Origin of the sequence: Methanoregula sp. (assembly GCF_041663825.1) — an archaeon.
Lineage (GTDB): Archaea > Halobacteriota > Methanomicrobia > Methanomicrobiales > Methanospirillaceae > Methanoregula.
Map to the genome: position 1 here is coordinate 1 of NZ_JBAYLY010000019.1, position 56,734 is coordinate 56,734.

General features: G+C 52.9%; 55 protein-coding genes, 1 tRNA gene and 1 other RNA gene. 29 read left to right on the forward strand and 28 right to left on the reverse strand.

Annotated elements, in window-relative coordinates; all coding sequences use genetic code 11:
* Positions 1-58 precede the first annotated feature (58 nt).
* Positions 59-802, forward strand: coding sequence for a DNA polymerase sliding clamp (locus tag WCX19_RS09335; RefSeq protein ID WP_373007427.1), 744 nt, complete (start codon positions 59-61; stop codon positions 800-802).
* Positions 803-1,891, forward strand: coding sequence for a DNA primase regulatory subunit PriL (gene priL, locus WCX19_RS09340; RefSeq protein ID WP_373007429.1), 1,089 nt, complete (start codon positions 803-805; stop codon positions 1,889-1,891).
* Between the two features lie 361 nt (positions 1,892-2,252).
* Here priL and WCX19_RS09345 read toward each other — a convergent pair whose 3' ends face one another.
* Positions 2,253-2,429 carry a hypothetical protein gene (locus WCX19_RS09345; protein WP_373007431.1) on the reverse strand — a complete coding sequence of 59 codons (177 nt, stop codon included), beginning with the start codon at positions 2,427-2,429 and terminating at the stop codon, positions 2,253-2,255.
* A gap of 86 nt (positions 2,430-2,515) precedes the next feature.
* Between WCX19_RS09345 and WCX19_RS09350 the strand changes: the two genes are divergently transcribed.
* The 11 genes from WCX19_RS09350 to WCX19_RS09400 all read left to right on the forward strand — a co-directional run bounded on the left by WCX19_RS09350 (position 2,516) and on the right by WCX19_RS09400 (position 11,989).
* Positions 2,516-3,067: an HDIG domain-containing metalloprotein gene (locus WCX19_RS09350; RefSeq protein ID WP_373007433.1), complete on the forward strand. Its 552-nt coding sequence runs from the start codon at positions 2,516-2,518 to the stop codon at positions 3,065-3,067.
* A gap of 61 nt (positions 3,068-3,128) precedes the next feature.
* Complete coding sequence (locus WCX19_RS09355) at positions 3,129-3,686, forward strand: thiamine-phosphate synthase family protein (RefSeq protein WP_373007435.1); 558 nt, start codon at positions 3,129-3,131, stop codon at positions 3,684-3,686.
* 10 nt (positions 3,687-3,696) lie between these two features.
* A complete protein-coding gene (locus WCX19_RS09360; RefSeq protein WP_373007437.1) occupies positions 3,697-3,888 on the forward strand; it encodes a 30S ribosomal protein S17e in 192 nt (63 codons plus the stop codon).
* Positions 3,889-3,896: 8 nt separating this feature from the next.
* Entirely contained in the window at positions 3,897-4,844 is a 948-nt protein-coding gene (gene dapA / locus WCX19_RS09365; RefSeq protein ID WP_373007439.1) for a 4-hydroxy-tetrahydrodipicolinate synthase, read from the forward strand.
* Positions 4,845-4,851: 7 nt separating this feature from the next.
* Positions 4,852-5,619, forward strand: coding sequence for a 4-hydroxy-tetrahydrodipicolinate reductase (dapB, locus tag WCX19_RS09370; protein ID WP_373007441.1), 768 nt, complete (start codon positions 4,852-4,854; stop codon positions 5,617-5,619).
* Between the two features lie 80 nt (positions 5,620-5,699).
* Positions 5,700-5,873, forward strand: coding sequence for a 4Fe-4S binding protein (locus tag WCX19_RS09375; protein ID WP_292423497.1), 174 nt, complete (start codon positions 5,700-5,702; stop codon positions 5,871-5,873).
* A 260-nt stretch (positions 5,874-6,133) separates the two neighbouring features.
* A complete protein-coding gene (asd, locus tag WCX19_RS09380; protein WP_373007443.1) occupies positions 6,134-7,150 on the forward strand; it encodes an aspartate-semialdehyde dehydrogenase in 1,017 nt (338 codons plus the stop codon).
* Between the two features lie 38 nt (positions 7,151-7,188).
* Entirely contained in the window at positions 7,189-7,461 is a 273-nt protein-coding gene (gene albA / locus WCX19_RS09385; RefSeq protein WP_373007445.1) for a DNA-binding protein Alba, read from the forward strand.
* 115 nt (positions 7,462-7,576) lie between these two features.
* Complete coding sequence (locus tag WCX19_RS09390; protein WP_373007447.1) at positions 7,577-8,101, forward strand: hypothetical protein; 525 nt, start codon at positions 7,577-7,579, stop codon at positions 8,099-8,101.
* A 568-nt stretch (positions 8,102-8,669) separates the two neighbouring features.
* Entirely contained in the window at positions 8,670-10,736 is a 2,067-nt protein-coding gene (gene fdhF, locus WCX19_RS09395; protein ID WP_373007449.1) for a formate dehydrogenase subunit alpha, read from the forward strand.
* A 2-nt stretch (positions 10,737-10,738) separates the two neighbouring features.
* Positions 10,739-11,989, forward strand: coding sequence for a Coenzyme F420 hydrogenase/dehydrogenase, beta subunit C-terminal domain (locus WCX19_RS09400; RefSeq protein WP_373007450.1), 1,251 nt, complete (start codon positions 10,739-10,741; stop codon positions 11,987-11,989).
* Positions 11,990-12,597: 608 nt separating this feature from the next.
* Here WCX19_RS09400 and WCX19_RS09405 read toward each other — a convergent pair.
* On the reverse strand, positions 12,598-13,230 hold the full coding sequence (locus tag WCX19_RS09405; RefSeq protein WP_373007452.1) for a hypothetical protein: 633 nt from the start codon (positions 13,228-13,230) through the stop codon (positions 12,598-12,600).
* A gap of 201 nt (positions 13,231-13,431) precedes the next feature.
* On the opposite strand from WCX19_RS09405, the gene fdhF (WCX19_RS09410) reads away from it, so the two are divergent.
* The 5 genes from fdhF (WCX19_RS09410) (at position 13,432) to WCX19_RS09430 (ending at position 19,075) form a co-directional block, all read left to right on the forward strand.
* Positions 13,432-15,492 (forward strand): formate dehydrogenase subunit alpha, encoded by a 2,061-nt coding sequence (fdhF, locus tag WCX19_RS09410; RefSeq protein ID WP_373007454.1) that lies wholly within the window; start codon positions 13,432-13,434, stop codon positions 15,490-15,492.
* A gap of 2 nt (positions 15,493-15,494) precedes the next feature.
* A complete protein-coding gene (locus WCX19_RS09415) occupies positions 15,495-16,748 on the forward strand; it encodes a Coenzyme F420 hydrogenase/dehydrogenase, beta subunit C-terminal domain (RefSeq protein WP_373007456.1) in 1,254 nt (417 codons plus the stop codon).
* A 98-nt stretch (positions 16,749-16,846) separates the two neighbouring features.
* The gene (locus WCX19_RS09420) at positions 16,847-17,278 is read left to right on the forward strand and encodes a hypothetical protein (RefSeq protein ID WP_373007458.1); all 432 of its coding nucleotides are present in this window, start codon (positions 16,847-16,849) and stop codon (positions 17,276-17,278) included.
* Positions 17,279-17,607: 329 nt separating this feature from the next.
* Entirely contained in the window at positions 17,608-18,606 is a 999-nt protein-coding gene (locus WCX19_RS09425; RefSeq protein WP_373007460.1) for a Rossmann-like domain-containing protein, read from the forward strand.
* A 154-nt stretch (positions 18,607-18,760) separates the two neighbouring features.
* Positions 18,761-19,075: a hypothetical protein gene (locus WCX19_RS09430; RefSeq protein ID WP_373007462.1), complete on the forward strand. Its 315-nt coding sequence runs from the start codon at positions 18,761-18,763 to the stop codon at positions 19,073-19,075.
* 109 nt (positions 19,076-19,184) lie between these two features.
* On the opposite strand, the gene WCX19_RS09435 is transcribed toward WCX19_RS09430, so the two are convergent.
* The 5 genes from WCX19_RS09435 to WCX19_RS09455 form a co-directional block, all read right to left on the reverse strand.
* Positions 19,185-19,985, reverse strand: coding sequence for a formylmethanofuran dehydrogenase subunit C (locus WCX19_RS09435; protein ID WP_373007464.1), 801 nt, complete (start codon positions 19,983-19,985; stop codon positions 19,185-19,187).
* A gap of 9 nt (positions 19,986-19,994) precedes the next feature.
* On the reverse strand, positions 19,995-21,707 hold the full coding sequence (locus WCX19_RS09440; protein ID WP_373007466.1) for a formylmethanofuran dehydrogenase subunit A: 1,713 nt from the start codon (positions 21,705-21,707) through the stop codon (positions 19,995-19,997).
* A 2-nt stretch (positions 21,708-21,709) separates the two neighbouring features.
* Complete coding sequence (locus WCX19_RS09445) at positions 21,710-23,026, reverse strand: formylmethanofuran dehydrogenase subunit B (protein ID WP_373007468.1); 1,317 nt, start codon at positions 23,024-23,026, stop codon at positions 21,710-21,712.
* Positions 23,023-23,427 (reverse strand): molybdopterin dinucleotide binding domain-containing protein, encoded by a 405-nt coding sequence (locus WCX19_RS09450; protein WP_373007470.1) that lies wholly within the window; start codon positions 23,425-23,427, stop codon positions 23,023-23,025. The genes WCX19_RS09445 and WCX19_RS09450 overlap by 4 nt, the downstream gene beginning before the upstream one ends.
* A gap of 814 nt (positions 23,428-24,241) precedes the next feature.
* On the reverse strand, positions 24,242-25,045 hold the full coding sequence (locus WCX19_RS09455; RefSeq protein WP_373007472.1) for a hypothetical protein: 804 nt from the start codon (positions 25,043-25,045) through the stop codon (positions 24,242-24,244).
* 182 nt (positions 25,046-25,227) lie between these two features.
* On the opposite strand from WCX19_RS09455, the gene pth2 reads away from it, so the two are divergent.
* The gene (gene pth2, locus WCX19_RS09460; RefSeq protein ID WP_373007474.1) at positions 25,228-25,620 is read left to right on the forward strand and encodes a peptidyl-tRNA hydrolase Pth2; all 393 of its coding nucleotides are present in this window, start codon (positions 25,228-25,230) and stop codon (positions 25,618-25,620) included.
* Positions 25,617-26,888: a tRNA pseudouridine(13) synthase TruD gene (gene truD, locus WCX19_RS09465; RefSeq protein ID WP_373007476.1), complete on the forward strand. Its 1,272-nt coding sequence runs from the start codon at positions 25,617-25,619 to the stop codon at positions 26,886-26,888. Before pth2 ends, truD begins: the two co-directional genes overlap by 4 nt.
* Positions 26,889-27,902: 1,014 nt before the next feature.
* Here truD and sppA read toward each other — a convergent pair.
* Both sppA and WCX19_RS09475 read right to left on the reverse strand, forming a co-directional pair.
* Positions 27,903-28,709 (reverse strand): signal peptide peptidase SppA, encoded by an 807-nt coding sequence (sppA, locus tag WCX19_RS09470; protein ID WP_373007478.1) that lies wholly within the window; start codon positions 28,707-28,709, stop codon positions 27,903-27,905.
* 12 nt (positions 28,710-28,721) lie between these two features.
* On the reverse strand, positions 28,722-29,402 hold the full coding sequence (locus WCX19_RS09475; RefSeq protein WP_373007480.1) for a dihydrofolate reductase family protein: 681 nt from the start codon (positions 29,400-29,402) through the stop codon (positions 28,722-28,724).
* A 150-nt stretch (positions 29,403-29,552) separates the two neighbouring features.
* Between WCX19_RS09475 and WCX19_RS09480 the strand changes: the two genes are divergently transcribed.
* Together WCX19_RS09480 and WCX19_RS09485 are read left to right on the forward strand one after the other, a co-directional pair.
* Positions 29,553-30,185 (forward strand): CDP-alcohol phosphatidyltransferase family protein, encoded by a 633-nt coding sequence (locus WCX19_RS09480; protein ID WP_373007482.1) that lies wholly within the window; start codon positions 29,553-29,555, stop codon positions 30,183-30,185.
* A gap of 552 nt (positions 30,186-30,737) precedes the next feature.
* Positions 30,738-32,594 (forward strand): molybdopterin biosynthesis protein, encoded by a 1,857-nt coding sequence (locus WCX19_RS09485; protein ID WP_373007484.1) that lies wholly within the window; start codon positions 30,738-30,740, stop codon positions 32,592-32,594.
* 89 nt (positions 32,595-32,683) lie between these two features.
* On the opposite strand, the gene WCX19_RS09490 is transcribed toward WCX19_RS09485, so the two are convergent.
* The 3 genes from WCX19_RS09490 to WCX19_RS09500 all read right to left on the reverse strand — a co-directional run bounded on the left by WCX19_RS09490 (position 32,684) and on the right by WCX19_RS09500 (position 35,654).
* Entirely contained in the window at positions 32,684-33,919 is a 1,236-nt protein-coding gene (locus WCX19_RS09490; RefSeq protein ID WP_373007486.1) for a TIGR00300 family protein, read from the reverse strand.
* A 143-nt stretch (positions 33,920-34,062) separates the two neighbouring features.
* Positions 34,063-34,668 carry an NTP transferase domain-containing protein gene (locus WCX19_RS09495; RefSeq protein WP_373007488.1) on the reverse strand — a complete coding sequence of 202 codons (606 nt, stop codon included), beginning with the start codon at positions 34,666-34,668 and terminating at the stop codon, positions 34,063-34,065.
* Entirely contained in the window at positions 34,656-35,654 is a 999-nt protein-coding gene (locus WCX19_RS09500; RefSeq protein ID WP_373007490.1) for a histidinol-phosphate transaminase, read from the reverse strand. Before WCX19_RS09500 ends, WCX19_RS09495 begins: the two co-directional genes overlap by 13 nt.
* Positions 35,655-35,849: 195 nt before the next feature.
* Here WCX19_RS09500 and WCX19_RS09505 point away from each other — a divergent pair, with 195 nt between their 5' ends.
* The 4 genes from WCX19_RS09505 (at position 35,850) to WCX19_RS09520 (ending at position 39,765) form a co-directional block, all read left to right on the forward strand.
* Positions 35,850-36,029 carry a type II toxin-antitoxin system ParD family antitoxin gene (locus tag WCX19_RS09505; protein WP_292426958.1) on the forward strand — a complete coding sequence of 60 codons (180 nt, stop codon included), beginning with the start codon at positions 35,850-35,852 and terminating at the stop codon, positions 36,027-36,029.
* A gap of 10 nt (positions 36,030-36,039) precedes the next feature.
* Positions 36,040-37,212 (forward strand): cell division protein FtsZ, encoded by a 1,173-nt coding sequence (gene ftsZ, locus WCX19_RS09510; RefSeq protein ID WP_373007492.1) that lies wholly within the window; start codon positions 36,040-36,042, stop codon positions 37,210-37,212.
* Between the two features lie 484 nt (positions 37,213-37,696).
* The gene (locus WCX19_RS09515) at positions 37,697-38,557 is read left to right on the forward strand and encodes a coiled-coil protein (RefSeq protein WP_373007494.1); all 861 of its coding nucleotides are present in this window, start codon (positions 37,697-37,699) and stop codon (positions 38,555-38,557) included.
* Positions 38,558-38,631: 74 nt separating this feature from the next.
* Positions 38,632-39,765, forward strand: coding sequence for a DUF373 family protein (locus tag WCX19_RS09520; RefSeq protein WP_373007496.1), 1,134 nt, complete (start codon positions 38,632-38,634; stop codon positions 39,763-39,765).
* A 191-nt stretch (positions 39,766-39,956) separates the two neighbouring features.
* Here WCX19_RS09520 and WCX19_RS09525 read toward each other — a convergent pair.
* The 6 genes from WCX19_RS09525 to cfbA form a co-directional block, all read right to left on the reverse strand.
* Positions 39,957-40,031: transfer RNA gene (locus tag WCX19_RS09525), tRNA-Glu, on the reverse strand.
* 96 nt (positions 40,032-40,127) lie between these two features.
* Complete coding sequence (gene ilvE / locus WCX19_RS09530; protein ID WP_373007498.1) at positions 40,128-41,099, reverse strand: branched-chain-amino-acid transaminase; 972 nt, start codon at positions 41,097-41,099, stop codon at positions 40,128-40,130.
* A gap of 79 nt (positions 41,100-41,178) precedes the next feature.
* Positions 41,179-42,555, reverse strand: coding sequence for a Ni-sirohydrochlorin a,c-diamide synthase (gene cfbB, locus WCX19_RS09535; RefSeq protein ID WP_373007500.1), 1,377 nt, complete (start codon positions 42,553-42,555; stop codon positions 41,179-41,181).
* Positions 42,552-43,625, reverse strand: coding sequence for a Ni-sirohydrochlorin a,c-diamide reductive cyclase catalytic subunit (gene cfbD / locus WCX19_RS09540; RefSeq protein WP_373007502.1), 1,074 nt, complete (start codon positions 43,623-43,625; stop codon positions 42,552-42,554). The genes cfbB and cfbD overlap by 4 nt, the downstream gene beginning before the upstream one ends.
* A gap of 2 nt (positions 43,626-43,627) precedes the next feature.
* Positions 43,628-44,848, reverse strand: a complete 1,221-nt coding sequence (gene cfbE / locus WCX19_RS09545) for a coenzyme F430 synthase (RefSeq protein WP_373007504.1) — start codon at positions 44,846-44,848, stop codon at positions 43,628-43,630.
* 8 nt (positions 44,849-44,856) lie between these two features.
* On the reverse strand, positions 44,857-45,285 hold the full coding sequence (cfbA, locus tag WCX19_RS09550; RefSeq protein WP_373007529.1) for a sirohydrochlorin nickelochelatase: 429 nt from the start codon (positions 45,283-45,285) through the stop codon (positions 44,857-44,859).
* A gap of 234 nt (positions 45,286-45,519) precedes the next feature.
* Between cfbA and WCX19_RS09555 the strand changes: the two genes are divergently transcribed.
* On the forward strand, positions 45,520-46,182 hold the full coding sequence (locus tag WCX19_RS09555) for an FmdE family protein (protein ID WP_373007506.1): 663 nt from the start codon (positions 45,520-45,522) through the stop codon (positions 46,180-46,182).
* A 779-nt stretch (positions 46,183-46,961) separates the two neighbouring features.
* Here WCX19_RS09555 and rnpB read toward each other — a convergent pair.
* From rnpB to WCX19_RS09605, 10 genes are all read right to left on the reverse strand, one after another.
* Positions 46,962-47,310, reverse strand: an RNA gene (rnpB, locus tag WCX19_RS09560) — RNase P RNA component.
* Between the two features lie 780 nt (positions 47,311-48,090).
* Complete coding sequence (locus WCX19_RS09565; protein ID WP_373007508.1) at positions 48,091-48,603, reverse strand: hypothetical protein; 513 nt, start codon at positions 48,601-48,603, stop codon at positions 48,091-48,093.
* 311 nt (positions 48,604-48,914) lie between these two features.
* Positions 48,915-49,550, reverse strand: coding sequence for a class I SAM-dependent methyltransferase (locus tag WCX19_RS09570; RefSeq protein ID WP_373007510.1), 636 nt, complete (start codon positions 49,548-49,550; stop codon positions 48,915-48,917).
* A gap of 121 nt (positions 49,551-49,671) precedes the next feature.
* Positions 49,672-50,106, reverse strand: a complete 435-nt coding sequence (locus WCX19_RS09575) for a hypothetical protein (protein ID WP_373007512.1) — start codon at positions 50,104-50,106, stop codon at positions 49,672-49,674.
* 1 nt (position 50,107) lies between these two features.
* Positions 50,108-51,139: a tetratricopeptide repeat protein gene (locus WCX19_RS09580; RefSeq protein WP_373007514.1), complete on the reverse strand. Its 1,032-nt coding sequence runs from the start codon at positions 51,137-51,139 to the stop codon at positions 50,108-50,110.
* A 67-nt stretch (positions 51,140-51,206) separates the two neighbouring features.
* Positions 51,207-51,587 carry a hypothetical protein gene (locus WCX19_RS09585; RefSeq protein WP_373007515.1) on the reverse strand — a complete coding sequence of 127 codons (381 nt, stop codon included), beginning with the start codon at positions 51,585-51,587 and terminating at the stop codon, positions 51,207-51,209.
* Entirely contained in the window at positions 51,578-51,769 is a 192-nt protein-coding gene (locus tag WCX19_RS09590) for a hypothetical protein (RefSeq protein WP_373007517.1), read from the reverse strand. Before WCX19_RS09590 ends, WCX19_RS09585 begins: the two co-directional genes overlap by 10 nt.
* A gap of 124 nt (positions 51,770-51,893) precedes the next feature.
* Positions 51,894-52,136, reverse strand: a complete 243-nt coding sequence (locus WCX19_RS09595; protein WP_373007519.1) for a DUF2769 domain-containing protein — start codon at positions 52,134-52,136, stop codon at positions 51,894-51,896.
* A 372-nt stretch (positions 52,137-52,508) separates the two neighbouring features.
* Positions 52,509-52,757, reverse strand: a complete 249-nt coding sequence (locus WCX19_RS09600) for a DUF2769 domain-containing protein (protein WP_373007521.1) — start codon at positions 52,755-52,757, stop codon at positions 52,509-52,511.
* 131 nt (positions 52,758-52,888) lie between these two features.
* Complete coding sequence (locus tag WCX19_RS09605) at positions 52,889-54,649, reverse strand: ABC transporter ATP-binding protein (RefSeq protein WP_373007523.1); 1,761 nt, start codon at positions 54,647-54,649, stop codon at positions 52,889-52,891.
* A gap of 325 nt (positions 54,650-54,974) precedes the next feature.
* Here WCX19_RS09605 and WCX19_RS09610 point away from each other — a divergent pair, with 325 nt between their 5' ends.
* Positions 54,975-55,157: a hypothetical protein gene (locus tag WCX19_RS09610; RefSeq protein ID WP_373007525.1), complete on the forward strand. Its 183-nt coding sequence runs from the start codon at positions 54,975-54,977 to the stop codon at positions 55,155-55,157.
* 198 nt (positions 55,158-55,355) lie between these two features.
* The gene (locus WCX19_RS09615; protein ID WP_373007527.1) at positions 55,356-56,147 is read left to right on the forward strand and encodes a hypothetical protein; all 792 of its coding nucleotides are present in this window, start codon (positions 55,356-55,358) and stop codon (positions 56,145-56,147) included.
* Positions 56,148-56,734: the final 587 nt, after the last annotated feature.

The window sequence follows — 56,734 nt, forward strand, 5'->3', positions numbered from 1 at the left end:
AACGCTATAATTAAAGTATGACGATATACTGTATAAGACAGTTGTTAAGGGGAAAGCGATGTTAAAAGCAACCATTGACGCAGATATATTCCGGGAGGCCATTGACGCGATCTCGGCACTCGTACCCGAGTGCCGGCTGCACACCGAGGAAGACAGCATCTCTACCCGAGCAGTGGATACCGCCAATGTCGCCATGATTGCATTCACGCTCAAAAAAGAGGCGTTTGATACCTTCAAGGCCACAAAGAGCGAGATCGGGGTCGACATCTCCAAGATGAAGAACATCTTTAACATGGGGGGAAAAGGCGATCTCATCAGCCTCGAGCTTGCGGACAATGCCCAGAAGATGGCAGTGAGCGTCCACGGCTACCACTACTCTATCACCCTCCTGGACACGAACACGATCAGAAAAGACCCCAACTCACCGACCATCAACCTCCCGGGAAAGGTTGTGATCTCCGGTGAAGATCTCAACAATGCGATTAAGGCCGCTGCGGTAATCTCGGACAAGATTGCCTTGGGAATCAACCCCAAAGACCAGACATTTTATATGGTCGCAGAAGGCGATACCGATCATATCCTGCGGGAGTTCGGAAAAGACGAGCTTAAGTCGCTTACCCCGGTCGAGACGCGCTCGCTATTCTCCCTTGACTATCTCAGGGACATGGGCAAGGTGATGTCACGGGCTCCTGAAGTGGAGGTCTTCCTTGGCGTGGATCATCCAGTCCGGTTCTCCTTTGATATTGCAGGTGGTAACGGGCACGTGGAGTACCTGCTTGCGCCCCGGATTGAGGCTGACTGAATGGAGTTCGTGCCTTCCGGCAAGGAACTTTCTCATTTTCCATTTTTAAAAAAAGCACAGGATCCCATCAGGTCCCGTTTTGCTTCGCTTGGTACTCTTCTTGGCACACCCAAAGGTGAGGTTCTGGTCTCGCATGCGGTTACCCGGATACAGGAAGCGGTAACCCCGAAAAAGGCCCGTGTCCCCGACGTGAGCGAAACACCCGAAGATGAGATCGCTGCGTATGCGCTCGCACGGATCATCGCGTCCTGCGTCAATGACAAACAGCTTATCGACCGGCTTACCCGGTACGAGGCCGAACGTGCCTACTATTTTCTCGTGAATGAAGAGGAGTGGAACAGCCGGTACGTGCAGGATGAAGGCGAGTATTCCCGGCTCTGGACCGCGATCTCTGATGAACTGGGTATCAGGATTACGCAGGACCGGATGCCGGTTCCCGATTACGTAGAACTCGTCGCGCCCCTGCATGATGACCGGTACCGACTCATTAACCGGCAGGTGATACAAGGATTTGTTGCGATCAACAAGAACGAACGCTACGAACTCCTGCGGGAGCGGATTCGCGTGCTCCTGCGCCGCGATCTCCCCCACCGGGTGCCAAAGGAGATCTGCGAGCTGCTTGCGCCGAGAGCAGCGGAGATCAAGAAGGTGTACCAGGAACAGATGCTGCGGCAGTTCGGGAAGGTGGAAGAAAGTGCGTTTCCGCCTTGTATGCAGGCACTGATTACCGCGCTTGCGGCAGGTACCAACCTTACGCATGCCGGCCGGTTTTCGCTCACAGCGTTCCTTCACAATATCGGTCTGGACACGGCGGGGATCGCAGAACTCTACGCCCGGTCACCGGATTTCGACATCGAAAAGACGATGTACCAGGTCGAGCATATCACCGGGCGCGGGGGGTCCAGCACCGAGTATACCACCCCGGCCTGCGCTGCGATGCAGACGACCGGTCTCTGCGTCCACCGCGATCCTCTCTGCGAAAGGGTCAGCCACCCGCTCAGTTACTACAAGGCAAAAAAGTCCCGGCCCCTTAAACCTGCACCGGCAAAACCGCAGGTTGCTGATAAAAATCTGAAAACTCCTGAATAAAGACCCGGGAGAAAACCTGGATCCTTTCAATAAATGGGATGTGTTTTTCAGCACATTTTAAAAAATGCCGGATCTGCATAGTACTTAACCTTACAGCTGAGCTGTAACTTTACAGCTCAGCTGTAAAGTTACAGACTGCCTCACGTCTGAACTGGGGTAAAAAAAGGATCAAAACCGCGAGCCCGCATCCGGACAAAATTGTGGAGAACCGTATCCTCCTGCTGCCCGGATCTTCATGCCCCACAAAAAGATCTTTACAACAGATCATTTTTTCACGTGATCGTTTCCTAAAAAAAAACAGCCACTGTTGAACAACCTTGTGAGGATTTCAACAAAACCAAAAAAACCGTCTTTTCGTAGTTCAGGTAATCTTCTCGTTGACCCGGTATCCTGCAATGGCCAGAAAGAGGATAAAAATAATAATTGCGATCAGGTAAGCCGGCCCGGCACTTATCCCCATCGGGAGTACTGCCAGAAGAATGGTCAGGAGAATAAAACCCGCCACACCGATAATGACATCAAGCAGACGTGCGTCCATCCCAAGCATATTCGCGCTGTACGGATATATGCATATCTTCCGTCAAACCGTCAGGCTGATGATAACAGCCGGCCAAGTTCCTTTCTATGGAACGCTTCGCTGCGATAGCCCTGCTCTCCTTGTATGTCCATGAGGATGGGCTTAAAAAACACTGCCTTGCTACCGGTGCCGTCATGAAGGCGCTTGCCGCGCGTCTCGGTGAGGATGCAGAACGCTGGGAGACCCTAGGTATCCTGCACGACATCGATTTCGAACTCATCCACGGGGATATGCAGCAGCACGGTACGAAAGGGGCGGAGATCCTCAAAGAGCACGGTATCGATCCCGACTTGGCCGGGATCGTCCAGCGGCACAATCATCATCTCTTTTCCGGGACCTACAACCGGCCGGTCGAGATTGCGTTGCAGGCAGCAGACAGTGCCTCGGGTCTCCTTATCGCATGTGCGCTCGTGAAAGGCGGCAGACTCTCGGATGTAACCGTAAAGACCGTGACGAAAAAAGCAAAAGAAAAATCATTTGCCGCAGGGTGCGACCGGTCCCGGATCGCGCTTATTGCACCGGTCCTTGCCCTGCCGGAGTTTTATGCGGTTGCAATTGACGGACTGATTGTAATTCGTGGAGAACTGGGCCTGACCTGATTCATGAGTGACCGGGGAAGAGCATAAGAGTACCCCGGATCAACAGAATGTGCAGATACTTATGATCAGTCCCGAGCAGCAGAGAAACGATGCGCTTACCCGGCTCTCGCGTGCCGTTGCCCTCATCGAAGAATCGATGGATTCACGGCTTATTGCCGGTGCCGGCTCAAATATCGGGTATGCTATCACCGGCGCACGCGATAGTACGGGCGTCGCAGCTGTTGCCGGGGGGCTCGTGGTGCAGAAGAACGCCGTCCGGGCCGCGGGAGCCTGCGGGTTTGGCGCCGACGCAGAGATCGCCCGAATTCTTCTTACTGCCGCGAAATTTGATCCGGAGATGCGCTGTGCGGCAACAATCCGGTATTCAGATGCGGTCCGCCGCGTGTTTGAGGAGATGTTCCTTGAATGCTGCACCATTGACCGCCGCGTACAGTCCCCCAGCGTCAATACTATGGACTGGGGCGTGGCCTCCTGCTGCAGGGATGGCGTCCCGGAAGTGATCGTGGATCCGGGCCCTCGAAAAGAGTCCGCAGTCATCCACCTGTTTGGCGAAAACCCTGCGGTTGTCGCGGGGAATATTATTATGTTGTCGAACCGCATTATACGTATAGAACTTTGAGGAATATTTCATGGGAATAAAGCCATCGTATATCAAGAACCTCGGTACCGCACTCCTCGCTAAGCAGAGGGAGAACTTTTCGAACAATTTCGACGCGAACAAGCACCAGCTCTCGGCATCCGCATCGATCGAGAGCAAGCGCGTCAGGAACCGCGTTGCCGGTTACATAACAAGAAAAATTAATACAAAAAGACACGCATAACCTTGTTTATGTTTGAAGGTGTCCTTCCCGCAATAATTACCCCTTTTAAACGTACTTCCGCGATGGATCTTGATGTTCAGGGTCTGGAACGAAACATTGAGTACCTGCTGTCCTGTGGTATCCATGGGATTGTACCCTGTGGCTCGACCGGCGAGTCTGCAACACTTTCGTTTAAGGAACATGAAAAGGTTGTCAGCGTCACCATCGATACGGTCAACGGTAAGGTCCCTGTGCTGGCAGGGACGGGCTCAAACAATACCGCGGAAGCAGTCATCCTCACCAAGGCGGCAAAGGACACCGGTGCCGATGGCGTGCTCGTCATCAGCCCGTATTACAACAAGCCCAACCGTGCGGGGCTCATCAAGCATTACACAAAACTGGCGGATCTCGATATTCCGCTCGTCATCTACAATGTGCCCGGGCGCACAGGCCAGAATCTCGAGCCGGATCTGATCGCAGAACTTGCAAAGCACCCGAACATTGTCGGGGTCAAGGAGGCTAGCGGAAACGTCGGCCAGGTCTCGCGGATCATCGAACTGACCCAGGACGAGGACTTTGCCGTAATCTCCGGTGACGACAACCTCACCCTCCCGATCATGGCGCTCGGCGGTGCCGGTGTTATATCGGTCGCGGCAAACGTGGATCCAAAACGCATGGTTGCCATGTGCGAGGCTGCAGCGAAAGGCGACTGGAAAAAAGCGCTCGCCCTGCACTATGCGCTCTCCCCACTCTTCCGCTCGATGTTCATCGACACAAACCCCATCCCGGTAAAAAAAGCCGTGGAACTTATGGGAATGGCAGGAGGCCCGGTACGGCTGCCTCTTGACAATCTCGATGAGAAAAAGACCACAGACCTCAAAAAAATCCTTGCGACCATCCCGGCTGCAAAGAAAATGACAGCTGCCGGATCAGCGGGAAAACAAAAGAAACCGGCCACAAAGAAAAGCCGGCGGTGAACCGGACATGATCAAAGTCGTTGTCTGTGGCGCCTCCGGCCGTATGGGCCAGACCATAGGGAGGATGGTCAAAGAATCAGAGGACCTGGAACTTGTCGGGGGGATCGATCTCCGGCCCGGTACCTTTTTCGGGGCCGATATTGTTGCAACACAGGATATCGAGACACTTCTTAAGAACAAAAAGCCCGACGTGCTGATCGATTTTACCATTGCGCAGGCTGCTGTGGGAAACGTGAAAGCGGCGGCAAAAAATAATGTTGCGCTCATCGTCGGAACGACCGGTTTTACCCCGGAACAGCGCAAAGAGATGGCAACAGCCATTGAGGGTCATGTACCTGCGGTGATCTCAAGCAACTTCTCTGTCGGGGTTAACATCTTCTGGCAGCTCGTGCGCGAGGCAGGAAAACTGCTCGGCGATTACGATATCGAGGTGATCGAGGCGCACCACCGGAACAAGAAGGATGCCCCGAGTGGCACGGCAAAGACGATCCTCCAGATTCTCGATGAAGAGGTTGGGCCGCGCAGGAAACTCTATGGCCGTGAAGGCATGATGGAACGCGAAAACGAGATTGGCGTCCACGTGATCCGGGGCGGGGATATTGTGGGCGATCATTCAGTGATGTTCTCGAAGAACTTTGAGACGATCGAACTCTCCCACCGGGCCTACGACCGGTCGGTCTTTGCGAGTGGTGCCCTGCGGGCGACGCGCTGGGTTGCCGGCAAAAAGCCGGGAATCTATGGCATGCACGATGTCCTTGGCCTGCAAAAAAAATAATCCGGCATCCTGTCAACACCTGTACAAAATAGAAACCCTTTTTTTGTATTTGGCCTCATTATAACGATGGAGTGAATAGTTTGGTAGCTGTTGTTGATACGACAAAATGTACTGGTTGTGAAACCTGCGTGAGCGAGTGCCCCGCATCTGCGATTTCCCTGGAGAACGAGAAGGCCAAGGTCGACAAGGACATGTGCGTGGACTGCCAGACCTGTGTGGATGCCTGTCCCTCTGAAGCGATCCACATGGAATAAATTTCCCCTCACAAAGATCCTTTTTGTTCACCTTTACTGGTATTACAGCGCAGAAGAAAAACGCTGACCGGTGCGTTGGGGCATATCTTTTCTAATCCCAACGTATCCGGGTAAGTGGTGAAAATTTTCCCGAATTTTTATATGACGTATTTGTATAAACTTTAAAAAACAATGTTTTTATTATCGCAGGTGAAATTGAGTTTTACAACCCGCCATCATCTCAAACGGGAAATACAAAATACACACAGGACCTGTTACCTATGATTAATGTTGGAGTGCTCGGTGCTACGGGCGCGGTTGGTCAGCGATTTGTCGAACTTCTGGCGGATCATCCCTGGTTTAATCTGACAACACTCGCGGCCTCGGAACGCAGTGCGGGAAAGCAGTACGGAAAAGTAGTAAACTGGCGCCTTGAAACGCCGTTTCCGGAAAAGATCGCAAAGATCAAGGTCGTAAATATTGCCCCTTCAGCGATGAAGGATGTAGATCTTGTCTTCTCCGCGCTCCCTGCGGAAATTGCGCTGGATGTTGAGAACAAATTTGCCGATGCGGGCATCGCAGTCTGCAGTAACGCAAGTTCACACCGGATGGAGCCGACCATTCCTCTCGTGGTTCCTGAGGTAAACCCCGATCACCTGGGTTTGATCGATGTACAGCGGGACGCCGGGAGGGACGGTTTTATCGTAACCAACCCGAACTGCTCGACAATTATGCTTGTCACTGCCCTTGCACCTTTGCGGAAATTTAAGTTTACCGATATCCGGGTCGCCACGATGCAGGCAATATCCGGAGCAGGTTTCGCGGGCGTTGCGGCAATGGCAATCTACGACAACGTTATCCCCTACATCGGAAAGGAAGAGGAGAAGATGGAGTCCGAGACTCTCAAGATCATGGGTACCTTGAAAGGCAAGAAAGTGGCAGATGCACGGTTTAAAGTAAGTGCGAGCTGTCACCGGGTACCGGTCATTGACGGGCACACCATGGCAGTCTGGGTGGATATTAAGGAACCGGTCGAAAAGGTAAAAAAAGCCTTTGCCGACTACAAACCGCCGATCAAGGGCCTGCCGACCCAACCGCCAGAATCCGTCCATCTTTTCACCGATGATGACCGCCCCCAGCCTCGGCTTGATCGTATGCGGGGCCATGGCATGACCGTGTCGGTCGGCAGGGTGCGGGAAGGTCTCCGGTTTGTGGCGATGGGACATAACACCATCCGTGGTGCAGCAGGGGCAAGCGTGCTGAATGCAGAACTGATAACAAAGAAGAAGTACCTGTGATCTCTATGGAAAACACCATTCAACCCACCATGCAACCAATGAAGGAAAACACCGTGTTTGTGGGAAACAAGCCGGTCATGAACTATGTACTGGCAGTCGTAACACAATTCAACAACGGGGCAAGCGAGGTTGCTATCAAGGCCCGTGGCAAGGCGATCTCGCGGGCGGTCGATACCGCAGAGATTTCATTAAACCGGTTCCTGGAGGGTGTGACAAAAAAGGATATTATTATCTCAACCGAGGTTATCGATACCGATTCCGGCAAGACTAATGTATCGAGCATCGAGATTGTTCTTGCTTCTAACAAATAACTTTTTTGTGGCAATTCCGTGTCGTCTCCTGAATGTTTTGGTTGACTGCAGAACGGGTGAAATAGACGCAAATTACCATAAATCCTTTAACTGGCCCATTCCAATTGATAATGCTATGAGAGTACGTGCCGTTGCACTTCTCTGTTTCTTCTGCATAGGGCTCATTATAGCGCCAGCGATAGCTGCAAATGATGAGCGGTACGGTTATATCACCGTAGAATCTGTGCAGATCCATCTGGAGAATGATACGGCGCTTGTCAATGTTCATTATTCTGTCGATGAGGGTACAAGGCTCATCTTCTTTTTACTGGGAAAACAGGATCTAAAGAACAAATTATTGAAGATTCTCAATTATGATGATGCACAGATGCAGCATATTAATTTATCAGAGGCTGAGTTTGTGGTGAATGATGCTGCGTACTCGTATGGAAATGGAATATACTGGTACCCATCCCATCAATTTAACGTTGGCATTCCGAAACTTACTGTCGTGACTCCCCAAGTCGTACGGAATTATTCCAACACGAATGTGTTCCCTGAAGGGATGGGATATTTTGAGACCGGATCCGTGACAGAAACCCGAGAAATAGTGCCGCAACTGTCATCCTCCCCGAAAGTTGGATCCACCCCGCAGGAATAGAGACGCGTATAGAATTCTGCGCAACTCGCTCCCCGGTAGAATGATTGATAGAACCGGGAGATTCTTGTATGATCCGGTTGATGATTCCGAGCAACTATCCGATATTCTACATCACGATAGCAATTTCGTTTAATCTGCCGACTTAAAACAAACACCCTGGCAGCCGGTTTTTCATGTATCCCATAATACACCGGGAAGGTCTCACATAATCCTGTGAGGGACATATGCCAGATATACCCAGACAATTCCTGTCGGGAACCGTTCCGGGGCTTGCCCGCTGCTCGTTTCAACAACGGGTTAACCTGATGATATTAACAAAACGCACCCCGCGCGGCGCCTGATTCTTTGCTCCATCGCAAATCCCGCGGTGATTATTACCTGTATTTCTTATTCCACAAAGAGAATTCGTACCACAGTTTATCATCGGATCGCCCACCATTATTCATCAGTAATCGGGAAAATTTCAGAATCCTTATATAACGTGTTAACAAAACTCATTAGTTAGACCAGATTTTTTAACGTTTGAAAAGTCTGTGTTAATTTATTTAAGTTAACTTGGTGAATGTGCATGAGTGAAGATAAAACAGCGTTGAAGTATACTGCAACGACGTGTCCCTACTGCGGGGTTGGCTGCGGCCTCAACCTCGTATCCAAGGGAAACACGCTTCTGGGTGTCGAACCGTACAAGCGGTCCCCCATAAACGAAGGAAAGCTTTGCCCGAAAGGTGCGCCCTGCTGGGAGACCGTCCAGAAGCCCGGCCGGCTGACAAAGCCCTTAATCAAGAAGGGCGACAAGTTCGTGGAAGCTTCCTGGGACGAGGCCCTTGAACTGATTGCCAAGAATTTTACGGAGATAGAGAAGAAGAACGGGCCCAAGTCCCTTGGCTTCCAGACCTCGTGCCGTACGGTAAACGAGGACTGCTACGCCCTCCAGAAATTAGCCCGTGTCGGCTTCCAGACCAATAACGTCGACAACTGCGCACGTATCTGCCACGGACCTTCCGTTGCCGGTCTTTCGCTCTCGTTTGGGTCCGGTGCCGCCACCAACCCGTTCGAGGATGTCTTAAACTCCGACCTGATCGTCATGTGGGGTTCGAACGCAGTCGAGGCCCACCCGCTTGCCGGGCGCCGCGTCATGCAGGCGAAGAAGAAGGGAATACCGATCGTCGTCGTTGACCCGCGTCTCAGCGCAACCGCACGGCTTGCCGATAAGTGGATCCGGTTCACCCCGTCGACCCATATCGCGCTCGCCAACAACATGATGTACTGGATCATCAAGGAAGGCCTTGAGGACAAGGAGTACATCAAGGAGCGCACGAAAGGCTTCGACGACCTCAAGAAGATGGTTGAGAAGTATGCAGACGCCACGAATATCCATGGTGTCCCGCAGGAGACGGTCAAGGAGTTCGCCCGCCAGTACGCGAATGCAAAGAACGCCGTCATCATCTACTGCCTTGGTATCACCGAACTTACCACCGGTACCGACAACGTCCGTTCGATGGGCAACCTCGCGCTCCTGACCGGTAACGTCGGCCGCCCGGGCGTCGGTGTCAACCCACTCCGTGGCCAGAACAACGTGCAGGGTGCCTGCGATATGGGCGCATACCCGAACGTCTTCTCCGGTTACCAGGCAGTTGCCGTTCCCGACAACCGTGCCAAGATGGAGAAGGCATGGGGCATGCCGGCAGGTTCCCTGCCCGACTGGTATGGTTCAACCCTGACCGAGCAGATTAACGATTGTGGAGAGGTTGTCAAGGCGATGTACGTCCTGGGTCTCAACCCGGTTGTTTCCTACCCCGATTCAAACCACGTCAGGAAGATGTTTGACAAGCTCGATTTCCTCGTCATTCAGGATATTTACTGGACCGAGAGCTGCGAATATGCAGATGTAGTTCTGCCCGGTACCTGCTTTGCCGAGAAGGACGGTACATTTACGAGCGGCGAGCGTCGTGTCAACCGCGTCAGGAAAGCGGTCGACGGCCCCGGCGAATCAAAGTACGACTGGGAGATCATCGGCATGCTCGCAAAGAAGATGGGCCTCAAGGGCTTTGACTGGAAAACTGCAAAGGATGTCTGGGATGACATGCGTTCCGTCACCCCCGGCCAGTTTGGTGTAACCTACGAGAAGATCGAGAAACCCGAGGCCATCCACTGGCCCTGTCCGACCATCGAGCACCCGGGAACCCCAATTCTCCACATCGGCAAGTTTGCCGCAGCGGATGGCAAGGGCACCATGTTCGGCATCGAGTACCGCCCACCCGCGGAAGTCGCGGATGCAGAGTACCCGTACACACTCATGACCGGGCGTTGCATATTCCACTACCACACCCGGACCCAGACCGACCGGAGCCCGACCCTGCACAACGATGTATCCGAGAACTACGTCCAGATCAACACCGATGACGCAAAGGCACTCGGCATCAGGCAGCACGAGAAGATCAAGGTGACGAGCCGCCGTGGGGAAACCATTGCAGTTGCACGCGTGACCGATGATGTGGCCCCGAAAGTGCTCTACATGCCGATGCACTTTGTCAATGGTGCAAACAACCTCACGAACACAGCACTTGACCCGATGTCAAAGATGCCGGAGCTCAAGCACTGTGCTGTCAAGGTTGAGAAGATCAAGGAGGCCTAAACATGAGCAAGAAAGGCGATATGCTCTACGCGTGGACAAACGACGCAGAGATCCAGAAGAAGGCCGAGCTCGGTGGCGCAGTTACTTCCCTGTGGAAATACGCGCTTGAGGCAAAGATTGTCGACGCAGTCTTTGTGGTAACCAAGGGTGTTGACCTCTACGATGCAAAGCCGGTCCTCATCACCGACGCAAAGGACCTTGCAAGCACGGCCGGATCGCTCCACTGCGGTACGCTCCTCCTGCCCAAGCTGATCAAGAAATACTACAACGGGGCAAAGGACATGAAGATCGGGGTCACGGTCAAGGGCTGCGACGCGATGGCGTTCTACGAACTCGCGAAGCGCAAGCAGATCAACCTCGACAACATCTACATGATCGGAGTCAACTGCGGTGGATCGGTCAGCCCGGTCACTGCCCGCAAGATGATCAAGGAGAAGTACGACGTCGACCCCGAGAAAGTGCACAAGGAAGAGATCGACAAGGGCCAGTTCATCATCGAGTACGAAGGCGGACACAAGGGTATCTCCGTTGACGAGCTCGAAGAGGCAGGATTTGGCCGCAGGACCAACTGCCGCCGCTGCAAGATGAAGATCCCCCGCCAGGCAGATCTCGCGTGCGGTAACTGGGGTGTCATCGGACCCCGGGCCGGAAAGGCAACCTTTGTCGAGGTCTGCTCCGAGAAGGGTGCAGCACTCCTTGACGGCGCCGTGAAGAAAGGTATCATTGCCACCGAGCCGGCAAACCCCAAGGGCCTTGAGATCCGTGGAAAGGTCGAGGGTGCCATGCTCAAGCTTGGCGAGAAGTGGCGCAAGAAAGACTTTGAAGGTCTTGGCGAGGGCAAGGACCGGTTAAAGAAGATCATGAGCGAGACCTCCCGCTGCATCAAGTGCTACCAGTGCATTGATGTCTGCCCGATCTGCTATTGTGTGGACTGCACCACGAAGAACCCGACCTATGTCGCGCCCGGGGAACTCCCGGTCAGCTTCATGTTCCACCTGATCCGCTATGCCCACATCGCGGACTCCTGCGTGAACTGCGGCCAGTGCGAGGAAGTCTGTGCAGCAGAGATCCCGAACGCGCTCTTCATGCACTCCCAGCAGGTTGAACTGGAAAAGATGTTCGGCCACGTGCCCGGTATGGACATGGAACTGCCGCTCATGGCCTTTGTCGAGGAGAGATCCGAGCGGGCCCGGCTCAAGAACACCGGCAGCGACATGATCTACGAGAACGTGTTCAACCCGGTACCAAAGTAAATTTTATCCCTTTTTTTAAAGTGAGATAACGGTTTTATTGCCCGGGTGAGGACCGGGAAGTGCGTGGATCTAATCCATGAACTTGGTTACAGTCGGTAGAGAGGCTTCCCTCATCAGGGCCTTTCCGGGGCAGGGAGATTTTATTCTTCGTCACCAGTCCGGTGCGGGGCTTCCTGTCGGGGGTATGTGGACATCAGCCTCCCTCATCATGATCGCCCGGCCCGGAAACCAGGTGATCGCTTTCGGCTCGTAACTCCCCAATGGGGGGTGGGTACCCCCCCACCCGGGCCGGAACAGGGGGAGGGGGGTGATCGCCTCCAAGAAAAAAGAAGGAAGGGGGGGTACCCCCCTGCCCCCTCCCCCCCTACGGCCGCAAACAAAATCCAAATTCAGACGTGAGTTCCACGGCTCGCAGGTCTGGGGATGGAACAAAGGGGGAGGGTACCCCCTACCCGGGCCGGCACAAGGGGAGGGGGGTGATCCCCTCCCGGAAAAAAAGAAGGAGGGGGGGCAGGTCCCTTCAATCATGTCAAGCGAGGTGAGGTACCCCCAGTTCGCAACAGGGCCGTATTGGATCACGAAAATCATGGTGAGATGCCACGCGGTTTTTAGTATCCATCGTTTTCCCGTTTTCCCCATTGTTCCAGCGGAAACCGGCGATTGGGCCCGGTCCGTTGTGCGGAAGGAAAACCACAGGCAGCGAGAATATCAGAATCTTTAATGTGATTCTCCTCATCGGCAAAGATAGCCATCCTTGAGAGCAATAAGACCGAGCGTGGCAGGTGAACACTCAGGAGAGTGTTTGTTTCGATATAGGCGAGATTGTTCCGCACGTAGTAACTGCTGGTGTTCTGCACGTAGAGGCGGCAACTGGAACGGTCAACGTTAATACCCATGGTTGCAAGGTACGCCGGCACACGGTTAACCGGCATCGTCATGGACAGTGCAATGCAGAGATCGATGATGACAGAACCGATCCGGGTATCGGGATAGAAGGGATTATCCGCGAGACAGAACCCGTGACAGTTGCGGCAGTAAAACCGTTTGACGTCAACATACACAGTTTTTGGACCGGTGGCAGTTAACAGGTGTGCAAACTGTTTTCTTTTTGTATCATACCCGATAAGGGGACCGCCGCACACGGGGCATACCGAATGATTGGTAAAGGTGACCCCGTCAACAGCGGAGATCGCTGCCTTGACAATATCTGCCACGAGTGGGGGTAAACGATGTGTTTTCATACCCTGCGCGCTCCATAAAATCCTGCTTTTCTAAAATGAATTGCAGGTTCTTGATTTTTCTCCAAGATTAATTGAAATGTTATTACCATACATCAGCAGGAGATGTAATTGAACCCCCTTCTATTAATCATTTTTCAAAATTTTTTCATTGGGTTTATATACACCTAGACTTGAACCTTCATTATTTAAGGTGTAAAATTTATGGAATTCAAATATGTGCCCACAACCTGCCCCTATTGCGGGACAGGCTGCGGATTTAACCTCGTTGTCAAGGACAAGAAGGTTGTCGGTGTCCAGCCGTGGCAGCGCAACCCGGTCAACGAGGGCAAGTTATGCCCCAAAGGCAACTATGCATGGGAATTTGTGAACAGCCCGGACCGGCTGACAAAACCGCTCATCAAGAAAGACGGGAAGTTTGTCGAGGCGAGCTGGGACGAAGCCTACAAGCTCATCGTCTCGAAGTTTAAGTCCTACAAGGGTGAGGAAATGGCCTGCCTCTCATCAGCCCGTGTCTCCAATGAAGAGAACTACCTGATGCAGAAGTTTGCCCGGGCCGTCTTAAAGACGCCGAACATCGACCACTGCGCCCGGCTCTGCCATGCGTCAACAGTCGTCGGGCTTGCCGGCGCGTTTGGATCCGGTGCAATGACCCAGTCGATTGCAGATATTGCTGAATCAAAGTGTCTCCTTGTCATCGGAACCAACACCTTCGAGCAGCACCCGCTGATCGGGCGCCGCATTATGCAGGCAAAGAAGAACGGTGCAAAGATCATCTACGCCGACCCGAGACTCACGCCGACCGGGAAGATTGCCGACCTGCACCTGCAGTTCTACTCCGGTACCGATGTGGCATTGCTCAACTGCTTCATGCAGCTGATCCTCAAGAACGGCTGGGAGAACAAGGAGTTCATTGCAAAGAGGACCAAGGATTTCGAGAAGGTCAAAGAAGTTGTGATGAAGGATGCATACAGCCCCGAGAACGTCTCGAAGATCACCGGTGTTCCCGCAAAGGACATCATCACAGCGGCTGAGTGGTTTGGCACATCCGGCCAGTCCGCGATCCTCTACTCAATGGGTATTACCCAGCACACCACCGGTGTCGACAACGTCAAGTCAGTTGCAAATATCCAGATGCTGACCGGCAATCTCGGAAGACCCGGCACGGGCATCTGCGCACTGCGTGGCCAGAACAACGTGCAGGGCGCCTGCGATATGGGAGCCCTCGCAAATGTATACTCCGGGTACCAGTCAGTGCTTGTTCCCGACATGAAGAAGAAGATGGAAACCGCATGGGGCTGCGAGATTGCCGAGGGCAAAGTCGGTCTGACGGTTACCAAGCTTATCAATGTTCTTGCTGATGAGCCCGGCAAAGTCAAGTGCCTGTATATCATGGGTGAGAATCCGATGCTCTCCGACCCGGACCTTCACCACGTGGAAAAGGGCCTGAAGAATGCCGAGTTCATTGTCGTGCAGGATATCTTCCTGACCGAGACTGCACAACTTGCAGATGTAGTTCTTCCGGCAACCTGCTATGCCGAAAAGGATGGGACCCAGACTTCAACCGAACGCCGTGTCCAGAAATGGAGAAAGGCACAGGACCCACCCGGCGAGGCCAAGGTGGACTGGCTGATCATCAGCGAGATCGCAAAGTACATGGGATACGAGAAGCAGTTCCCGTACAAGAGCGCAGAAGAGATCTTCACGGAGATCACAAAGGTTACCCCCTCCTATGCCGGCATGGACTATGCCCGCCTCGAAAAACCTGAAGCGCTCCACTGGCCCTGTCCGACAAAGGAACACCCGGGTACCCCTATCCTCCATAAGGAGAAATTCTCCCACCCGGACGGTCTTGGTATCTTTACCCCGATCGAGTGGAAACCCCCGGCAGAAGTTCCGGATGCGGAGTACCCGCTCCTCCTGACCACCGGCCGCTGCATCTGGCAGTGGCACACCGGGTCGATGACCCGCCGCTCTGTTGATCTCGAGCGTGAGGAGCCCACGGGATGGATTGAGATTAATCCCGAGGACGCAACGGCGCTGGGCATCAAGGATAAGGAGATGGTCAGGGCGATCTCCCGCAGAGGAGAGATCACTATTGGCGCCCGCGTGCTGAAGACCATTAAGAAGGGTGTCGTCTTCATCCCGTTCCACTATATCGAATGTGCGGCAAACCTGCTCACCCACAACGCACTTGACCCCGTTGCATCAATTCCGGAGTTTAAGGCCTGTGCTTGTAAGATCGAGAAGATCAAGGAGGCCTGATCATGGCAAAGAAAGGCGATATGCTCTACGCGTGGACCAACGACGCTGAAATCAAAAAACACGCAGAACTTGGTGGTGCAGTAACCGCACTCTGGAAATACGCACTCGAGTCCAAGGCCGTCGATGCGGTTCTCGTCATTACCAAGGGAACTGATCTCTACGATGCACAGCCGGTCCTTATTACCGATCCAAAGGATCTGGCAAAGACTGCCGGTTCCCTTCACTGCGGTACCCTGCTCCTTCCAAAACTTCTCAAGAATTACATGAACGGTGCCGCGAACATGAAGATCGGTGTGACCGTCAAAGGCTGCGATGCAATGGCGTTCTATGAACTTGCCAAGCGCAAACAGATCAACCTCGACAATGTCATCCTGATCGGTGTCAACTGCGGAGGCTCGGTCAGCCCGGTCCTCGCCCGAAAGATGATCAATGAGAAGTTCGGCGTTGACCCGAACACAGTTCACAAGGAAGAGATCGATAAGGGCCAGTTCATCATCGAGTACGAGGGAGGCCACAAGGGTATCTCCATCGATGAGCTTGAGGAAGCAGGATATGGGCGCAGGTCCAACTGCCGCCGCTGCAAGATGAAGATCCCCCGGCAGGCAGACCTTGCCTGCGGTAACTGGGGAGTTATCGGTGAAAAGGCCGGCAAAGCGACGTTTATCGAAGTGTGCAGCGAGAAGGGTGCAAACCTGCTTTCCGGTGCAGTAAAGGCCGGTGCGGTTGCGACCGAGGCAGCAAATCCCAAGGGTCTTGAGATCCGGGGAAAAGTCGAAGGTGCCATGCTCAAGCTCGGCGAGAAATGGCGCAAGAAGGACTTTGAGGGGCTTGGCGAGGGAAAAGACCGGTTAAAAAAGATCATGAGTGAGACCTCACGGTGCATCAAGTGTTATTCCTGTATCCTTGCCTGCCCGATCTGCTACTGCGTGGACTGCACCACGAAGAACCCGGCATATGTAAAGCCCGGGGAACTTCCGCCAAACTTTATGTTCCACCTGATCCGGTATGCTCACATCGCGGATTCCTGTGTGAATTGCGGCCAGTGCGAGGAACTCTGCCCTGCGGAGATCCCGAACGCGCTCTTCATGCACGCCCAGCAGGTCGAACTCGAAAAGATGTTTGGCCACGTCCCGGGTGTGGATATGGAACTGCCTCTCATGGCCTATGTTGAGGAGAAACAGGAACGGGCCCGTCTTAAGAATACCGGCAGCGACATGATCTACCAGAACGTGTTTAACCCGGTGCCAAAGAACTAATCTCTTTTTTTAAAGAGACTATTGTTCCGGTACTAAAAAATGGGGTTTGACAGATTTTTGCTGGTAGTTGGTTCTTTGTACGAGGAAGGGTGAAAATTATGGGAATTATTACCAAAAGCATGCATACATTTGCCCTGCAGGAAATCCATCGCGCCTATTCCAGTTTTGATGGCTGGAATCTCCGCGAGGAAAAAATGCTGGACAATGACGAAATGACTGTTCTTCTGGAACGGATGAACGGGGGCACGAAAGAGACCACAAAGATCCTTGTGTCCTACAATTCCGTGATCACTCCGGACGTGCTTGAAGACCTGAAAGTCTCCGGTGTCTCAAATTTCGGTCGGCCGCTCCGGCACGGGTATGCCATTATCGTCCCAAAAAATGCCGACATCTCGCAGATACCGGCTGGAGTACGGGTCTGTTCGATGAGCTCGTTTGCCATCAAAGATGGTGCGCTGCTCTGGGAGAAGAGACCTGTGCGAAAGACCGCAGGCGTACCGGTTGCCACCGCCCAAAAAGTTGCGGCATAAGGCCTGGATTCCTGGATACCCGGGAATATTTCTCTTTTTTGTAGTTCCGGGGACAACATGAGTTTTACACAATTATCCACAATTGTTTGTAAATCAATCAAAAACATGACACACAGGGCAGGCTCAATAACCGTTCTTTTGGAACTGGCACTTGCTCCTTATGCGCAAGGATATCAGATGCATTTGCGGGCGGTAAAGTCCTGCCTGGTACAGTGAAAATTGTCCCTGCCCTCCAGATAAGATATTAAAGAATAACTAAAAGAATTTCAGACGAATAATAATACCGGAGATAGTAAAACCAGTACCCGGAAGTACCCGGGATTGATAATATGGCTAAACTCACGCGACATGGAGATGCAATCCTTAACGCCACCCTCGACCGTTTGCACGAGTTATATCGTGAAAACCATGTCAGGCAGGGAAAACTCACGAGCATTGCCATCAAACCCCGGTGGATTGCCATCACCAGTTCCCACAACGAATGCGGCATTGCCACCAACTGTGTCGGGATCAACACAATGTACGGAACAGAGGGGCAGAAAGCGATCACGAACCTCCATTCCTGTATCGGGAAACCCCTTTTCGATCTCGCCAAAACGGGAATTGAATCGCAGGATCTCCACAAAAGGGCGCTTGGTATTGCTGCCCTGAGCGCGTTATCCCAGAAATTTCTCGGGTGCAACGGGATTCGGAAACGTGGGTACCTCTCGGAGTGCTGGAAGGCAAGCGACGAGTTTGTCCAGGATTACCCGGCAATCTCCCACATTGTCAACCTTGATGATATTGTGGCAATCGCCGGATATGGAAGCCAGATATCCTCACTTCACGCATGGTGCCGCGAACTCCATGTCATAAACCTCCGGTTCCCCGAGACCTTTGAGACGGTCACCATTGATAAAGAGAATTCCACGATGCCGGGAAATATCGTCTGCCATACACAACCCGAAAGTGAGAAAATACTTGGCAACGCCGATGTAGTGCTTCTCAGTACGTCGACACTTGTGGACAACAGTTTCAGCCGGCTCCTGCATGCGGCGAAAAATGCACGACTCGTCGGGATTTATGGTGTGGGTGCCTCGCTTATTCCGGATGCCTTTTTTGATGAAGGCGTGGATCTCTTTTCGTCATTCCGCATCGTTGACCCTGTTGCATTCTGCGTCGGAATGAAAAACGACAACGATATGGATTATTCGATGATGAATGCACAGAAACAATACCTGATGATGCGGCCTCAGGCCGATATCCGGGATTCTCCTATAGCCGCATTCCTCCGGCATTCGGGTACAGGTGAGGAAAAACCCGATATGGCCCCCGAAAAATGCCCGTAATGCCGTCCGAGTTGTTACGGGTGAAAAATACGTAATACAATAACCCCGTTTTTAAAAATTAGCCCAAATTAAGCCCCATATAATTCCCTTCAGAGCCCCATATCCGCGTTCTGGCGGCCTCTTTTTTTCCGGATCGTGCAAGTGGCAATCTGACATGAAATTGGCCAAAAGAACCGCATTAGCGTGTCCATTTTTATTCGTCCGATTTCAAAAAGAAGATCAATTTGAGGACTTCCTGAAACGGAGCCCGATACGGGGTTCTTTTGAGTGGGTCGGGGGGGTAATCGGGGGTTGGATTGAGCCCGGATTGGATGGGTTGATGGATGGGGATGAACGGGAAAACCCGCATATCCGGATAGTGTTCAAAACGGTATTTGTAGCGATGGTCTCACTGGTTCTGACGGTGACAAATTTGGCTATCACCGATCGTGGGGATTATTTCAGAGGTGTAAATCAACAACAGGGCTAATGCATGCCCCCTTCATTTTTTTTTGTTTTTTAAAAACTGAGCCTGGTGATCCCGTTAAACCGGTGACAATGAACCCGTTCCTGAAACAATAATACACCGTTAAAAAAAGTTATACCCGGGTATACAGGTTGCCGTAGATGACCTGTCCCTTTTTCTTCTTGTGGCGCTCTCCCATATCACCGATGAAGTGGGCAAACTTTGCCTTGACACCGTCAACTTCCTGCTCAACGGTATCGACATACTTGAACCCGGGCATCATGAGATCGATGGTGCCCAGGATGAATATAGTCCCGTCCACCATCTGGCCGCCGACCTTGCTCTTCGCATTGCCCTTGACAACAAGCCTGCCCCCCTCAGCGTGGGTCAGGGCATGAACATCGATATTGCCGTTTACGACGATCTCGCCGCCGAGCATATACATACCGATATCCGATCCGGCATTGCCCTTGACGAGGATCCTGCCACCGGACATGCCTCTCCAGTCGCCACGGTATGCAGCGCCGAGGTAGTTACCGGCATTACCCTCAATGGTGATCTCGCCGCCTTTCAGGGCAAGCCCGGCAAATGCCGCGACATCGCCGTTCGCGAAGATCTTTCCCCCCGTCATCCATGCACCGACATACAGATCAGTGTTACCTTCGATGACGAGCTCCCCGGCGGTCATCTTGAAACCGAGGTACTTTACTTTCTTAACATCGCCTTTGACAACGATCTTCGTGTCGGCTGCGGTTGCACCGGCATTGCCTGTGACCTCGAAATATTTCCCAAGAGGAGAGGTAGTGTTGCCCTCGTGGACCGAGAGTTCTGCGATCTGTGCTGCAGATTTGCCGGCAAATGCATCGGGAGACACGTTGTCAGCCTCAAGATACAGTGCAGGCGCATTTTTCATGGTAATGGTTACGGTTTCCATGTCGCTCACCTATGCCTTCGTTGCATCAACCTCAAGGGCAAACGGGTTCGGGATGAATGTGTGCCCGAGCGCTTCGTAGTTGTTCTGCGTCACACTGTAGTACTTGACGAACTTTTCAGTGATGTCGCGCCTGACCTGCGGGTTGTCATTGACTTTTGCATGAACCCAGAGTGTACGCTTGTGGCCGGTGCCGATGATCTCACCGTTCTGGACTACCTGCACGCCGCTCTTGAAGACCGCCGCACAGCGCGAGAACGCTGTCTCGATATCATCGGGGTTTGCAACGGGTTTGTCCGGGTTGAAGTTATAGACTGCAACATCGGCGTCCATACCGGGCTTCAGGCCGCCGCACATGGAAGAAAGGCCAAGGGATTTTGCCGGGCCGGCGCGGGTCATCTGGGCAAGTTCGTACAGCGAGATCTCGCGGTCAAGGCTGCCGATGCTGGTCTGTGAAAGAACCTTATCCTTGTGCTTGAAGGCGTTGATCTGGGTCTCACGGGCCTTCGTGGACATCAGCCACTTGATGACACGCGGGTACCGGGTAAACGGTCCTGCGTTCGGGTGATCGGTGGTGATGTAACAGCGCATCGGGTCCTTCATCATCAGCGGGATCTCAAGGCCAATCGCCCACTGGATTGCACAGACCGAGATGTTCGGGCTGTAAATATACGGCACGACTCCGGCTGCGGTCTCAAGTTCCACATCGACATTCGCCCACTTTAAGTGATTGAGGCCGGTGAGGTGGTGCTCGAACGGGCCATCCGCTGTCATCGTGGTAGTCTCGTCAAGGGTCACGTTACCGGTATCGATGGTGATGTTCTTGGCCTTGTTCACGTAGTCCGTGACTTCCTTTGCACCGGACTCAAAGTCTGCCCAGTTGGTTCCCTTGTAGGAGTGGAACTGGGTGTGGGTGAGGTGCAGGACCTGCTCGCGGCCAAACTTGTTTTTGGCCTTGAAGCCTTCTGCGAGCTTCATGGTTTCGAGCGTGGTCTCGTAGCATCCCGGGTTCCCGAGATTGTTCGGGTGGATGTGCATTGAGTGCGGGAGGCCGAGGTACTCGTTCGCCTCGATGAGTCCCTTGACGATCTCTGCGGGAGTAATGTCGAAATATGGAACCGGGTCGTTAACGGAGAGACAGTTCAGACCCCATGCCCAGGCTTCAGTCCCACCGGGGTTGACGACCTTGACTGCGTACCCTTTCGTCACGTTGAGGAGCCAGGCAATGTAGGCTGCGGTGTTCTCAACTTCATGGTTCTTGAGATACTCGAGCACGAACCAGTTGTTCCCGAAGACCGGGAATGCACCCTCATCGATAATGGGTGTGTCGCGGATCTCTTCGTGGACGTGGCGTGAGAAGAGCGGGGGCATTGCCGCTTCCATCGCGGTGGTGTATCCCATCTTTGCATACTCGTAGCCGGTCTTGAACGTGGTCGGGATCGATGCCCCGCCCCCCATCCGCTCCATGCCATGGGTTGGTGTGCAGCTGAAGAGTTTGTCCTCGGGCCGGTAGATGCGGCCGAGGTTAACCTTGGGGCCTGCAATATGGGCGTGGATTTCCACGGCGCCTGCCATGACGGTCTTGTCCCTGGCATCGATAACCTTTGCCGAGGAACTGACCTTGTCGACTATCTTTCCGTCCTTGATTGCAATATCCTTCTTGTCGCCTTTGATGCCCTGGACCGGGTCAAAGACATGACCGTTTTTGATGATGTATTCTGACATGGTTATGCTGCCCCCTTGAGCTGTTTTAAGCGGTCCCGGACTTTTATTAAGAACTCTTCGTCGGTGAGCATCCCCTCCGGGGGCTCGACTACCTTGCGGCAGTCAATTGGCACGTTGTCCATGCGGTAGCAGTTGCCACCGGTTTCGACCCCATTGAAAGCGACCGGAACATGGAGTTTTGAGACCCCGGATGTCGGGGTCAGGTGGGGGTCGATGCAGACGGACGGCATATTGGCGATCGGTTTGACCGCGCTAATCGGGAAGTGTGCGCCCGGGTCGCTTCCTATGGTCAACATGGCGTCGATCTCTCCACGGGTGAGGAGGTCGATCGTACTTGTGTCGCCCGGGTTGTAGCGGGCAAAGCCCCGGGTAAGGTCAACTGCGTAGGGAAACCCAAACTGCCATGCGAAAACTTCTCCGGAGCCGGTAACATTGTAGTGGCCCCGCATCGGCATGATCGAGAATTTTGTGTAATCGTTGAGATCCTTAGTGACAGCAATTGCCTCGTCGATATTGTGGTTCTTGCCGAGCGACTGGGTAACACCCATGCCAAAGAAGATGATGCCGAACCGGCCGCTTTTCAGGATATCAGCAGCCTCGCGGATCTTCTCACTGGGAATGCCGGCAACTTCGTCAGGGAGCCATTCACCCTTAAAGGCAACGCGGAATGCGTTTAAGAGTTCGTAGTCCTGGCCCTGTGCTACCTGAAGGTGCATGTCGGCCATCTTGGCGGTGTCGGTAACACGGGGATCAACAACAATCAGCTTGCGGCTCATCTGTCCCTTACCCGTAAAAAAACCGCGAGGGAAGATGGAGTACCGGGACATGTGCCGGGGGTGGGCATGTGCCGGGTTGCAACCCCAGAAGACAATCCTGTCCGCACGGTTCTTGATTTCTCCAAGAGTACAGGATGGAAGACCTACATCCTGAATCGCAATCAGGGAAGTGCCGTGGCAGGTTGCAGCGGTATTGTCACAGCATGCCCGGCTCATTTCGGCAATCTCATTACCCACACTCTGGGCCTCGCAGTTGGTTGAAGACCACCCAAACATGAGTGGCTTTTTCGCCTTTGCGAGCATCTGGGCGGTGTATTCAACAGCCTCATCATAGGAGATCTCCTTCCATGACCCGTCTTCCTGGTGCATCCGGGGACGGGTGATCCGGTCAGGTGATTGCGAGTGCAGGAACTTTTCTGTCCCGATTACGCAGGCATTGTCGACTTCGAGGAGTTTCTTGCCATCATCGGAAACAATCACTTCAATATCATCACAAAGTGTTCCGCAGAAAGGGCAGACCACATCGGTTATAGTCCTGGTCATTCAGTTTTCACCCCGCAAAGTTTCTGTACAAGTTCGATGCCGAGAAGGATCGGCTCGTTTGCTGCAACTTCCAGTGTCACAGGAGTTCCTTTGAATGTTGGCATCCCCGTGGAGTAGGTATTCGGGTCAATAATGGAGTTTGCCCACGGTCCCATCGGGATAAAAGCTACACCCGGGTGCGGTCCCTGGGCAGTCTCGACCGCTTTGACTATAACGCTGCCATAAGGGCTGGTGACCCGGACGGTGGTGTTCTTCCATGCCCCGAGTTTTTTTAAATCGGAGCGGTCCATTTCAATAATTCCAGCTGCTTCACGATAGTAGGGCTTCTCTTTTCCACCCTCGATCGCAACACCTTGCTGGATAGTTCTTCCTGAAATCAGATTTACGGCTATTCTGACCATGACTATCAACAAAATTTTGGTACTTGCCTCTAATAAAGGCATTTGATTTGACACCATTTTGAGGTTCTTTAACAAATCGGACATGTTTGCATAGAATTGTTAACAAGTTAATTTAACCTGCCTCCGGTGAGGGTTTTCAGGTTTTCCAGCCCGCCCCGAAAAAGGGCACCCCCCATTTAAAACTATGTCCCTACCACCGTCTGATTATGTTTTTGCCGGGATCCGGCCGGGCAATCCGGTGCGCGGATACTTTCGTGAGGTGGGTAGCCGGGGTATATTTTCCCCGGTGCGGCACGAGCTCCGCTTTCTCACGTGAGGCACAGACTTCCCTGATCATATTTCCCCTCCAGTAAAATGGATTCCAGTCCACTTACCCGGGGATCATCACCATAAACGCACCCCAATAAAAATCCCTTATAAATCCCCTGATTCCAAAACAAAGCCCAAATTGAGCCCCATATAATGCCTTTAATCGGGCCATGGCGGCCTTGTAGCGGCATTTGTTTCCTTCACCAATAAACACCCATCCGGACCCTGTTTCAAGCCTTAAAACCGCAATATGAGATTGTTTTATTTCGTCCGTTTGGCAAAATACGGCTGATTTAAGGGCATTTTGAAACGGGGCCTGATGCGGGCTTCTTTTGGGGTGTGAAAAGGGCAATCGGGGGCTGGATTGAGCCCGGATTGGATCGGGTCTGTAAGGGGACCTATGTGAATAACGGCCGGATTTGGTGTTGTATGGGTGGGAGTGGGACCGTGATGCAGATCTATCCTTGCAGGTACCGTCTCAAGACCGACTCCCGAAGTTGCTGTTTTAGTCGAATAGGGAGAACCGGTTATATTCTTCCTGGTACCGGTAGTCAAATCCAAATTTCCTGTTCTGGAGAATGCTCTCTAAAATTATTTTGACTGATTCAGGAGAACGAGTGTTGTTCTTTTTTATCAGAGATAGTATTTTCTCTGCGCACGGCAGAATAGTTTCGCCAAAATTGGAATTAAATTTAAGGATATATTCCTCGGCTTTGTCTTTATCGCAGGTGGATTCAAGTAACAGGCATTTCTGGACATACAGACAACTGTAATACAGGAGATTCCGGCAATCGTTTAGTTCAGGGAGGATTTTTTCCTTGTTTTCAATTAATTTTGTTAATCCTTTCATTGCAGAAGTGTGATTGTCAGAGCACAATTTTTTAAAGTATTTTTTCAATCTCGATTCGACCATAGGCTCAAAAACCGGTTCCTGGATAACCTGAGCCAACTGGTGAAGCTGGCGGTACACTTCAACATCGGCATGGGGGTCAGCTATGACGTAAGGATATCCCTCTTTCCAGATCAGCAGATGTTCGATTTCATGGGCGACGATTCGTGCATCTTCTAGGGATTTTGGATATTTTTTTAAGATAATGGTATCTGTTACTGGTGAAGAAGTACCCTCTTTTTTAGATTCTGTAGAGATAGTCCAGTTAATGTTTATTTTATTAATATCGGCTTTATTGTCGGAATAAAAATCATTAAAAGCACTGTGTTTCTTACTGAGGTTAGATAACATTATCTGAGCAGAGCTATCCTTTAATTTCGTTCTGTGCGTATTTTTAGATTCAGATTGTGATTTTTTCATAATTGCTTTTTAGTGAGAGATCAGATAGAGGTTTCTCATGGCAAAGAGACCTGTCAAAGGGTAAAGTAATTGATCTCCCCTCTTTTCCACACGGTAATTGACAGGATTCTGATTTTACAAAATCGTCTGCAATTTTTGGAAATGATAAGGTTAATTTCTGCCTAAACTAAAGAGATTTCGCGATGCCAAAATTACCTCAAAATGAAACCAGATTCAGGCACGAACCTGATTTCAGGTACAAACAGTGCCTCATTATCCGTAATGACGTAAAGATGAGCTGCGGCAAGAAATGCGCTCAGGCTGCCCATGCGTCAATCGGGGCGTTTGAGAGCGCAGATAAAACGCTGCGCAAAGCGTGGCAGACGGAAGGTCAGAAAAAAGTAGTGCTCAAAGCCGACAGCGAGAGGGCCCTCTTTGAGATCAAGGTGCTCGCGGAACAGGCCGGGATTTCGACATCCCTGATACAGGACGCCGGCATGACCGAGATCCCCCCCGGCACCATCACCGCCCTCGGCCTTGGGCCGGCAAAATCAGAAGAGCTCGACAGGATTACCGGGACGCTCTCGCTCTTATGAAAGAGAGTCCCTATGCGCTTGAACGCGAGCTCGGGATGCAGTACTACGCGACCGCTACCCCGGGGATCGGCGGAACGCTCCGCACGGTGCCGGAAGATTTTCTGGTTGACGAGATCTCTCCCGCAGGAAAAGGCGAGACGACAGGCCCGTACCTGATCTGCCGGCTCACGAAAACCAACTGGGAACTCCAGCACGCGGTAAAGGAGATCGCCCGCCGGCTCAATATCAGCCACCGGCGGATCGGGTGGGCGGGGACAAAAGACAAGAATGCACGAACAACGCAGCTCATCTCGCTCTACAAGGTAACGCCAGAGGATATCGCCGCGTTTTCCTTAAAAGATATTATCCTTGAACCAATCGGGCAGTCGAACGAACAGCTCTCGCTTGGCGATCTTGAGGGAAACCGGTTCGACATCTGTATACGGGCTGCCGACCCGGAGGATCTGGCCGGCCGGGTCATCACCGTAACGGAGACCGCATCGCAGGCCCTGCCCAATTATTTCGGGCTCCAGCGTTTCGGCGTCATCCGCCCGCTGACGCACCGGATCGGGGAACAGATCCTGCACGGGGATTACGAACAGGCCGTGATGATCTATGTGGGCCTGGCATTCCCCCACGAGACCGAAGAAGTCCGACGGGTCAGGACAGCGTTTATGGACACCCGGGACACGGCAGTCGCCCTCCGCGAGTTGCCGGTGCATATGTCCTTTGAGCGTTCGATGCTCTCGTACCTCCACACCCATACGGACGATTATGCCGGTGCACTCCAGCAGCTGCCGCCAAAACTCCTCTCAATGTTTGTCTCCGCGTTCCAGTCTTACCTCTTCAACAGTGCCCTTTCGCACCGGCTCAGCGAAGGTCACACTCTCACCGATCCTCTCCCGGGAGACCGTCTGATCTTCACAAACGGCCGCACCGATGCAGTGACGGCGGCAAATATTTCTGCAGTCACGCTCCATCTGGCCCGGGGCCGGTGCAGCATCGCGCTTTTCATGCCGGGCAAGGATGAGACAGATGCCGTCACCGGAAACAATGCTATCCGGGATATTCTTGCAGAGATGCAGATCACCGCTGATGATTTCCGCAAAGCCTCACTTTTTGTCAGGACAAAGTTCGATGGTGCATGGCGCCCAATTGCCCTTAAAACAATGATCGATGCTTCCGTGCAGGAAACAAATGTGCACCTGAAATTTACCCTCCCCCCGGGCCACTACGCAACAACCGTCTGCCGGGAATACATGAAGGCCGACCCGATCCGGATGATATGAAACGTTTTTTCCCCGGGTTCCGGAGAAAAATCTGTTTTTTTAAAAAAGACCCCTACATAATAACGGATGAGATCGTATCTGCCCTCTCTAATGCAGGAGGTACGATGAGTGCCACTTTCCTGAAGGGATGCCCTTTCGGCGGATCAGTGACTATCTATCGATTAAAAAATACTACAAAAAAATTTCCTTGCCCCGCCGTGCCTTGGAGAGGCCATAGGGTAGAGAGCCCTTCCCAGACTTTTAATTAACAATTTTTCCATGATTCTCGTGAGAACCCCGGTTCATACTTGATTTTTCAGATTCAGTACTTCTCTAAATTTTCCTTTACACACATCAGAATTTTTTAACAGTACTTGCCGAACGATTTTTGGTTCATTGGGGGTACTCCCCTCAACCAGCCCGGGGTGGCACCCCCCGCTCCCAAAACCGGGAGGTACCCCCACCCCCCTGTCCGGGCATAAGTGGAGGCCTACCCCCCCCCTTTTCGGCATTTCCAAAACCTGTGCTTCGCGTGGAGTTATCGTCTGAAGGGATATTTTGCCCGCCGATGGCTTAGTGGGGGTAGGGGCCTCTTTTCTTGCAAGGGGGTACCCCCCGCTCCTAAAAAGGAGAGGTACCCCCACCCCCCGACCAATTTTTTAAAAGCATGATCACCCACCCCCTTCTTGTAGCCCGGGAGTGGGGGGGTGCCACCTTTGTACAAATGGGGAGGTACCCCCTCCTGGCATAAAGTGAGGGTGGCGGCTGCCAAAAAAGGGTACTCCCGCTTCCAGATCTGGCTCATTCGAATTTTTGGTGGTTGTTCTTTCAACGTGAAAATAGAGAAGTACTGAGATTCGTTTCCCGCATCTTTTTATGCAAAGATAGCCTCCCGTGAAAATCGGTCATGAATGGGAAAACGCCGATAAGTGACTGACAAAGCAAATCCCCGGCAGGGACGTTAAATTGCGTCATGTTCCTGCAACAAAACAGGTACAGATATAAATAAATCCCGCGAAAAAAAACCGGGTAAAATTACTTCCTTGAATCCGCCAGTTCCTTCGCGCCTTCAATTGCGTCATTGAGGTTGCCTAGTTTGTCGACAAGGTTGATCTTCACCGCATCGGAACCCCGGATCACCCGGCCATCATCGATATCTGACCGTGCAATCACCCTCTGCGTTGTCACATCCGTGATGAACCTCTCGAAACTATCGTTGACGATCTTCTGGGCGTACTCCCGTTCATCGGTGCTCAGGGCGCGGGATGTCGATCCCATATCCTTTTTCTCCCCGGATTTTACGACAGAGACATTATAGCCTTCCTGCTTCATCCAGCTGCTGATGTCCGAGAATGTCCAGATAACACCGACAGCCCCGGTAAACGTATCCGGGTTCGCATATATTTTGTCCCCGTGGGCGCTCACATAGTACGCAGCAGAGGTGGCCATGTCCCCCATCGATATAACGACCGGTTTCTTGGTCTTTGCATACTCCAGGTCACTGATGATCTCCTCTGCAGCAGCCGGTGTCCCGCCCGGACTATCGACCCGGATGACAATCGCCTCGACCATCGGATCGTTGGCCGCATCCCGCAGCTGGTTGCCCACGTACTCGCTTCCAACACCAGTAGCATCAGAGAAATCTCCGGTGGAAAGTTGTCCTTCCATCCGGATGACTTTTACGCCGGGATGCGAGTTGTCTGCGATATAGAACGTTGCAATAAAAATTCCGATCACAAGAATAAGTCCGACAACGATGACCAGGAACCATTTCAAACCGGTACTGTGCGGTGCCGGGCCCGGCGCAGGAAATGCCGGGGATGTTTCAGGGATTTGTGCCATAAAGGTAAGCTCTTATGTGTACAGCACGTCAAACTCGGAGACGAGGTTGCTGCCGCACATATAGTATTTCTTGAGATTTAACCGGATCATCTCGTCTTCGGTATTGATATGCATTCCGCCCACGAGGGATGGCGTATCCGATCCGCCGACAATAAACGGCAGGTGGATGAGCCGGATTTCATCGACCAGTTTGTCATGGAGCATGTGCCAGTTTAAAGTCGGGCCGCCTTCGATCATCAGTTTCTTTATCCCGAAATCGTCATGCAGGATCTGCATGAGCAGGGGCAGATTGACATGAGTTTTCCCGGCCGTTACCACGGTTACGCCTTTTGCCTTAATTGCAGCGACCCGATCCTTTGGAGCCTGCTCGCACACTGCAATGAGGGTTTTTGCATCGGGCCCGAGTATGTTTGCGTCAAGTGGGATGTCTGCCATGCTGCACGGGATGACCCGGAGCGGGCTTTTTCCGGGCACGAGCCGTACTGTTAAAAATGAATTATCGATCCGTATGGTGTTTGCGCCGACCATGATCGCATCGTAAGCGGCCCGGGTCTCGTGGAGCAGGATCTCGGTTTCATGCGCCATATATTTCATCAGGATCTTGCTGGAAGCACCATTTTTCAGGGTAAGCTTGCCGTCAGCAGTGATCTCGGACATCATTAAAACGTGCGGACGGGCCGGTGTTGCTGCCATCAGGTTCAACTCTTTAGTTTTTCATTAGACGCGCGATGTAAATAATATGATGATTGCCTGCAGGTAATAATAATACACGTAAGTTGATGATACCTGCAATCCGGTATTTTTCCGTAACTATTAATGGTTCGCGTACCCATCAATTGAGCTATGAATATTACCGCCCTCCGGCCACGGTTTAAACAGTACCTTGAGCCGGTTGCAGGGGTCTTTGTCCGCTGCGGTATTACCCCAAACCAGTGTTCGTTTCTTGCTCTCGTTGCAGGGATTGCTGCTGCAGTCCTTTTTGTGGAACGGCAGTTTCTGATCGGGAGCCTGCTTCTGTTGCTCTCGGCACTCTTTGACCTCATTGACGGTAGCATTGCACGCAGAACCAACTCTCACACCAACTTCGGGGCCGTCTTTGACTGGATCGTCGATAAGTACGTGGATGCCCTTGTGCTGCTCGGCGTCGGTCTCTCCGGGATCACCATCGTGAGCGGGTTTTTGCCGGTCCCAAGAATTGCAGATTTTGCCGTCATCGGTCTTGCCATAACCGGCTCGCTGATGAACACGTTCATCAAGCCGGTTGTCTACGCGGAGATCGGGTACCGGGAAAAGGTGGAGGGCAAAATCGACGACCCTCTTGAAGGCGTCGGGTTCTTTGGCCGGCCCGAAACATTCCTTGTGCTGATCCTTGGGGGCGTTACCGGGTTTATCTGGGTTTCCGTGATCATTATCGCGATCTGCACGAACCTCTCCGCGATCCAGCGAATTTTGTATCTCTACAAAACACTATCGTGAAGGGAGAGGGGCCGTCCGTTTTTTGGTTTTTATTAAAGAGAATAACGAATAATCATCAGAAGATTCAGGAACAAACCCCAACATTTAGTAAAAACGGGGTTTCGAGATAGAAAATACCCGGCTCATGTTGATGGGATTCCCATTTTCCTTGTCATATCAATTGATTTCAGATAGTTATCGCGGTTGAGCTTGAACCCGATGAATCATAAGAAGTTGATTGAGGTTAATTTCAAAACAGGAGATGAGATTTTTCACGTGGACTCGTGTCAGAGTATTGGTACAGGAAAGTGAGCCGGCTACACGTGGTACTGTTTATTCTTGTGCAGGGAACCATTGACCGTGAGCCAACTACCGGTGTCCCATCACAGACTTGCGGACAGAACAATTCTTTATCACAAACAAGAACGGATATTTTCCGTACAGCATGATCGTATCGCATATTCGTGGATTACCTGCACTCATGATACTGCACCGGCATCCGGATCCGGAGGAGAACGGAGATTACATGATGCCCGACCTGCAAGCCCGAGGCGCTGTACCGGGGGTATCGCAATGGTGAAACGCTATCTTGATGTTAAATCGCTTGCCGAAGCACAAGCGATTGTTTCCCGGTCTTTTAGCTGTACACCGTCAGTCGAACGGGTGACCATAGAAAAGTGCGTGGGATGTGTAACCGCCTCGCCCGTGATCGCACGGTACTCCGTGCCTGAGATCCATCTTGCCGCGATGGACGGTATTGCGGTAAAAAGCGTGGACACCGCCGGGGCAGACGAGCAGCACCCGGTAACGCTCGCCCGGGTGGCCCGGGTCAATACCGGAAACATTGTCCCTGCGGAGTATGACGCAGTGATCATGATCGAGGATGTCTGGGTTGAGCACGAGCAGTATGTCATACGAAAGGCAGTACCTCCCTGGCAGCATATCCGTCCCGCTGGTGAGGATATTGGCGAGTCCGAGATGGTGTTTGCCTCCCGGCACATGATTCGCCCTCACGAACCCGGGGCACTTGCAGCATACGGAATCGCTGAAGTTGACGTTCTTAGCGTGAGAGTGGGCCTCATCCCGACCGGCAGTGAACTTGTCGATCACCATATCCGTCCCGCCCCGGGCCAGATCGTCGAGAGCAACACGTTGATGGCCTCTGCAGTGTTGACTGCTGTCGGTGCAAAGTGTACACGGTACCCTATTGTTAAGGACGAGCCGGAGCTCATCCGCAATGCCATAAAAAAAGCCCTCACAGAGAACGAGATCGTCATCGTTTCGGCCGGTTCCTCGGCGGGAACGCGGGACTATACCGCTGATGTCATCGCAGAGCTTGGCGAGGTGCTCGTTCACGGTATAGCGATAAAACCCGGAAAACCGGCGATTATCGGGCGTGTTGGAGAAAAACCGGTGATCGGCATGCCGGGTTACCCCCTTTCCGCACTTACCCTCCTGCGGGAGATTGTCCTCCCGCTGCTCGGGCATTATGGCCTCAATCCCGCAGTCCCGGAAACTCTTGAGGGGCAGCTCACAACCACGCTTCACAAGGATATCGGCACTGAGGAATTTGTTCTCTGTGCAGCCGGCATGGTGGGCAGCCGATGGGTGCTTTCCCCGCTCTCACGGGGTGCAAGTGTGCAGATGAGCGCGGTCCGGGCAAACGCCTATATCACCATCCTGCCCGGTGTCGAAGGTATGGAGAAGGGCGAGCCGGTCACTGCAACGCTCATGGTGCCCCTCGCTGATGCCGGCCAGGCGCTCCTTGTTACCGGCAGCCACGACCCGGTCCTCGACTACCTTGCCGATCTTCTCCGATATCGGAACGTGGATCTCCACTCAACGAACGTGGGAAGCATGGGCGGCATCATCGCGCTGATGAATGATGAATGCCATGCGGCACCCATGCATCTGCTCGCAAAAGATGGGAGTTTCAATGTATCGTACCTGGAAAAGCATATGCCCGGTCAGGAGCTCGTGCTCGTCTGCGTAGCAGAACGCCAGCAGGGCGTGATCTCGCGTGACGGTCTCGGGTTTGACGATCTTATGCACCATACTTACGTCAACCGGCAAAAAGGTGCGGGTACGCGGATACTGCTTGACTTCGAACTCCAGAAACGGGGTATTGACCCGCAGGACATACGGGGATACGACCGGGAGGTTACGACACATCTTGCCGTGGCGCTTGCAGTAAAATCCGGGGAGGCCGATGCCGGTATGGGTGTCTTTTCAGCGGCACAGGCCCTGCATCTCCGTTTTGTCCCGGTAGCAACTGAGCGATACGAACTTGCCATCCGCGCCTCGCACATGAAAGATCCCCGGGTAAAAGCACTCGTGGAAACGATCTCTTCCCCCGCATTCAAAGCCGTGCTCGAACGACTGGGCGGGTATGATACCCGGGAGACCGGTGTGCTGCGCACCCTGCCGTAAGCGGGGTACCTGAAACGAGGGGTCATCATTTCGATGTACCCCGGTAGTGAGAACTGTTTTCCATAAGCCTTTTTAAAAAAAGGATGTTCCTACTTTTTCCCCTTGCTCTGCTTTTCGATCTGTTCGGCAAGAAGCGGGAGGAAGGTCCCGGCATCGGAGACTATACCAATTGCCTGCGTTGTGCCCCGGTCCATTAGTTTGGTCACCGAGGCAGGGTTGATGTCTACGCAGACGGTCTTTACCCCCGAGGGCAGGCAGTTACCTACCGCGATCGAGTGCAGGAGGGTCGCGACCATCAGCACCATCTTACAGCCGGGGATATATTTGCGCATCTCATCCTGTGCCACCATGGTGTCCTGGATCACATCAGGCAATGGTCCGTCATCGCGGATCGAACCGGCAAGCACGAACGGTACATCGTGCTTCACGCACTCGTACATGATACCCCCTTTGAGAATGCCCTTCTTTACCGCGTTCTTAAGAGAACCGGCCCGCATGATCTCGCTGATCGCGTAGATATGGTGCCGGTGCCCACCCATCACCGGTTTTCCGGTTTTCAGGTCCATCCCGAGCGATGTCCCGAAGAGGTTGTACTCCACATCATGGGTCGCAAGCGCATTACCCGCAAACAGGACGTTGATGTATCCTTTCCGGATCATCTCTGCCACCGCCTTGTCCGCACCGGTGTGGATGATCGCAGGGCCCCCGACAAGGATAATTTTCCCCCCGCTCTTGTGGACTTCGATTACCTCTTTTGCAATCTGGGCGATCAGGGTCTCGCTGGGGCGTTCCGAAGAGACCGTGCCGTGCATGAATTCAAACGTGCTGCTGGTCCGGGGCCGGTCGGGATAACTCACCAGCACCCCTCCCTCGCCGACAACCACCAGGTCGCCTTTCTTTATCTTCCCTAATGGTGTGCACCGGGCCTTCTTCTTTTTTGGATCGACCACTATGAGAAAGTCCATCTCGATGCCATCGACCTGGACCCATTCGTCCGCAAGCCTGACCTGCGTCGGGTGATTGGTGGTCGTGTAGAAATTTTTGGGCGAGTCCCGGTTGCCGGCCGCAGGGACGTAGTGGACGGACTTTACCGGGGGGAGCCGGGCCCCGAACCGGTGGAGCTCCGACATGATGGCGCGCAGTTTCTCCTTGTCCTGCGCCACAATCTTGAGGCGTGCGTACGTCGGATCGGTCTTCTTTTTGCCCACATCAAAGACAAGGATCTCGAAATTCCCTCCCATGTCCATGACCCGGTCAAAAAGCTGGGTCATGATACCCGAATCGATGATATGACCCTGCAGCTCGATCTCCTGCGACTCCACCATAATACAGCAGTATTTGACCCCGCACCTTAATATGCATTCGTACTAAATACGCCAGCATCTGCCGTTTTTTGAGCGTAAAGGCACGGATTGGGGCTGATTGCCCTGTAACCCGGTGCGCATTTTTTAAAATTTCGCCGCAAAACCTATGGTTTTCCGGAACGTTTGTGTAAAAACGCTTCTGCAGCGGCCCGGTCCTCCCGCGTGTTGACGTTAAGAGCCAGACGCGGATCGGCAATCACCAGCTGCAGTTCATCCTGCACGTCTGCAATCCGGTCTCCGCGTAAAATATTGAGCCCGGTCGGGCAGACCTCCTCGTTTTTTATCGTCTCGCGGTAGGTCATGCCGCCACGGCAGGCCTTGACAATACGGCTCGGCACCCATGTTGAGCAGGCATCTTTTCCCGAACTCAGGTAGGCCTCGTGGATACCTGCAATAATTTCGGCATCAATGCAGGGGATATCTGAAACACTTACAAAGAGTGGCTGTGTCTCCTCAAGCGCCTGCACCGTTTCGACCATATCGAGGATATAATCCACTCCATCAGCATTGTAGGAATCGACACCATTTACCCGGCACCAGTTCCGGGTCATGGGAGTTTTTTGGGACGTTGCAACAACCACTTCGCACCCGGCCCCGGCAAACGCATCGATGACGTACCCGAGCATCGGTCGGTTGTTGATAAGGATCAGCGGTTTTTCTCCGCTGTTGAGGCGGCTGCCCGCGCCCCCGGCCATGATCAGCGCACGCATGCAGAGAGTGCCTCCACAAGCTGTTCATTCTCCTCGCGGGTCCGCACAGCGACGCGGATACAGGTGGGAAGGCCAAACGAGGTACAGTCACGAACGAGAATACCATGAGTTTCGAGCTGCGTACACAGCGGTTCCACAGAACGGGCACAGTCCACAAGCAGGTAGTTAACCGAAGAAGGGTGACACCGCAGCCCGAGTTCTTCGATCTTCAAAGACAGCCATTCGCGTTCTTTTCGGATATAGTCCCGGGATTTCCCTAGTTCATCAAGATGGCTGAATGCCTGGAGGGCAAATGCCTCTGCATATGCATTTACACTCCAGGGCGGGCGGGCGGTCTCGATCTTCGCAATCATGTCAGGATTCCCGAAACCGTACCCGAACCGGATCCCGGGAACGGAAAAACTCTTGGTGAGCGAGCGCAGGACAAAAAGTGAGGGATCACGTATATCCACAATACTTTGTGCCGGGTCTGCAAGCTCAATAAATGCCTCATCAGCAAAGAGCATCCCCCCATGTGACGACACATCCCTGATACGTGCCATCATTTCAGAGCGGTTGTGCAGTTCTCCGGTCGGGTTGTTGGGGTTGCAGACAAAGGAGACGCTGGCAGATTCAGGGGCCCTTACTTCCGATGCACCGGCAAGACAGGCGGAGAGCGCATATTCGCCGAACGTGGGAGATTCGGTAAAATACGTTTTTTTTCCGGAGAGCCCGACCGCGCAGAAAACACGGATCAGTTCAATGGATCCGTTTCCTACGCAGATCTCTTCAGGATCCCGGTGGAATGTGTGTGCGATACACTCCTTGAGCTGAACGTATTCATTATCCGGGTACGCTGAAAGGCACGCAGGATCGCAGTGCCACGCGAACCGGGGGGGCAGGGGATTGAGGCTCGCGCTGAAATCCAGCAGGTTTTTCCCGGTATTTTCACGCTGTCGCTTTCCGGTGCCACCATGTATCACGGGTCTGGGAAAATCAACAGCCATTGAATCGTCCGTCTTTTTTAAAATTACTTGGCCGGGAAGTCATAAATGCGTTTGGAGACGGGGCCAGGATCAAATGAGAAGGCATATATTCCATTGTGTATCATTTTGGTCTATCTGGTTAAGTCAGACACAAGAGTTCCCCTTGTCAGACATATGAACGACAATTGACCGACATATGTCAGAAATGGAGATACAATGATGCAACGAATCACGCTCCGGTTACCCGAACAGCAGATTAACCTGCTCCAGCAGATGGTGGACGCAGGCGAGTATCCTAATGTATCAGAAGCTGTCCGGGCTGCCGTCCGTGAACTTGTTGAGAAACGAGCGGGCCGTGTCTTAAAGGATAATGACCAGGTTTCATTCAAGGTATGAGAGGGTAGAAATGCAAAGCATAATCAACGACGCATTAAAAAATGCCGAACTTGAAAAAGAGGTAAGCAAGTCCGGCTCAAATGAACCTGATGACGATTTCCTCGGGCAGCCAAGAATTGTGATTATCGGCTGCGGTGGCGGCGGAAACAACACGGTAAACCGTATCCACCACATGGGAGTCGCCGGTGCAGAAACGATTGCGATCAACACGGACAAGCAGCACCTGGATATGATCCAGGCCGACAAGCGTGTCCTCATCGGGAAATCCCTGACCCGTGGTCTCGGTGCCGGTGGTTACCCTGATGTCGGTAAGCGTGCAGCCGAGATGGCCCGCCCCACCCTTGAGGCACTGCTCGAATCAGCAGACCTTGTGTTCATCACAGCAGGTATGGGAGGAGGTACCGGTACAGGTGCAGCCCCGGTCGTTGCACAGGTTGCAAAGGAGCAGGGTGCAATTGTAGTCGGGATGGTCAGTTACCCGTTCCAGGTCGAAAAGGCACGGTTGATCCGTGCAGAAGAAGGACTTGAAGCGCTTGCCGCAGCAGCGGACTCGGTCATTGTCCTTGATAACAACCGGCTGAAAAACTTCGTCCCGAACCTCCCGCTGGGCCAGGCATTCTCTGTCATGGACCAGCTGATTGGAGAAACGGTCAAGGGTATTTCCGAGACTATCACAGAACCTTCGCTCATTAACATCGATTACGCAGATGTCAGGGCGATCATGTCCAAGGGCGGTGTCGCATCCATGCTTGTCGGGGAGAGCAAGCAGCAGAACAAGGCAGAGAGTGTCGTCCGCGAGTGCCTGAGCAACCCGATGCTTGATATCGATTACCGCGGCGCAACCGGCAGCCTGATTCACATTACTGGAGGTACCGACCTTACCCTGCAGGATGCGGAAGAAGTCGCAACCTCGCTCACGTACGAGCTTGACCCGCACGCAGATGTTATCTGGGGTGCCCGTGTCAGGCCCGACATGGAAGGCAAAATCCGTGTCCTCGCCATCATGACCGGTGTCAAGAGTGCCCAGATCCTCGGGACACGCCAGTCATATAAGACCATGGTTCAGGAAATCGACGCCAAGCGGTCCAGCCCAAAACAGGTTGAGATGCCCCAGAGCCAGGGAAGGCGGGCAGCATCGAAGGACCAGACAAGTGGCGGCGGCGTCCTTGAATGGGTCGGATAAGTACCACGCACAACAAGAAAACAAAAAAACAGTTATCAATGATTCGGGGGTGATGACGGTACGCCGCCACCCCCGCTTTTTCAGGTAAATTTCAGAAAAAAATTTGCTCTTCCCGTTTGGCATCACCGGGATTCTCCTTCGAAATGTCGGCGAAACACTTAATAGGCGTCCCCACCATTAAAATATAGTACATTCGACCAGATAATCTAAAGGGAGAATGTTGGGCGACACCCGGTGCATGGGTGTCATCCATGTACCGGGTGTTGAACATCATGAACCGTGTGTCGAACAAAGGCTTCTCTTTGAAGTCTTGCAAATATTCTATGCAACGATCCTTTTCTGATGTTTTTCGCCCTGCATCCTGCATGCAGAGCGGTTACAAAAGAGATGCGCATGCACAATCGCGCATGCTTTTGTCAGTTACTGTCTCTGACATAGTGTTTGCACCTTCCTTACAGGATTATACGATGAGGAGTGGTAACGCATGTTGAATGACCTGATGGAAAAGCGAAAGAAGATCCTCGCTGAGTCTGAACAGCACAAGAACCGAAGAAATGAGCTCAACGCCACCGCTAGCAAATCTGCGCGGGAAAGAAATACGCTCAACAACCAGACCCGGGAGTTTGTAGAAGAAGCGCAGAAAAACAAGGATCTCCGGGACAAGTACAACCAGGAAGTACTTGACCAGAAAGCGCAGCGCAACGACTTAAACGACAAGGCAAATGTGCTGTTTGAAGAGATCGAAGCGTTCAAAAAAGAGCACGGGACGCTTAAGAACCGGGGCATCAAGGAACTCCAGAAGCAGATCGAATACATGGAGTACCGGCAGCAGACCGAGGTCTTTACTACTGACAAGGAGCGCGAGCTCATTGAGAAGATCAAGCAGATGAAAGGCCAGGTCCGGGAACAGGAGGCCGAGCTCGAGCAGAACAAGGAGATGCGGACGAAGATCTCATCTGCCCGGGATTTTCGCAAGGATGCTTCCGAGCTCCACGCAAAGGTAACCGAACTTGCCGAACTTGCCCAGAAACATCATGACCTTATGGTCGAATCCTACCGAAAGGCAGACAAGTCCCGTGAGGCGGCTGATGCGGCCCATAAGAGTTTTGTCGAGGCCCAGGAATCCGCAGATGCCGAGCATAAATTCTTCATCGCCTGCCAGAAAGAATTGCGCGATTACGACAAGGTTATCTCCGGGCTGCGCAAGAAAACCAAAAAGGTCAAGGTAACAAAAGAGCAGAAAGCCGTCCGCCAGGAAGCCGAACACCTGTTCCAGAACTTCCGGGCCGGGGAAAAACTTACCACGGACGATCTCCTGCTGCTCCAGCGTTCTAAACTCGTCTAATCATTTAAAAAAACAATCCGCTTTTTTTCCTCTAGGCAATCGTTTAATAGATTTACGGCAATTTTATTATACCAATGACAGAGGGTCGGACTCTCGTCCTGAGCGTAGACCGGGACGATGATATCGGGTGGAAGGCAAAAATTGAAAGCCCGGTTGTCGGCAGGCACGAGTGCCTGAAAGCAGCCGACACATTAGCCCTTGCCGACCCGGAAGACTCTGATGTCAATGCGATCTTTTCTGCGGTAAAAATTTATGATGAACTGATCGCAAAAGGTGAAGAGGCCGTTGTCGCAGTTATTGCCGGCAACCACCTGCACATGATCGAAGGGGACCGGAAGATCGCAGCAACCCTCGATGATGTGATAAAAGAGACAAACCCCACAAGCTGCATCCTTGTTTCAGATGGCGCAGAAGACGAGTACGTCGTACCTATTATCCAGTCACGGCTTCCGGTCGCAAGCATTCGGCGCGTGATTGTCAACCAGATGCCCAATCTGGAGGGGACGTATTATATCTTAAAAAAACTCCTCGACGATCCCAAGATCTCCCGGGTGGTTTTCGTTCCCCTTGGCCTTGCCATGCTGCTCTACGCGAGCGCATTTATCCTGGGATACCCGGGAACTGCGACCATTATCGTGATCGGTGTGATTGGGATATACCTGCTATACAAAGGGTTTGGTCTGGACGAATTTATCCACGGGATTATCAATGCACTACGGGCATCCATGTCCCGGGGTAAATTCTCTTTTGTCACGTACTCGACCACCATCGTGCTCGTGGTCATCGGCTTTGCTATTGGTTTTTTCACAGTCCTGAAGTATTATACTTCAGACAGCAGCATGGGCGTTCTCCTGTACGTGATGAGTTTTCTCTATGGGGCAATCATATGGCTGATTATCGCCGGTCTTGTCACATCAATTGGAGTTATTGTCGATGTGTATATCAATGAGCGGGAGAACCTAGCAAAAGTACTGGTCTTCCCGTTCTTTGTCTTTGCAATCGGGCTCATTCTGTATGGTGCCAGTACCTATATCCTCGCGGTCAGCAGCGTCCCGGACTTTCCCGTAAAACCGGCAGCTGCCGGAATGTACATCACGTATTCCACCCTTGTTGGGCTTATATGTGCGATAGCCGGTGTTATTATCCAATATGTTATCGCGAAACGTCAGGCTGTGCAGCAGAAAGAGGCTATCATAGAGACGATATGATTTCGGATCGGATCGAGACCTCTGGAAAGCAGTTCAATTGGTTGCGCAAGCACTATTTAGAGAAGAAAACATTCTTTTCAGTCTGAACATAAAGAAATTTGCGATAAGGTTTTTGATAAAGCCTGAAACCTCATGGAATATGTCGTTTACACGATATGAACTATGAGAGAATTGAACTTTCACAAAAGAAGTGCTGCTATGGGGATTCGAACCCCAGTCGCGGGCGTGAAAGGCCCGCATGATTGGCCGGTCTACACTATAGCAGCATATTGCTCTAACTAGTTTTACTCTGCCTGATAAATAGGTTATGGAAATACAAGACGGGAAGCGGCCGGTTCATTCCCGGGCCCCCGGCAAAAAAATTATTTTTTCCGTGCGCCGGTCTTCTTTGCGGCAGGCTTCTTTGCCACCGGCTTTGGTGCAGCACTCTTTTTTGCTGCCGGCTTTGCCTTACCAGCCTTTGCCTTTGTATAAACTGGATATCCCTCGTGTTCGGTCACGGTATGGAACGCTGCAATCAGCTGCCGGGTGATCGGGCCGGGCTTCCCGGTGCCGATGACCCTGCCGTCGACCCACGTGATCGGTGCGACCTCTGCCGCTGTCCCGGAGCAGATCAGTTCGTCCGCGGTGTAGAGATCGAAGTACCCGAGGTTCTGCTCCCGGAAGGTGATCCCGAGCGACTCTGCAATCTCTTTTACGACCACCCGGGTGATGCCCCGGAGGTTGTTGAGCGTGTGCGGGGTGATGATCTCGCCGTTCTTGATGATGTACAGGTTGTCGCCCGAACCTTCGGCCACGTACCCGTTCGTGTCAAAGAAGATCGCCTCGTCGCCACCCTTGTAGTTCGCCTCGATCTTCGCGAGGATGTTGTTTAGGTAGTTGAGACTCTTCACGTTCGGCGGGAGGGACTCGGCGGCGTTTCTCCGGACCGAGACGGTGATCGCCTTTAAGCCCTTCTCGTACAGGTCGCCGTACATCGCCCCCCAGGTCACGGCGATAACAATAACCGATGCCTTCTTGCACCGGCGGGGATCAAGGCCGAGGTCACCGACGCCCCGGGTGATGATCGGCCGGATGTAGGCATCCTTGAGCTTGTTCCGGCGCAGCGTCTCACAGATCGCCTCGGTCATCGCCTCTTTTGAGATCGGCGGCTGGATATCGACCGTCTTAGCCGAATCGTAGAGCCGGTCGATATGTTCCTTGAGTCGGAAGACCCTGCCGTTATATGCGCGGATTCCCTCAAAAACACCATCGCCGTATAACAGGCCGTGATCGAACACAGAGACCTTTGCGAGGCCTTCAGGGAGGTATTTCCCGTCAATGTAAATGATCATAAATTGTTATGGGGTGTGGTGTGTCTTGTAGTTTTTTCTTTTGTGCGGATTTTCCTGCCGCCCCCGCTTTAAAAAAAGTTCATTGCTGGTTCATGCAGCAATCAAAAAAGTTATGGAACATATCCCGGCTCCCGACCGGGTGGAGGTGCGTGTAGCTCCCGAGGGTATTTTTCACCACCGCCCCGTCAAGGTTATCGTGGATGCCGATGCCGCGGGACAGCCGGTAGGCATACGTTGTTTCCGGGGCAAGGAGAACTTCCGAATAATGGAATTCGTGGCCGCGGAACCGTGCAGCGCCCATCGGGCAGGTGGCGTTGCTGACACCTTCCACGTAACTGACCACGCGCTTGGCCGGCATCCGGGTCTCGCCCGCAAACACGCCGCACATCTGCCCGGACAGTTCCTTCTCCTGCCCCTGCCAGCCGGGTTTTAGCACCATCCGGTCGGTGAGATACATGAGCCCGCCACACTCTGCATAGATCGGGGTGCCGTTCTTCGACACTTCGCGCACCGCCTCGCGCATACAGTCGTTTGCCTCCAGTTGCGGGACAAAGAGTTCCGGGTATCCCCCGCCGATGATATACCCGTCCGCGTCCGGCAGCCGGTCATGAAGGGGGCTGAACGGCACGGTCTTTGCCCCGAGCGAGGCGAGCACATCGAAGAGGTCGGCATAGTAGAAGTTGAACGCCTCGTCGAGCGCGACGCCGATCCGGACGTGCTGCTCTTCTGCGGGGTCGAGGAGCGTGTCCATCCGGGATACGGGCTCGCGTTCCCGGGCGAGCGAAAGGAGTCGGTCAAGATCGACATACTTCCCGATGATCCCGGTGATGGCATCGATCCGTTTGTCAAAATCCCCCCGGCCGCTGCCCTCCCGGAACGGGACAAGGCCAAGGTGGCGCATGGCAAGCTGCATCTCCTCCATCCGGGGGATCGCGCCGATCACCGGCACGCCGCAGTAATACTCGATCGCCTTGGTCGCTTTGTCCCGGTGCGAGCCGCCCTTGACCTGGTTGAGGATGACCCCTGCAATCCTGATATCGGGATCGAAGACCTGGAACCCTTTCACAAGCGCCGCCGCGCTCCGGGTGATGCTCTGCGCCGAGACGACGAGCACGACCGGGATATCGAGGACTTTCGCGATCGCCGCCGTGCTGCCGGTGTCGTCGAGCGCCTCGGCCCCTTCGTAGAGACCCCGGACTCCTTCCACAAGCGCGATGTCGGCACCCCGGCACCCGAACGCGAAGATGTCGCGGATCTGTCCCTCGCTCAAGGCAAAATTATCGAGGTTCCGGCACGGCCGGCCCGAGGCTGCGGCAAGGTACGAGGGGTCGATGTAGTCCATCCCGACCTTGAAGGTCTGGACCGTGTGCTCTTTTGAGAGCAGGGCGGCAAGGGCAAGCGTGATGCTCGTCTTCCCGCTGCCGGACCGGTCGCCGGTGATGAGAATGGATTTCATGCGATGCTCCGGAGCACCGCACCAAACTCGCTCTCCACGATCTCCCGCACGCCCAGCGTCTTTGGGTGGAGGTCGATCTCGACGAGTACGTGCTCGTGGCCGATCGCGTGGAGCGGCGCGACCTGCCGGGGGCCGTTAGTCACCGAGAAGCACTCGATCCCGTTCGTGTACTCAGGGGCGATCGCGTGCGGGACGCCGGCAATAAGTGCAAACGTAGGGGCAATTTCCCGGATCCGGGCGCCAAGCGCGTCACCGTTTGCCCCGTACTCGTCCAGCGCACCGATCAGTTCAAGCGTCACGCCGCGCTTTGTCATCTCGTCACGGATCCGCTCTGCATCCGCCCGCACCTTGGGCAGGCCCCGGTTGTCGAGGTTTGCGATGTAGGTGATATTCGCATCCGGGCAGGCATCGTGGAGCGCGATTAATTCATCGGCAAACATGTACGCGGTCTCCTTTTTTGCATTCAGGATCGCGACGCCCTTTGCCCCGCTCCGTGCACATTCGATGAGCCTTTGAGCCGCGACATGCTTTAAGTCGCCCCGCGAGGGTTCGATGTATGCCTGCGATGCTGCGCCCCGTAATTTTTCAACCTCGTTTGCTTTTCCCATGAGCCGGTGCTGGCGGACGAGCTCGTCTTCCGTAATCCAGCCGGCCTCCTTTGCTGCGTCGAGCGTCGCAAGCACACCGGAAATATTCTCAGGAAATCCCGCGTGGATGTCCACGGCAATGGTGGGGGTCGTGATCCCTGCGCTGTCGATAGCCGAGGGGAGATCCTCCCCGATAATCATCGAGACACAGGTCCCGATCACGGCCATCTTCTTCGGGGCAAAATGATCCTCTGCGTACCGCAGCACCTCTTCGAGCGGCTTCTGGCCGCCAAAGATAAACTCGTTGTCTGCAAGCGCCGTCGTGAGCACCCGCATCCCGTCCTCTTCGAGGAGCCGGGCATGCTTGAACGAGCAGCCCGAGGGGCCGTGCAGGATCGCGACATCCACTTTGAGGTCGCGTGCGGTATAGAGTGCGGCCACAATCGAGCTCGGGCGGGGGTGCATGAATCGTTCAGGTATCATTTTTATCTCCAGGTCTTGACCGCGAGCACAATGGCACCGGTCGTTGTTCTCTCAAGAGCGCAGCGCTCGGCCTCTTTTAAGGTCGGGCAGACTGCGTCGATCTTCCACGAGGCAGAAGTGTCAGTCCCGTGTTTCGGGGGGTCACCCACCCAGATGACCGAGCGGGGCCGGATCGTTTCGATTGCGGATATGATCTGCTCGTCAGGGAATCCTTCGCAGACAGCACCGTCGCCTTTGACCGTGCCTATCACGAGCGTGATCCCGGGAGATCCTGCACAGGCCCGGGCGTACCGGGCGGCCTCGACCGTTGTCTCAGCGGTCGTCCCGCTGTTTGCGTTGTCGATGACAAGGACGTTGTGGTGTTTCCTTACCGACATGCGCCCCGCCACCCCGGAGAATGTGGAAAGCAGTGCGGGGTCGTACCCGAGCATCACGGCAGCCGTGCCGGCAAGGGCAAGCGGGACCCGGTACCCGGGCTGGACGAGCAGGGGGTTTGAGAACGTAGCAGTCCGTCCGCCATACTCGATGGTGCAGGTCGTGCCGGAGACCCGGGCAACATCGTCCAGCTGCACGGCTTCCGCATGCTCCACTGTCGGGATACCGGGTGCGAGCAGGAGACGCCGGCATTTTTTGGCCGATGCGATCTTTTCTGCGAGCGCACTTTTTTTCCCGGCTGCGCACCGGTAATCGGACGGAGACGTGATGATGGCAAGGTCACCGGCCCCGGTCACTCCGAGGGATTCTTCAGCAATAAGCCAGCCGGGAAGGGATACCGCCTTTTCTGTGGCCCCAAGGACCGAGGCTGGCGTGATGCTTTTTTTAAAGAACCACGTTCGCCCGGGCATCTCGTAGGTCCCGGCCGATGTGTGCAGGACACCGGGGCCGGGCAGCAGGTGCGCGAGTGCGAATGCAGTTGTCGTCTTTCCCTGCGCCCCGGTGATCTCGATCATCGGGTGGGGCACGTGACCCTCAAGCAGCTGCCTTACTGCCTCGTGATGGGAGATCACCGGTTCCGATCCGGAGCGTCCGGCAAGCAGGGGGTGCTCCGGGTCGAGGTGAACCGGCGCGACAACGAGATCATATGTCTCCTGTGCAGCCCGTTCTGCCGCTTCCGGTGTCGTGCCCCGATACACGTCCACCATATCGACGGTGTGGCCGGCCCGGGCAAACGCTCCCCCGATCTCGCAGCCGCCATGGATTGTATCGAGTACCAGGATCCGCATATGCCGCTTCAGATAAGCGTGAGTGCCTTTTTCGCGTTTTTGACCATCAGCTCGGCAAGCAGCGGGTCGATCCCGATTGGGTCGGCGTAGACGAGTGGAATGGATTTTCCGTTGAGTGCAAACGTACCCTTCTTTGTACCTTCAGGAATGCCGATCTCAGCGGGAATGTCTTTTTCGATGTGGACGCCTTTTGCAAGAAAGAGCGGGACGACCACGAGCGCATCGATATTTTCTTTTTTGAACTCAGCAAGAGCATCCTTGATGGACGGTTTATTGATATTCATAAAACCGCATTTGACCACAAACTCGGAAGTCTGGGCCGCGATCAGTTTTCCGGTCGATTCGATGAGTTCCTTGTTGTAGGGCATCGTGCTGCCATGACCTACGAGTAACATTCCCTTCGTAACCATGTAAGTGACCTCAGTGTTATTTTTCAGGTGGTTCGGTATTGCTCTGGAGCAACGAACGCGTAATGTATGACAAATTGGGCATTATCGTAATAATTTTTATCGTTTTAATCTCCCTATTCGTGATACCCGTCAATATCTCTTCTCCTGTAGACATAAGCAAATGGTTTCCTTTCCAAAAATTCCAGATTTTTCCAACCCCCCCATAAAAAAATTGTGAAGAAGTCAACAGCCTCAAAAAGTGAAAATAAAATGTTTAATGGTATGACGTACAAAGTGATCTTCATGGAAAAAGGACATCATCACCACGATCCCAAGGAGTTTACTGCCCGCATGCAGGCCTGCGGCGTTCCCGGCCGGGTTCAGGAATATATAATCCATTGTACTGAGTTTCACACCGCTCCAGCACCGGGAGTACTGATCGGTGCCTTCATGGTGGATTATGCTCTCGAACTGCTCGAGGCAACCGCTGAAGAGAAACTTTTTGGCGTCTGCGAAACACCCAAGTGCCTTCCGGACACGCTCCAGGTGATCGCCCACAGTACGACCGGTAACGGGAGGCTTACCGTCCTGCCCATAGGGAAATTTGCCATAACCCTGAACCGGGCATCCGACAGCAGCACAACGGAAGGTGTACGGGTCTGGGTCGACGGTAAAAAACTCAAAAAATTTCCCGTCATCGATATGTGGTATGCAAACAGCCCCGACTACAAGAAACACACCATGGGTGACAGCCTCCAAGAAGAGATATTCCGCGCTAAAAGGGAGATCCTGTCTGCTGAACGGGTACGGGTGCCAGTCACCGGTAAAATGAAATGGAAACCGGTCATCTGCCCATCCTGCGGCGAGAGTGTACCAGACTACCTCATCGTAGACGGAAAATGTGCAGCCTGCAGTTCAAAGAATTATTACGAAAAACTCTCGTAAGGAAAAAGATCTGACCGCCGTTCCGGATTCAGATCAAAATAGTACGGGTAGAACGACCGACTGCATTCATCAACGTTGATTTGGCACCCCTCGTCCCATCATCAGACTGCATAATAAGAAACATACAACCCGGCTGGTGGTAGTTTTCATGTTTTACCTTTTTTATTTTGCCGGGAACAGGAGTCCCTAGTTAAAGATCATCGTATGTATCAATGAAGATTTGATGAATGCGCACAACGGGAGAATGTGAAGATGGGCAGGACCGGGATGCACGTTGGAATTACGAGCTGAACCCGGTAGTCCTGCCCCGAAAAGGTGCTTTTTAGAAAAACGCCAGTAAAACCGTCCGATTTGGAGTGCTGGAAATTCAAGTAAAAATATCGTTTATTTTACCAAAATGAGTCCAAATTGAGCCTCATATAATGCCCATAATCTCCATGTAGCCGCTATCTGGCGGCCCCTGTTTTCCTGATCGTGTAAAAGGTAGTCTGACCCGAGATCTGCCGAAAGAGTCTCATTATCGAGCCTGTTTTTACTCGTCCGTTTCCCAAAACAAGCCTGATTTGGGGACATTTGGAAACGGGGCCTAATACGGGCTTCTTTTTGGGCGATCGGATGGCGATCGGGGCTTAAATTGAGCCTGGATTAACGTCATGTCAGTATGAGATACCGGAGAAAAAACATCAGGGACGGGAGGGGTTTTATGAAGGGGTAACGGTGAAAACCAAAAGCAGGGAGAACGCTTGCCCTTGTCATCGGTTATTTATGAAAGAATGAGTGAGTGGGAGGAGTAAGCCTCCTTCTGTTCATGCGGCATTCAGCTCTGCGCCATACCCGGGCGGATACCGAGCGATCCATTGCCCTGTTCTGGCTTGCACCCGCAGGGTTTCGCCGTTTCATCGTATCCTGTTCCGTTAAAACGCTCAGCGGGTTACTCATGCACGAAAAACGTGCACTTCTCGCTTCCGTAAAGGAGCTCAGCCGTATCATAACTGGGAACAGGCCGTGTCGTTTCTGTGCCATTGCCGTGACTCTCGCCACCCATACTTGTGTATGGCTGCGTGCTCGGCAGGTGGGGGGACTTTCCTCAGCAGCACTAAAGCTACCGTCAGCCGCTCTCTCCCTCTCACGACTACATATGCGCGAACGAACCTTAATAATGGCGCAGGTGACCTGATATCGCACACTTTTTTTAATTCATAGGACTTATGCGGTTGCACCATGTTTGAGCGAGGAGCCGTTGTCATACATCTATAAGGATTTCTATTAACCACAGTACTTCTCTAAATCTTCCTTTGCAAACATCAGAATTTTAATAGGACTTGCCGAAGCGATTCCCGGTCCCTTGGGGTACCCCCTCCTGGCAAGCCCTGGGTGGCACCCCCCACTCCCAAAAATGAGAGGTACCCCGACCCCCCGACCAATTTTTTAAATGCATGATACCCCCACCCCCCAGTCCGGGCATAAGTGGGGCCCTACCCCCCCTTTTCCAGCATTTCCAAAACCTGTGCTTCGTGTGGAGTTATCGTCTGAAGGTATATTTTGCCGGCCGATTGCTTGGGGGGTAGGGGCCTCTTTTCTTGCTAAGGGGGTAACCCCCGCTCCCAAAAAGGAGAGGCCCCCCACACCCCGACCGATTTTTTAAATGCATGATACCCCCACCCCCCCTCTAGTGGCCCGGGGGAGGGGGGGTGGCTGTCAAAAAAGATACTTCCGCTTCCAGATCTGGCTTATACGAATTTTTGGTAGTTGTTCATTCAATTTGAAAATAGAGAAGTACTGAACCAGCAAAAATGCCGGATTCACCGTAATCTCTACGACGGAAAAATTAATCGCAGATCGTACAAAATAAAGTTTTTTTAAAAACCAAAAAAATAATTATGCTGCCATCCGGGCCGTCCGGTAATCTTACACTCTCACGCCGTTCCAGTAGTCGGTGGTGTTGTTTATCGCACCGGGGGCGTCGGAATCGGATGCATACTTGCCGGTAAACGAGTTCGCGTCAGCGGAGAGCGTGAACGCGAGCGGGCCGCTGTAGGTAACGTTGGGGTAAATATCGTTCCACGAGCCGGTTAACCGGTTGCCTTCCACGGTACCCTTAATGGAGCCGGTGATTTTACCGTTATCGACATAGGTGTATGTCCCGGTCACGGTGGTGCCGTTCTGCTTCATCGTCATGGTCGTTGTAACGATTGGGTCCGATCCGGACGTCCAGGTGACGTTCCAGTTCCCGGCAAAGCTCGGCGCGGGGGTAGCCGGTGCATTAGGCTGTGCGGTCGTGTCCGCGGGTGCAGCGGTAGTTGCTACCGGGGTTGCCGTTGGCGTTGCTGTGGTTGCGGTGCCGGAGGATGATGTACATCCGGCAGCGATCATGAAGATGCAGGCGATGCCTGCAAGAAGAATAAAGACTGCGTGTTTCATAATTTAATCCCATTACATTTGCACCGGGAATAAATAATCCTGCTGGATTGTATCGGCCCTCCCAAAAACGAGGGTAGGGTCATGTGGCTGATGACGCAGATGGCAATCAGCTTCACGCTGCTCTCGGGCGAGAAAAAGCAGATGATGCACGGCCCCACTATGGTGATGAGAAACACCGGGAGCCGGTAAATAATCGGGCAGTCCCGCATCGCAATGCCTTACGGCAGCCATATTCCGGCCTGGTCGGTTCCTGTCGCCGAAAATTCCCGGGCCTCTTTTTCAACCGTGGCCTCCCTCAGGTTTTCGGGCACTCACGCCCGCTTCTCGCCGGTCATCAGGAACACCGTAAACGTCCGCACCTCGCCGTCCGGCCCGGATTTCTGCATGATCGCAGCAGTCCGGTTACGGACCGAAGAAAAACCGGCAGCTTCGAATGATTTCTTCATCGTGTACCGGTCGAAGCCGAAATGGAACACACCTTCGTTTGAATCATGGAACTTTCCCTCATCGGAATCGAGATCGGCAATCGCAATCCTCCCTCCGGTTTTGAGGACACCCGCTATCCGGTTGAGGAGCATGCCGGTGTCCCGGATGTGGTGGAAGGTCATACTGCTGATCGCGAGGTCAAATGTGCCGGGGAGTTCGTCTCCCTGTTCCAGGTCCACGCGGCGGGTGATGACGTTATTTTTGTCCAGCGCCTTAATTTTCTTGTCCAGCACATCGAGCATGCCCTGCGAGCTGTCGACTGCCGTGATCGTGCGGACATGGGGCTGGAGGAGAAGGGTCAACAGACCCGTCCCGCACCCGACGTCCAGCACGTCCATCTCCGGCCCCGGCGGGATTGTCCCAAGAATGCCCCGGGCCACATCATGTGCCATCCGTACCCGGCACGGGTTCTCATCCCCTGTTGCTGCTGCTGCATTAAAATCGCGTTTTTCACCGGCCATACGCGTGACCGGTGGATTGGGAGAGTAAACAGAAATACTGTGTGGACCGGGGTGGAGAACCGGCTCTTTTTGTCCCCTCCCGGAAAAAATGAGATGTTGGCAGGGTGGGGTCACGGACCCCTCATGTCGTAAATATGATCAGGTTCGCAAGGGCATCTTTCAGGTCGCCGTTACAGTATTCCATTCCCCCCACAATGGATGTCACCCACCGGGAATCAAAGTTCCCCGGGGTATAGACGCAGGTCATATTCTTTCCCTCAAGCATCGTCTTCATCCCCTGCGTTTCGCTCTTGTTTAAGCGAACGAGGGTCTTTGTGAACGTGCAGTCCGGGGAGACCGAATAGGTAAACGTCCCGGCAATCCCGGTGGCGGTCATACTCGTTTCACTGCATTTGCCTGCTGCAGCGATGAACGCGGCCTGTTCCGGGCTTGGGTTTCCGGATGCAGGGGATGCTCCCGTAGTCGATGCACAGCCGGCAGCGAGGATCATGAGGACTATGCCGAGGATAGCCGCGAGGGAACGCGCCGTACGTTTTGCAGTTTTTACCTCCTTCATGTTACTCCCCTCCCGGCGAGCCCAGCGTTTTTAAGAAATCTTTCCCTCCCTGGTAGGTAAAGATATACCTCAGGTTGTCAAGGTCCACGGTCCCGGTCGTCGCTTTCTGGAGGTTCTGCCCGTAGACGTTTTGCGCTGACGTGCGGACATCGGGCCCCAGCGTCTCTATGAGGATGCTGTTGTCCGGAGTCGGCCATGTCCCCATGTTATTTTCCCGTATGATCCGGTTCCTGATATCCTGTGCCTTGCTCTCGGAGACCGCGGTGTTACTCAGGGCTTTGTTCATGTACAGGATAAATTCATCCCATTTCCCCTGGTTCTTTTTCAGTTCTGCAAGGCCGGTATTTGCATCAAAGTTGGTGGGATCCTTTGACAGGATCGCCTTGTACTCCCCTTCAAGTTTTTGGTCCATCGCAGTGATCTGGGCGTTATCCTGGGAGATCCTGGCGTTTGCCACATCCGGATTGATCTGCCTGGCCTCAAGCTGGTGGGTTATCGTATCCCGGTCAAGGCGGACGTCGAGATCATTGTTGAAATCGTAGCGTGCTGCGGCAATATCCGATGGCAAGGTGAATGAACCATACATGGGGCACTCGTTGCTGTTTGCCCCGGCGAGCGTCGTTGTGCCGCTGCATGAACCATAGCGATCATTATACTTCCAGCTGTATTTTGCAGCGAATGCGGAACAATCGGTCGTGAAGAACACATCGTATGCAGATAATGTCGATGTTCCCGGGGGATCATCGACGGTCCTGCCCGGTGTGTGCAAAATGTTCCCGGAAATAAATGATCCTTCTGCAACGCCATGCCCGACATCCCCCATCACGGCGGTCGTGAGGTTATACTGGATCGGGACAGAATACTGGTTTGTGGATACTCCGTTGTCACAGGCAGATTCGTCTTCCTTCACGGTTACCTGCCAGACGATTGTCCCGCGGTAGGTATTCCAGCTCCATGGCTGCGAAGAGGTATCTGCCACAACAGGAACGATGAAAGCCAGAATTATAACAATACACAGCGCACCCCGTATCATACCGATCAGTTCGTGGATGCGACGCCAAATATTATAAATGTATTCTCATAAAAGGTTCTGGCGGATGTCACCGCAAGCACAACCGGATAAAAAAAACGTGTGATGTGAACAGGTCTGGCAAAGAGCCTGCCGACACTATTTTTATAGGGGCCATGAGAACCGCACCGCTCCCGAGCGCCCAGAGAATGAGCGGATCGGCAATAATCCGTTCCATGCCGCCTTTACCCAACCCGATACAGAATTTTATTTCGAACAGAATGATCGCAACCAGCGTGATGATCCCGAGTGTGCCTGAGATCCACGCCCTGGGTACGAGAAAAACACGGGACGCTGCAATTGCAAGAATGCCTCCGCTGACAAACATGAGAGAGGCAGCGATTAGGTGCGGCGTCCTGGTATTTTCAGGAAAGATGCCGATACCCACCTGCCTGATACCGGTCAATGCCATGAGTGCAGAAAACCCGGTAACGGCCCTCCCCTCCGGAGCAGGCAGGCAGCAGCGGTGAGCAGGACGCCAAAGACAACCACCGATATGTTGAAGATCAGTGCGGCTGTTCCAACGCCAAGGTCACGGATCATCTGCATGACATGGTATCCCGGGGAGAGCGCTTCAGAAATAATGCTCCCCATGAATGCCCACGTGGCCCCGGATTGCCCGTTTCCTCAACCGGAAAACCTTGCAAAACGCCCGGATCCGAGATCGGTCAGTACAGTCAAAAAGCGGGTTAAAACAGAAGTGCAGGGAAAAATCCCCCTATTTCCTGTCGCAGAAGCGCCCGATGTTGAGATGGTTCTTATCAAAGATCTCGCAGGCCGGACAGTAGCAGTTGATCTCTTTAATTAACGGGGCACATGATGTCCCGCGTGCGCAGAAGAGGGACCCCGGCTCGGATTTCCCAAGGGAGTTGCGCTTGTAGGTCGGGCATGACCCGCAGTACTTCAGGCAGATCTGCCGGTTCTCTTCCGTATCCTCAACTTTTATTTCCCCATTTTTCATATGGAAGGGATCGTATGACAAGAATAATAGGTTTCCTGTGAATTTTTTTAAAAAGGTACCGGGCGCACCACCCGCCCGTGCCAAAGGAAAAATCCAGAGGGTCAAGCATTGCCAAAATTAAAAAGGCTCTTCGTCATTTGCTATGGGTTTGATAATGAAGTGAGCAAATCACAATGAATGGCAATTGCAGAAGATCTCTTTGGCACCAGGACCATCTGGTGTACGGCAACCTCGTCATGTCCCGTACAAGCATCGCAGGCCGGGCGCGGGTCAGACGGTTGTACATAGCCCGGGGCCTCTTTGTGATCGTCACTGCCGTTTCCCTGATCCTGTAAGCAGGTAAAAAAAAGAAGTGCAGAGAAAAAAGTTCGTCTACCTTCTTACGCAGTAATATCCGCCGCGAAGATGGTACTTCATGAAGAGCGGGCAGGCCGGGCAGAAGCAGCCGATCTCTTTCATTGACGTGGCATTGGAGGTTCCACAGCCGCAGAAGAGCTCAGTCGGCTGGTGTTTTTCAAGCGAATGGTGCTTGTAGTTCTGGCAGATGGTGCAGTATTTCCTGCAGATCTGCCGGTTCTCTTCCGTATTCTCGACAACTGGAGGTTTGCCTGATTCAAACATGCGAAACAAGATATGTGATGATAAATATTAGATCTTTTGGTTTTTTGATTTTGCAGAAAAGAGGCCAGGCCGGCCATTAAAAAAAGCGTGTGGATGGCGGGTTTGATAATCTCCGGGATGATGTCCCAAAATTACGTCCGGTTCGCCGGGTTCCTGCGTTCACCAACCTGCTGGCGCCACATTGCATAATACAGGCCCTTCTGCTCAAGAAGACTCGCGTGAGAACCAGTCTCAACAATCCTGCCCTGCTCCAGCACGTAGATCACATCCGCGTGCATGATCGTCGACAACCGGTGGGCGATCAGGAGCGAGATCTGGTCTTTTGACAGGGAAATATTCCTGATGGTGTTCGTGATATCCTCCTCGGTCAGCGAATCAAGGGCAGATGTCGCCTCATCAAAGATCAGGAGCCGGGGATGGCGCAACAGGGCTCGTGCAATGGAGATACGCTGCTTCTCGCCGCCCGACAGGTTCATGCCGCCTTCGCCGATAACCGTATCAAGACCATGGGATGAACCGGCGAGCAGGTTATCGCACGCGGCCTTGTGCAATGCGTCCATGATCTGCACATCCGTCGCATCCGGCTGGACAAACAGGAGATTCTCCTTGATGGTTCCTGCGAACAGCTGGGCGTCCTGCGCAACAAACCCAATCTGCCGCCGTAAGGGATTATACCGGATCTGGGAAGACGGGTGGCCATTAAAATAAATCTCCCCGCTTACCGGGCTGTATAATCCGAGCAGGAGTTTCACGAGCGTGGACTTACCGGCACCCGAGGGCCCCACAAACGCGATCGTCTCGCCGGTCTTTACCGTAAACGAGATCCCGTCAACCGCATTGAAATGTGCAGTCTTATGGTGAAACACCACGTTCTCAAAACGGATCTCAGAAAGCTCGTCAACCTCGATCGGGTTTTCCACGTTCTGTTCGATGGGTTTCTGCATGAGTTCATCGAAATATTTGACGGACGCTTCAACCTCATTATAACTGATGATGATACTGCCAAGATCCTCCAAAGGCCCGAAAATGATCGTGGCAATAAACTGCATCGAGATCAATTCACCCGTCGTAAGGACCTTGTGGAAGATCAGCCAGAGGAGGATGAACAGGATCGACTGCTTGAGGATGGCAAGCGTCGTTCCCTGCAAAAATGTCAGTAGCCGGATCCTCTTTACTTTTATCATCTCCAGGTTGAAGATCTTCAGGTTATTGTCCCATATTCTCCGTATCTCGGGATAGGTCAGGCCAAGACTTTTTACCAGTTCGATGTTCCGGAGGGACTCCGTGATCGCCCCCGATATTTTGTAGGTTTCAAGATTGATCGACCGTTGCGTCACCTTGATCTGCCTGCTCAGTAACCCCGAGAGCGTCCCGAGCACGATAATACCGACCACAAAAACCGGTATTAAGAGCCAGTTCTTGGTGATCGAATACGCAATAAGAAAACAGATCCCGACAACAGAAGAGAAGACGACGTTGATGAACAGGTTGATGAAGACCTGGGTATCAGCCCTCACATTCTGCAGTACCGATAACGTCTCGCCGCTCCTCTGTTTCTCGTACTCATCGTAGGTGAGGCGGAGCGTCTGCTGGAGTCCGTCATTGAAGATCTGCATCCCGAACTTTTTTACGGCCAGTCGTGTGAAATAGTCCTGGAACGCGGTTGTAACCTGGGCGAGCACGGCGATTGAGACCGCCACACCCAGCCAGAACAGGACCCCTTTTATCAAAGCCTCTTCCGTGCTGTTCCCTGGGTTTAAGGCATAATCGTCGATAATTTTCCCGAAGATAAGCGGGTCGACAAGATTCAGGAGCTCACTGATACCAGCGAGAACGAGTGCGACAACAATGAGCCATTTTTGCGGTTTTAAGTATTTCCAGAGGACGCTCATTTTTATTGGATAATGATGGTAATCGTTGTGGTACCTCACATGATAATTTCACAGATTCAGTCCCGGGTTTTTTATGCATCCCCTTCCAGAAAGCGGATCCCTGATAACGGGATATGGGATGAAGATTGAATAAAGGTATTGTTTGCCGTAGAGTAAGGACCCGCCCGGCAATCCATAAAACCGGGCGCATACCCGGATTATTTGCAGGATGCTTGTACAAATTCCCGGCAGTCAGTATATCCGGCACCGGAGTGGAGCATAATGGGGAGTGTAATCCGGCAGATCCTAAAAACAGGTTTTGTTTTTTAGATTAAGTGCACCTTTTTTGTCAGCATCAATACATTTTGAGATTACCCTTGCGTTCATCGAAGTTGCGGCGGTGTTCCTGCCGCTGTTTGTCTTCCTGCCGAAACTGATCCAACGGGCGATGAAGGCAAATGTGGATGCAGCGATCGACACGTTCGGAAAAAATGAGCATGTAAAAAAAATGTGTTCTGGGCGGTGTTAGTGGCGAGGGGTTCACCCGCACTGGCCCGGATTGTGGAGCCGGAGTCGACACAACAGATGATCTGGGTGTGATACAGCATGATACATGTTCAAACCTATTCGCTGTCTCTTTTCCTGATTCCGTGTTTTATTAACAGATTTAAGTTAACAAATTGAAACAATAAATCAATAAATAAATGAAGGACTGAGTATTGAATTAATGGATCGTATACTGTCTGACCGCGCTTTCAAGATCATCGTGCTGATTATTGGGATCATTCTGGTAATCGATATAGTAAATGTATTTGCTCTGGGGGGGCCCTCGGTGTTCTCCCTTATTTTCAAATCCGGGAACGCATCAGAAAAATCCTTGGCAGCCGTAGAGAACTCCAATCAGATTTCTCCCGTACATAGCGCAGCAAATTCGACACTAAATCAGACCACGGGGAGTTCATCGAGTTCTATTCAGGCAATTTACGTGCCTACGAAAGCAACACCCATCCCGACCGTTCGCTATGTATCCACAGTGACACCCATCAAGATAACGACAACTCAACCTTCCCTGAGATTAGTTCAACCCACCGCAGAGACCACGGAAGAACAGGATAATTATGTGGCGATTTACTCGAATGATCTCTCCTATGGTACGACAGATGTTCCATCTGCGGTGGCGTTCGATGTGGTAAATCCTCCCCTGATTATCAAATACACTATTTCCCCGAAGATGACGTTAGATTCGAAACTTATCTATAACCACACGGCATCGCAACCGGGTCGTGACGAGCTCATCAATACCACGTATCCTTCGGAATTTGCCTGGTTCACGGTAACGATCTATGATAAGGATACCGGGCTGGAAGCTGCTCAGGACGGATATGGGGGGATTTATGGCCAATTCTCCCAGAAAACGTATACCTATCGCACGGCAGGGAATTACCTGATCCAGTTCGATGGAGCAAATTCAAACGTCCACGTTGACATGTTCCTGAAAAAAGAAGGGAACATGGCATAACACCCATGGGTATCCCCGTTTACCCTCATGCGGGTAGAGATTGGCTATAACAAAACAAATTTTGTTCATCCAGCCAACCGGCTGCACTCCTGGATTGTACAACTGCCGAAAACCCGTCTTTTATGACCGCGCAGGAGCCGGGCACATCCGCACCGGTTTCTCCCGGGAAAACCGGTTGGAATCCACGGGATTTCCTATAGTAACCTCCGATACCCGACCGGTTTTTTTCCGGAATCCTCAAGCTCGCGATTCGTTTATTTTTTAAAAATGTTCAGCAGCGGAGCCGGACATTTTCCGGAAAAGCCGGAAAATCTTTGTTAGTGTTTTTTTGCGGACAACGGGTGGAAAGGGATGCCTTCCCCCCTTGTCTTGTGTGCCGGCATGGTACATACCTGCCCCAATCCGGGCTTAATATGGCCTCCGATTACCCTTTTTACACCTCAAAAGAGGCCCGTATCGGGCTCCGATTTGAAATAACCCCAAATCGGGCTTATTTTGGGAAACGGACAAATTAAAACGGACCCGATAATGCGGTTTTTTTGGCAGATCTCATGTGAAATTGCCACTTGGACGATCCGGAAAATGAC

What these genes read in the sequence shown, in the direction of transcription:
- WCX19_RS09335 (WP_373007427.1), top strand. Translation starts at nt 59, where the DNA reads ATGTTAAAAGCAACCATTGACGCAGATATATTCCGGGAGGCCATTGAC.
- priL (WP_373007429.1), top strand. Translation starts at nt 803, where the DNA reads ATGGAGTTCGTGCCTTCCGGCAAGGAACTTTCTCATTTTCCATTTTTA.
- WCX19_RS09345 (WP_373007431.1), bottom strand. Translation starts at nt 2,429, where the DNA reads ATGGACGCACGTCTGCTTGATGTCATTATCGGTGTGGCGGGTTTTATT.
- WCX19_RS09350 (WP_373007433.1), top strand. Translation starts at nt 2,516, where the DNA reads ATGGAACGCTTCGCTGCGATAGCCCTGCTCTCCTTGTATGTCCATGAG.
- WCX19_RS09355 (WP_373007435.1), top strand. Translation starts at nt 3,129, where the DNA reads ATGATCAGTCCCGAGCAGCAGAGAAACGATGCGCTTACCCGGCTCTCG.
- WCX19_RS09360 (WP_373007437.1), top strand. Translation starts at nt 3,697, where the DNA reads ATGGGAATAAAGCCATCGTATATCAAGAACCTCGGTACCGCACTCCTC.
- dapA (WP_373007439.1), top strand. Translation starts at nt 3,897, where the DNA reads ATGTTTGAAGGTGTCCTTCCCGCAATAATTACCCCTTTTAAACGTACT.
- dapB (WP_373007441.1), top strand. Translation starts at nt 4,852, where the DNA reads ATGATCAAAGTCGTTGTCTGTGGCGCCTCCGGCCGTATGGGCCAGACC.
- asd (WP_373007443.1), top strand. Translation starts at nt 6,134, where the DNA reads ATGATTAATGTTGGAGTGCTCGGTGCTACGGGCGCGGTTGGTCAGCGA.
- albA (WP_373007445.1), top strand. Translation starts at nt 7,189, where the DNA reads ATGAAGGAAAACACCGTGTTTGTGGGAAACAAGCCGGTCATGAACTAT.
- WCX19_RS09390 (WP_373007447.1), top strand. Translation starts at nt 7,577, where the DNA reads ATGAGAGTACGTGCCGTTGCACTTCTCTGTTTCTTCTGCATAGGGCTC.
- fdhF (WP_373007449.1), top strand. Translation starts at nt 8,670, where the DNA reads ATGAGTGAAGATAAAACAGCGTTGAAGTATACTGCAACGACGTGTCCC.
- WCX19_RS09400 (WP_373007450.1), top strand. Translation starts at nt 10,739, where the DNA reads ATGAGCAAGAAAGGCGATATGCTCTACGCGTGGACAAACGACGCAGAG.
- WCX19_RS09405 (WP_373007452.1), bottom strand. Translation starts at nt 13,230, where the DNA reads ATGAAAACACATCGTTTACCCCCACTCGTGGCAGATATTGTCAAGGCA.
- fdhF (WP_373007454.1), top strand. Translation starts at nt 13,432, where the DNA reads ATGGAATTCAAATATGTGCCCACAACCTGCCCCTATTGCGGGACAGGC.
- WCX19_RS09415 (WP_373007456.1), top strand. Translation starts at nt 15,495, where the DNA reads ATGGCAAAGAAAGGCGATATGCTCTACGCGTGGACCAACGACGCTGAA.
- WCX19_RS09420 (WP_373007458.1), top strand. Translation starts at nt 16,847, where the DNA reads ATGGGAATTATTACCAAAAGCATGCATACATTTGCCCTGCAGGAAATC.
- WCX19_RS09425 (WP_373007460.1), top strand. Translation starts at nt 17,608, where the DNA reads ATGGCTAAACTCACGCGACATGGAGATGCAATCCTTAACGCCACCCTC.
- WCX19_RS09430 (WP_373007462.1), top strand. Translation starts at nt 18,761, where the DNA reads ATGAAATTGGCCAAAAGAACCGCATTAGCGTGTCCATTTTTATTCGTC.
- WCX19_RS09435 (WP_373007464.1), bottom strand. Translation starts at nt 19,985, where the DNA reads ATGGAAACCGTAACCATTACCATGAAAAATGCGCCTGCACTGTATCTT.
- WCX19_RS09440 (WP_373007466.1), bottom strand. Translation starts at nt 21,707, where the DNA reads ATGTCAGAATACATCATCAAAAACGGTCATGTCTTTGACCCGGTCCAG.
- WCX19_RS09445 (WP_373007468.1), bottom strand. Translation starts at nt 23,026, where the DNA reads ATGACCAGGACTATAACCGATGTGGTCTGCCCTTTCTGCGGAACACTT.
- WCX19_RS09450 (WP_373007470.1), bottom strand. Translation starts at nt 23,427, where the DNA reads ATGGTCAGAATAGCCGTAAATCTGATTTCAGGAAGAACTATCCAGCAA.
- WCX19_RS09455 (WP_373007472.1), bottom strand. Translation starts at nt 25,045, where the DNA reads ATGAAAAAATCACAATCTGAATCTAAAAATACGCACAGAACGAAATTA.
- pth2 (WP_373007474.1), top strand. Translation starts at nt 25,228, where the DNA reads ATGCCAAAATTACCTCAAAATGAAACCAGATTCAGGCACGAACCTGAT.
- truD (WP_373007476.1), top strand. Translation starts at nt 25,617, where the DNA reads ATGAAAGAGAGTCCCTATGCGCTTGAACGCGAGCTCGGGATGCAGTAC.
- sppA (WP_373007478.1), bottom strand. Translation starts at nt 28,709, where the DNA reads ATGGCACAAATCCCTGAAACATCCCCGGCATTTCCTGCGCCGGGCCCG.
- WCX19_RS09475 (WP_373007480.1), bottom strand. Translation starts at nt 29,402, where the DNA reads ATGGCAGCAACACCGGCCCGTCCGCACGTTTTAATGATGTCCGAGATC.
- WCX19_RS09480 (WP_373007482.1), top strand. Translation starts at nt 29,553, where the DNA reads ATGAATATTACCGCCCTCCGGCCACGGTTTAAACAGTACCTTGAGCCG.
- WCX19_RS09485 (WP_373007484.1), top strand. Translation starts at nt 30,738, where the DNA reads ATGGTGAAACGCTATCTTGATGTTAAATCGCTTGCCGAAGCACAAGCG.
- WCX19_RS09490 (WP_373007486.1), bottom strand. Translation starts at nt 33,919, where the DNA reads ATGGTGGAGTCGCAGGAGATCGAGCTGCAGGGTCATATCATCGATTCG.
- WCX19_RS09495 (WP_373007488.1), bottom strand. Translation starts at nt 34,668, where the DNA reads ATGCGTGCGCTGATCATGGCCGGGGGCGCGGGCAGCCGCCTCAACAGC.
- WCX19_RS09500 (WP_373007490.1), bottom strand. Translation starts at nt 35,654, where the DNA reads ATGGCTGTTGATTTTCCCAGACCCGTGATACATGGTGGCACCGGAAAG.
- WCX19_RS09505 (WP_292426958.1), top strand. Translation starts at nt 35,850, where the DNA reads ATGATGCAACGAATCACGCTCCGGTTACCCGAACAGCAGATTAACCTG.
- ftsZ (WP_373007492.1), top strand. Translation starts at nt 36,040, where the DNA reads ATGCAAAGCATAATCAACGACGCATTAAAAAATGCCGAACTTGAAAAA.
- WCX19_RS09515 (WP_373007494.1), top strand. Translation starts at nt 37,697, where the DNA reads ATGTTGAATGACCTGATGGAAAAGCGAAAGAAGATCCTCGCTGAGTCT.
- WCX19_RS09520 (WP_373007496.1), top strand. Translation starts at nt 38,632, where the DNA reads ATGACAGAGGGTCGGACTCTCGTCCTGAGCGTAGACCGGGACGATGAT.
- ilvE (WP_373007498.1), bottom strand. Translation starts at nt 41,099, where the DNA reads ATGATCATTTACATTGACGGGAAATACCTCCCTGAAGGCCTCGCAAAG.
- cfbB (WP_373007500.1), bottom strand. Translation starts at nt 42,555, where the DNA reads ATGAAATCCATTCTCATCACCGGCGACCGGTCCGGCAGCGGGAAGACG.
- cfbD (WP_373007502.1), bottom strand. Translation starts at nt 43,625, where the DNA reads ATGATACCTGAACGATTCATGCACCCCCGCCCGAGCTCGATTGTGGCC.
- cfbE (WP_373007504.1), bottom strand. Translation starts at nt 44,848, where the DNA reads ATGCGGATCCTGGTACTCGATACAATCCATGGCGGCTGCGAGATCGGG.
- WCX19_RS09555 (WP_373007506.1), top strand. Translation starts at nt 45,520, where the DNA reads ATGACGTACAAAGTGATCTTCATGGAAAAAGGACATCATCACCACGAT.
- WCX19_RS09565 (WP_373007508.1), bottom strand. Translation starts at nt 48,603, where the DNA reads ATGAAACACGCAGTCTTTATTCTTCTTGCAGGCATCGCCTGCATCTTC.
- WCX19_RS09570 (WP_373007510.1), bottom strand. Translation starts at nt 49,550, where the DNA reads ATGGCCGGTGAAAAACGCGATTTTAATGCAGCAGCAGCAACAGGGGAT.
- WCX19_RS09575 (WP_373007512.1), bottom strand. Translation starts at nt 50,106, where the DNA reads ATGAAGGAGGTAAAAACTGCAAAACGTACGGCGCGTTCCCTCGCGGCT.
- WCX19_RS09580 (WP_373007514.1), bottom strand. Translation starts at nt 51,139, where the DNA reads ATGATACGGGGTGCGCTGTGTATTGTTATAATTCTGGCTTTCATCGTT.
- WCX19_RS09585 (WP_373007515.1), bottom strand. Translation starts at nt 51,587, where the DNA reads ATGGCATTGACCGGTATCAGGCAGGTGGGTATCGGCATCTTTCCTGAA.
- WCX19_RS09590 (WP_373007517.1), bottom strand. Translation starts at nt 51,769, where the DNA reads ATGGGGAGCATTATTTCTGAAGCGCTCTCCCCGGGATACCATGTCATG.
- WCX19_RS09595 (WP_373007519.1), bottom strand. Translation starts at nt 52,136, where the DNA reads ATGAAAAATGGGGAAATAAAAGTTGAGGATACGGAAGAGAACCGGCAG.
- WCX19_RS09600 (WP_373007521.1), bottom strand. Translation starts at nt 52,757, where the DNA reads ATGTTTGAATCAGGCAAACCTCCAGTTGTCGAGAATACGGAAGAGAAC.
- WCX19_RS09605 (WP_373007523.1), bottom strand. Translation starts at nt 54,649, where the DNA reads ATGAGCGTCCTCTGGAAATACTTAAAACCGCAAAAATGGCTCATTGTT.
- WCX19_RS09615 (WP_373007527.1), top strand. Translation starts at nt 55,356, where the DNA reads ATGGATCGTATACTGTCTGACCGCGCTTTCAAGATCATCGTGCTGATT.